The sequence below is a fragment of the Kineococcus deserti genome (genome assembly GCF_050871945.1).
GTDB lineage: Bacteria > Actinomycetota > Actinomycetes > Actinomycetales > Kineococcaceae > Kineococcus.
The window spans coordinates 1-56811 of sequence record NZ_JBJLSI010000010.1; the positions used below are offsets into that span (position 1 = coordinate 1).

56 protein-coding genes and 1 rRNA gene (1 of these 57 only partly in view) are annotated in these 56811 nt (G+C 73.5%); 9 read left to right on the top strand and 48 right to left on the bottom strand.

The window, feature by feature from the left end:
- The 18 genes from ACRYR2_RS10150 to infC form a co-directional block, all read right to left on the bottom strand.
- Positions 1-124 (bottom strand): 16S ribosomal RNA (locus ACRYR2_RS10150); the annotation flags it as partial.
- Positions 125-573: 449 nt separating this feature from the next.
- On the bottom strand, positions 574-1842 hold the full coding sequence (tyrS, locus tag ACRYR2_RS10155; RefSeq protein ID WP_432562741.1) for a tyrosine--tRNA ligase: 1269 nt from the start codon (positions 1840-1842) through the stop codon (positions 574-576).
- 13 nt (positions 1843-1855) lie between these two features.
- Entirely contained in the window at positions 1856-2503 is a 648-nt protein-coding gene (locus ACRYR2_RS10160; protein WP_432562742.1) for a DNA-3-methyladenine glycosylase, read from the bottom strand.
- Positions 2488-3930, bottom strand: a complete 1443-nt coding sequence (gene argH, locus ACRYR2_RS10165; RefSeq protein ID WP_432562743.1) for an argininosuccinate lyase — start codon at positions 3928-3930, stop codon at positions 2488-2490. The genes ACRYR2_RS10160 and argH overlap by 16 nt, the downstream gene beginning before the upstream one ends.
- Positions 3930-4502 carry an arginine repressor gene (locus ACRYR2_RS10170; protein ID WP_432562744.1) on the bottom strand — a complete coding sequence of 191 codons (573 nt, stop codon included), beginning with the start codon at positions 4500-4502 and terminating at the stop codon, positions 3930-3932. The genes argH and ACRYR2_RS10170 overlap by 1 nt, the downstream gene beginning before the upstream one ends.
- On the bottom strand, positions 4499-5419 hold the full coding sequence (argF, locus tag ACRYR2_RS10175; protein WP_432562745.1) for an ornithine carbamoyltransferase: 921 nt from the start codon (positions 5417-5419) through the stop codon (positions 4499-4501). Before argF ends, ACRYR2_RS10170 begins: the two co-directional genes overlap by 4 nt.
- Positions 5416-6684 (bottom strand): acetylornithine transaminase, encoded by a 1269-nt coding sequence (locus ACRYR2_RS10180; protein ID WP_432562746.1) that lies wholly within the window; start codon positions 6682-6684, stop codon positions 5416-5418. The genes argF and ACRYR2_RS10180 overlap by 4 nt, the downstream gene beginning before the upstream one ends.
- A complete protein-coding gene (gene argB, locus ACRYR2_RS10185) occupies positions 6681-7583 on the bottom strand; it encodes an acetylglutamate kinase (protein WP_432562747.1) in 903 nt (300 codons plus the stop codon). Before argB ends, ACRYR2_RS10180 begins: the two co-directional genes overlap by 4 nt.
- Positions 7580-8731, bottom strand: a complete 1152-nt coding sequence (argJ, locus tag ACRYR2_RS10190) for a bifunctional glutamate N-acetyltransferase/amino-acid acetyltransferase ArgJ (protein ID WP_432562748.1) — start codon at positions 8729-8731, stop codon at positions 7580-7582. Before argJ ends, argB begins: the two co-directional genes overlap by 4 nt.
- The gene (argC, locus tag ACRYR2_RS10195) at positions 8728-9786 is read right to left on the bottom strand and encodes an N-acetyl-gamma-glutamyl-phosphate reductase (RefSeq protein WP_432562749.1); all 1059 of its coding nucleotides are present in this window, start codon (positions 9784-9786) and stop codon (positions 8728-8730) included. The genes argJ and argC overlap by 4 nt, the downstream gene beginning before the upstream one ends.
- Positions 9787-9843: 57 nt before the next feature.
- Entirely contained in the window at positions 9844-10698 is an 855-nt protein-coding gene (locus ACRYR2_RS10200) for an SDR family NAD(P)-dependent oxidoreductase (protein WP_432562750.1), read from the bottom strand.
- A complete protein-coding gene (gene pheT / locus ACRYR2_RS10205) occupies positions 10691-13255 on the bottom strand; it encodes a phenylalanine--tRNA ligase subunit beta (RefSeq protein ID WP_432562751.1) in 2565 nt (854 codons plus the stop codon). Before pheT ends, ACRYR2_RS10200 begins: the two co-directional genes overlap by 8 nt.
- On the bottom strand, positions 13255-14400 hold the full coding sequence (gene pheS / locus ACRYR2_RS10210) for a phenylalanine--tRNA ligase subunit alpha (protein ID WP_432562752.1): 1146 nt from the start codon (positions 14398-14400) through the stop codon (positions 13255-13257). Before pheS ends, pheT begins: the two co-directional genes overlap by 1 nt.
- A 77-nt stretch (positions 14401-14477) precedes the next feature.
- On the bottom strand, positions 14478-15566 hold the full coding sequence (locus ACRYR2_RS10215) for a sensor histidine kinase (RefSeq protein WP_432562753.1): 1089 nt from the start codon (positions 15564-15566) through the stop codon (positions 14478-14480).
- A gap of 46 nt (positions 15567-15612) precedes the next feature.
- On the bottom strand, positions 15613-16464 hold the full coding sequence (locus ACRYR2_RS10220) for a TrmH family RNA methyltransferase (RefSeq protein ID WP_432562754.1): 852 nt from the start codon (positions 16462-16464) through the stop codon (positions 15613-15615).
- 35 nt (positions 16465-16499) lie between these two features.
- Entirely contained in the window at positions 16500-16889 is a 390-nt protein-coding gene (gene rplT, locus ACRYR2_RS10225; RefSeq protein WP_432562755.1) for a 50S ribosomal protein L20, read from the bottom strand.
- A gap of 104 nt (positions 16890-16993) precedes the next feature.
- Positions 16994-17188: a 50S ribosomal protein L35 gene (gene rpmI, locus ACRYR2_RS10230; protein ID WP_367636113.1), complete on the bottom strand. Its 195-nt coding sequence runs from the start codon at positions 17186-17188 to the stop codon at positions 16994-16996.
- 92 nt (positions 17189-17280) lie between these two features.
- Positions 17281-17958, bottom strand: a complete 678-nt coding sequence (infC, locus tag ACRYR2_RS10235) for a translation initiation factor IF-3 (protein ID WP_432562756.1) — start codon at positions 17956-17958, stop codon at positions 17281-17283.
- Between the two features lie 263 nt (positions 17959-18221).
- Between infC and ACRYR2_RS10240 the strand changes: the two genes are divergently transcribed.
- Entirely contained in the window at positions 18222-18620 is a 399-nt protein-coding gene (locus ACRYR2_RS10240) for a DUF1844 domain-containing protein (RefSeq protein WP_432562757.1), read from the top strand.
- On the opposite strand, the gene ACRYR2_RS10245 is transcribed toward ACRYR2_RS10240, so the two are convergent.
- Positions 18601-19824: an MFS transporter gene (locus ACRYR2_RS10245; protein WP_432562758.1), complete on the bottom strand. Its 1224-nt coding sequence runs from the start codon at positions 19822-19824 to the stop codon at positions 18601-18603. The genes ACRYR2_RS10240 and ACRYR2_RS10245 overlap by 20 nt on opposite strands.
- 130 nt (positions 19825-19954) lie before the next feature.
- Here ACRYR2_RS10245 and ACRYR2_RS10250 point away from each other — a divergent pair, with 130 nt between their 5' ends.
- Positions 19955-20512 carry a DoxX family protein gene (locus tag ACRYR2_RS10250; RefSeq protein ID WP_432562759.1) on the top strand — a complete coding sequence of 186 codons (558 nt, stop codon included), beginning with the start codon at positions 19955-19957 and terminating at the stop codon, positions 20510-20512.
- A gap of 84 nt (positions 20513-20596) precedes the next feature.
- On the opposite strand, the gene ACRYR2_RS10255 is transcribed toward ACRYR2_RS10250, so the two are convergent.
- The 5 genes from ACRYR2_RS10255 to ACRYR2_RS10275 are packed head-to-tail and all read right to left on the bottom strand — an operon-like array spanning position 20597 to position 24537.
- Positions 20597-21349 carry an SseB family protein gene (locus tag ACRYR2_RS10255; protein ID WP_432562760.1) on the bottom strand — a complete coding sequence of 251 codons (753 nt, stop codon included), beginning with the start codon at positions 21347-21349 and terminating at the stop codon, positions 20597-20599.
- A 4-nt stretch (positions 21350-21353) separates the two neighbouring features.
- On the bottom strand, positions 21354-22106 hold the full coding sequence (priA, locus tag ACRYR2_RS10260; RefSeq protein WP_432562761.1) for a bifunctional 1-(5-phosphoribosyl)-5-((5-phosphoribosylamino)methylideneamino)imidazole-4-carboxamide isomerase/phosphoribosylanthranilate isomerase PriA: 753 nt from the start codon (positions 22104-22106) through the stop codon (positions 21354-21356).
- Positions 22107-22163: 57 nt separating this feature from the next.
- The gene (hisH, locus tag ACRYR2_RS10265; RefSeq protein WP_432562762.1) at positions 22164-22805 is read right to left on the bottom strand and encodes an imidazole glycerol phosphate synthase subunit HisH; all 642 of its coding nucleotides are present in this window, start codon (positions 22803-22805) and stop codon (positions 22164-22166) included.
- A complete protein-coding gene (gene hisB / locus ACRYR2_RS10270) occupies positions 22802-23401 on the bottom strand; it encodes an imidazoleglycerol-phosphate dehydratase HisB (protein WP_432562763.1) in 600 nt (199 codons plus the stop codon). Before hisB ends, hisH begins: the two co-directional genes overlap by 4 nt.
- Positions 23398-24537, bottom strand: a complete 1140-nt coding sequence (locus ACRYR2_RS10275) for a histidinol-phosphate transaminase (RefSeq protein WP_432562764.1) — start codon at positions 24535-24537, stop codon at positions 23398-23400. The genes hisB and ACRYR2_RS10275 overlap by 4 nt, the downstream gene beginning before the upstream one ends.
- 66 nt (positions 24538-24603) lie before the next feature.
- Here ACRYR2_RS10275 and ACRYR2_RS10280 point away from each other — a divergent pair, with 66 nt between their 5' ends.
- A complete protein-coding gene (locus tag ACRYR2_RS10280) occupies positions 24604-24933 on the top strand; it encodes a hypothetical protein (protein WP_432562765.1) in 330 nt (109 codons plus the stop codon).
- A gap of 234 nt (positions 24934-25167) precedes the next feature.
- Here ACRYR2_RS10280 and ACRYR2_RS10285 read toward each other — a convergent pair whose 3' ends face one another.
- Both ACRYR2_RS10285 and ACRYR2_RS10290 read right to left on the bottom strand, forming a co-directional pair.
- A complete protein-coding gene (locus ACRYR2_RS10285; RefSeq protein WP_432562766.1) occupies positions 25168-26169 on the bottom strand; it encodes a Gfo/Idh/MocA family protein in 1002 nt (333 codons plus the stop codon).
- Positions 26166-27143, bottom strand: a complete 978-nt coding sequence (locus tag ACRYR2_RS10290; RefSeq protein ID WP_432562862.1) for a Gfo/Idh/MocA family protein — start codon at positions 27141-27143, stop codon at positions 26166-26168. Before ACRYR2_RS10290 ends, ACRYR2_RS10285 begins: the two co-directional genes overlap by 4 nt.
- Before the next feature lie 305 nt (positions 27144-27448).
- On the opposite strand from ACRYR2_RS10290, the gene ACRYR2_RS10295 reads away from it, so the two are divergent.
- The 3 genes from ACRYR2_RS10295 (at position 27449) to sthA (ending at position 30195) form a co-directional block, all read left to right on the top strand.
- On the top strand, positions 27449-28321 hold the full coding sequence (locus ACRYR2_RS10295) for a tyrosinase family protein (RefSeq protein ID WP_432562767.1): 873 nt from the start codon (positions 27449-27451) through the stop codon (positions 28319-28321).
- A gap of 22 nt (positions 28322-28343) precedes the next feature.
- Positions 28344-28700 carry a hypothetical protein gene (locus ACRYR2_RS10300; protein ID WP_432562768.1) on the top strand — a complete coding sequence of 119 codons (357 nt, stop codon included), beginning with the start codon at positions 28344-28346 and terminating at the stop codon, positions 28698-28700.
- Positions 28701-28782: 82 nt separating this feature from the next.
- Positions 28783-30195: a Si-specific NAD(P)(+) transhydrogenase gene (sthA, locus tag ACRYR2_RS10305; protein WP_432562863.1), complete on the top strand. Its 1413-nt coding sequence runs from the start codon at positions 28783-28785 to the stop codon at positions 30193-30195.
- 60 nt (positions 30196-30255) lie between these two features.
- Here the strand turns inward: sthA and ACRYR2_RS10310 are convergent, their stop codons facing one another.
- Both ACRYR2_RS10310 and hisD read right to left on the bottom strand, forming a co-directional pair.
- Positions 30256-30783 carry a hypothetical protein gene (locus tag ACRYR2_RS10310; protein ID WP_432562769.1) on the bottom strand — a complete coding sequence of 176 codons (528 nt, stop codon included), beginning with the start codon at positions 30781-30783 and terminating at the stop codon, positions 30256-30258.
- The gene (hisD, locus tag ACRYR2_RS10315; protein WP_432562864.1) at positions 30780-32078 is read right to left on the bottom strand and encodes a histidinol dehydrogenase; all 1299 of its coding nucleotides are present in this window, start codon (positions 32076-32078) and stop codon (positions 30780-30782) included. Before hisD ends, ACRYR2_RS10310 begins: the two co-directional genes overlap by 4 nt.
- A 95-nt stretch (positions 32079-32173) precedes the next feature.
- Here hisD and ACRYR2_RS10320 point away from each other — a divergent pair, with 95 nt between their 5' ends.
- Positions 32174-32860: an LON peptidase substrate-binding domain-containing protein gene (locus tag ACRYR2_RS10320; RefSeq protein ID WP_432562770.1), complete on the top strand. Its 687-nt coding sequence runs from the start codon at positions 32174-32176 to the stop codon at positions 32858-32860.
- Positions 32860-33360 carry a Cys-tRNA(Pro) deacylase gene (ybaK, locus tag ACRYR2_RS10325; RefSeq protein WP_432562771.1) on the top strand — a complete coding sequence of 167 codons (501 nt, stop codon included), beginning with the start codon at positions 32860-32862 and terminating at the stop codon, positions 33358-33360. The genes ACRYR2_RS10320 and ybaK overlap by 1 nt, the downstream gene beginning before the upstream one ends.
- Before the next feature lie 3 nt (positions 33361-33363).
- Here the strand turns inward: ybaK and ACRYR2_RS10330 are convergent, their stop codons facing one another.
- The 3 genes from ACRYR2_RS10330 to ACRYR2_RS10340 all read right to left on the bottom strand — a co-directional run bounded on the left by ACRYR2_RS10330 (position 33364) and on the right by ACRYR2_RS10340 (position 35751).
- Entirely contained in the window at positions 33364-33507 is a 144-nt protein-coding gene (locus tag ACRYR2_RS10330; RefSeq protein ID WP_432562772.1) for an MFS transporter small subunit, read from the bottom strand.
- Entirely contained in the window at positions 33504-34898 is a 1395-nt protein-coding gene (locus tag ACRYR2_RS10335; RefSeq protein ID WP_432562773.1) for an OFA family MFS transporter, read from the bottom strand. The genes ACRYR2_RS10330 and ACRYR2_RS10335 overlap by 4 nt, the downstream gene beginning before the upstream one ends.
- 343 nt (positions 34899-35241) lie before the next feature.
- A complete protein-coding gene (locus ACRYR2_RS10340; protein ID WP_432562774.1) occupies positions 35242-35751 on the bottom strand; it encodes a hypothetical protein in 510 nt (169 codons plus the stop codon).
- 286 nt (positions 35752-36037) lie between these two features.
- Between ACRYR2_RS10340 and ACRYR2_RS10345 the strand changes: the two genes are divergently transcribed.
- Complete coding sequence (locus ACRYR2_RS10345; RefSeq protein WP_432562775.1) at positions 36038-37015, top strand: beta-1,6-N-acetylglucosaminyltransferase; 978 nt, start codon at positions 36038-36040, stop codon at positions 37013-37015.
- Between the two features lie 66 nt (positions 37016-37081).
- Here the strand turns inward: ACRYR2_RS10345 and ACRYR2_RS10350 are convergent, their stop codons facing one another.
- The 17 genes from ACRYR2_RS10350 to mraY form a co-directional block, all read right to left on the bottom strand.
- Entirely contained in the window at positions 37082-38392 is a 1311-nt protein-coding gene (locus tag ACRYR2_RS10350) for a glycosyltransferase family 2 protein (protein ID WP_432562776.1), read from the bottom strand.
- A gap of 155 nt (positions 38393-38547) precedes the next feature.
- Complete coding sequence (gene dnaE / locus ACRYR2_RS10355) at positions 38548-42093, bottom strand: DNA polymerase III subunit alpha (protein ID WP_432562777.1); 3546 nt, start codon at positions 42091-42093, stop codon at positions 38548-38550.
- A 93-nt stretch (positions 42094-42186) separates the two neighbouring features.
- Positions 42187-43110, bottom strand: coding sequence for an RluA family pseudouridine synthase (locus tag ACRYR2_RS10360; protein WP_432562778.1), 924 nt, complete (start codon positions 43108-43110; stop codon positions 42187-42189).
- On the bottom strand, positions 43103-43648 hold the full coding sequence (gene lspA / locus ACRYR2_RS10365; protein ID WP_432562779.1) for a signal peptidase II: 546 nt from the start codon (positions 43646-43648) through the stop codon (positions 43103-43105). The genes ACRYR2_RS10360 and lspA overlap by 8 nt, the downstream gene beginning before the upstream one ends.
- Positions 43649-43722: 74 nt before the next feature.
- Entirely contained in the window at positions 43723-44187 is a 465-nt protein-coding gene (locus tag ACRYR2_RS10370) for a TraR/DksA family transcriptional regulator (RefSeq protein WP_432562780.1), read from the bottom strand.
- A 238-nt stretch (positions 44188-44425) separates the two neighbouring features.
- On the bottom strand, positions 44426-45070 hold the full coding sequence (locus ACRYR2_RS10375; protein WP_432562781.1) for a DivIVA domain-containing protein: 645 nt from the start codon (positions 45068-45070) through the stop codon (positions 44426-44428).
- A 225-nt stretch (positions 45071-45295) separates the two neighbouring features.
- Positions 45296-45601: a YggT family protein gene (locus tag ACRYR2_RS10380; protein WP_432562782.1), complete on the bottom strand. Its 306-nt coding sequence runs from the start codon at positions 45599-45601 to the stop codon at positions 45296-45298.
- Positions 45602-45641: 40 nt separating this feature from the next.
- The gene (locus ACRYR2_RS10385; RefSeq protein ID WP_432562783.1) at positions 45642-46232 is read right to left on the bottom strand and encodes a cell division protein SepF; all 591 of its coding nucleotides are present in this window, start codon (positions 46230-46232) and stop codon (positions 45642-45644) included.
- 70 nt (positions 46233-46302) lie between these two features.
- Positions 46303-47016, bottom strand: coding sequence for a YggS family pyridoxal phosphate-dependent enzyme (locus ACRYR2_RS10390; protein ID WP_432562784.1), 714 nt, complete (start codon positions 47014-47016; stop codon positions 46303-46305).
- On the bottom strand, positions 47013-47735 hold the full coding sequence (pgeF, locus tag ACRYR2_RS10395) for a peptidoglycan editing factor PgeF (protein ID WP_432562785.1): 723 nt from the start codon (positions 47733-47735) through the stop codon (positions 47013-47015). Before pgeF ends, ACRYR2_RS10390 begins: the two co-directional genes overlap by 4 nt.
- Positions 47736-47772: 37 nt before the next feature.
- Entirely contained in the window at positions 47773-49155 is a 1383-nt protein-coding gene (ftsZ, locus tag ACRYR2_RS10400; RefSeq protein ID WP_432562786.1) for a cell division protein FtsZ, read from the bottom strand.
- A 323-nt stretch (positions 49156-49478) separates the two neighbouring features.
- Positions 49479-50582 carry a cell division protein FtsQ/DivIB gene (locus ACRYR2_RS10405; protein ID WP_432562787.1) on the bottom strand — a complete coding sequence of 368 codons (1104 nt, stop codon included), beginning with the start codon at positions 50580-50582 and terminating at the stop codon, positions 49479-49481.
- Positions 50582-51928, bottom strand: a complete 1347-nt coding sequence (gene murC, locus ACRYR2_RS10410) for a UDP-N-acetylmuramate--L-alanine ligase (protein WP_432562865.1) — start codon at positions 51926-51928, stop codon at positions 50582-50584. The genes ACRYR2_RS10405 and murC overlap by 1 nt, the downstream gene beginning before the upstream one ends.
- A gap of 50 nt (positions 51929-51978) precedes the next feature.
- Positions 51979-53067: an undecaprenyldiphospho-muramoylpentapeptide beta-N-acetylglucosaminyltransferase gene (gene murG / locus ACRYR2_RS10415; protein WP_432562788.1), complete on the bottom strand. Its 1089-nt coding sequence runs from the start codon at positions 53065-53067 to the stop codon at positions 51979-51981.
- A 2-nt stretch (positions 53068-53069) separates the two neighbouring features.
- On the bottom strand, positions 53070-54407 hold the full coding sequence (gene ftsW / locus ACRYR2_RS10420; RefSeq protein WP_432562789.1) for a putative lipid II flippase FtsW: 1338 nt from the start codon (positions 54405-54407) through the stop codon (positions 53070-53072).
- A gap of 7 nt (positions 54408-54414) precedes the next feature.
- On the bottom strand, positions 54415-55980 hold the full coding sequence (gene murD, locus ACRYR2_RS10425; protein WP_432562790.1) for a UDP-N-acetylmuramoyl-L-alanine--D-glutamate ligase: 1566 nt from the start codon (positions 55978-55980) through the stop codon (positions 54415-54417).
- Positions 55977-56811: the 3' portion of a phospho-N-acetylmuramoyl-pentapeptide-transferase gene (mraY, locus tag ACRYR2_RS10430; protein WP_432562791.1), read on the bottom strand. The gene runs 257 nt beyond the window's last position; only the last 835 of its 1092 coding nucleotides appear in the window; its start codon lies off the right edge, out of view — the gene reads right to left on this strand; it ends in the stop codon at positions 55977-55979. The genes murD and mraY overlap by 4 nt, the downstream gene beginning before the upstream one ends.

Below are 56811 nucleotides of genomic sequence, written 5' to 3' on the forward strand. Positions count from 1 at the left end.
GTTGCTCACGTGTTACTCACCCGTTCGCCACTGATCCCCCTCCGAAGAGGGTTCACCGTTCGACTTGCATGTGTTAAGCACGCCGCCAGCGTTCGTCCTGAGCCAGGATCAAACTCTCCGTCGAAAAACCTCGATCACCCGAAGGCAACCTAGATCATTTGACTTGCATAGTTGACCCTTGGTCTCGAAAACCCCATCGTGCGCTGGCGAGCACACGACGAGGGTCAATCCCAAAGGAATCCCCGATCTTCACCATGGTTGGTCAAGACCATTGGGGGTTGATACATATGGCATCAACATTTTTGGCACACTGTTGAGTTCTCAAGAACCGGACGCACCCACCCCACCCGAACCCCGTACCAGGGCCGGAGGAAAAGGGGCAACTTCCCCACCTTAACCAGACACCAGGCCGAACTTCAACCCAGCCCCGATCAGGCCTTCCGGTGCCACCCGTCGGACGCGGATCACCCAACCTGAGCGGTTCTGGTTTTCCGCCCCGTCGGGGCGACATGAAGAACAGTACGCGGCGGTCGGCGGCCGAAGCAAATCGATCATGCTCCGGCCATCGATCTCCTACTGCGGCAACGGAAGAGCGACTGCGGCGAGCGACTTCTTGCCGCGACGGAGCACGGCGTAGCGGCCGTGCAGCAGGTCCACGTCCGCGAGCGTCGCCTCCGGGTCGGTCACCTTGGTGTTGTTCACGTAGGCGCCCCCCTCCCCGATCGTGCGGCGGGCCCCGCTCAGGCTCGGGGCCAGGCCGGTGTCGGCGAACAGCTGCGCCAGGCGCACGTCGGGGTCGGCCGGCACCGCCGTCGGGAGCTCCTCGAGCGCCCCCCGCAGGGTGCGCTCGTCGATGCCGCCCAGCTCGCCGCCGCCGAAGAGCGCCGAGGACGCCTCCTGCACGGCCACCGCGGCCGCCTCACCGTGGACCAGAGCCGTCACCTCGTGCGCCAGGGCCCGCTGGGCGGCCCGCGCGCGCGGGTTCTCCTCGACCTGCCGTGCGAGCTCCTCGATCTCGGCCGGGGACCGGAAGCTGAAGGCCTTCAGGTAGTCGACGACCTTCGCGTCCTCGGCGTTCAGCCAGAACTGGAAGAAGGCGTACGGCGAGGTCAGGTCCGGGTCGAGCCAGACGGCCCCGGCCTCGGTCTTGCCGAACTTCGTCCCGTCGGCCTTCGTCAGCAGCGGCGTCGCCAGGGCGTGCACCGTCTTCTGGTCCACGCGGCGCACGAGCTCGCAGCCGGCGGTGATGTTCCCCCACTGGTCCGACCCGCCCAGCTGCAGCGTGCACCCGTGCAGGCGGTTCAGCTGGAGGTAGTCGTTGCTCTGCAGCAGGACGTAGCTGAACTCGGTGAACGAGATGCCCGTCGTGGCCAGGCGCTTGCTCACGGCCTCGCGGTCGAGCATGCGGTTGACGCTGAAGTGCTTGCCCACGTCGCGCAGGAACTCGATGGTCGACATGGACTGCGTCCAGTCGAGGTTGTTGACCATGGTCGCCTTCGCCGGCCCGTCGAAGTCGAGGAACGGCGCGATCTGCGCCTGCAGCCCCGTCACCCAGCCGGCCACCACCGAGGGGTCGTTCATGGTGCGCTCGGCCGAGGGCCGCGGGTCACCGACCAGCCCCGTCGCCCCGCCCACGAGGATCAGCGGGTGGTGCCCCGCCTGCTGCAACCGCTTGGCGGTCAGCACCTGCACGAGGTGACCCACGTGCAGACTCGCCGCCGTGGGGTCGAAACCCACGTAGTAGGTGAGCGGTCCCGTCGCCAGAGCCTCCCGCAGCGCGGCCTCGTCGGTGGAGTGCGCCACCAGGCCTCGCCACTGCAGTTCGTCCCAGACGTCGCTCACGACTCGTTCTCCCCTAGGTGCTTCGCGTTCCGGGCGACCTCCGCCCGCCGACACGGTACGCGGAGACCGTGGGGTCGTTCACGAGGGAAACGCGCCACGGGGTCGGCGCGCCGGCACCGGCGACCCCGACCCGCGGTCCCCACACCACGTCGGCGTCCGCCACGGGAGACCCCGCCAGCACCTCCAACTCACCGCCGGAGCAGACGTCGGCACCGTCCAGCGCGCGGTCGACCCCCAGCGCCTGCGTGAGCCGGGCAGGCCCCCGGGCGAGGTCCACGTCCTTCTTGGCGGCCGGCCGCCGCGACCGGGCCAGCTCCAGTCCCTCCACCACGGCGCCGGCGCGCAGCAGGACGGCCGAGGCCTCCCCCTCCGGCCCGCACACCAGGTTCATGCACCAGTGCATGCCGTAGGAGAAGTACACGTACGCGTGACCGGGCGGGCCGAACATGACCGCCGTGCGCGGGGTCCGGCCGCGGTAGGCGTGCGAGCCGGGATCGGCCTGCCCCGCGTACGCCTCGACCTCGGAGAGCCGGACCGCCACGACGCCCGCCGGTGTGCGGTGGCGCACGACGCGGCCGATCAGGTCGCGCGCCACCTCCAGCACCTCGCGGTCGAAGAAGGACCGCTCCAACGCCGCGGGCACGTTCAGGGTCGTGCCCACGCCAGGTGCGCCGCGAGCGCGTCCTGCGCGGCCTCCAGCTGCTCGGCCACCCGCACGGGGGCGGTGCCACCGATCCCGTCGCGGGAGGACAGCGACCCCTCGGTCGACAGGACGTCCTTGACCTCGGGCGTCAGGTGCGGCGAGATCGCGGCGAGGTCCTCCACCGTCAGGTCCCACAACTCCACGCTGCGGCCCTCCTGCGCCGAGCGCTGCTCGCAGCGGCGCACGCAGGCCCCGGAGATCTGGTGCGCGTCGCGGAAGGGAACCCCTTGGCGCACCAGCCACTCGGCGACGTCGGTGGCCAGGGCGAAGCCCTGCGGGGCCAGCGCGGCCATCCGGTCGGTGTGGAAGTGCAGGGTGGCCACCATCCCGGCGACGGCGGGCAGCAGGACCTCGAGGGTGTCGACCGCGTCGAAGACGGGCTCCTTGTCCTCCTGCAGGTCGCGGTTGTACGCCAGGGGCAGGCCCTTGAGCGTCGCGAGCAACCCCGTGAGGTCACCGATGAGCCGCCCCGCCTTGCCGCGCGCGAGCTCGGCGACGTCGGGGTTCTTCTTCTGCGGCATGATGCTCGACCCCGTCGACCACGCGTCGTCGAGCGTGACGAAGGAGAACTCCTTGGTCGCCCAGGCGATGACCTCCTCCGAGATCCGGGACAGGTCGACGCCGATCATCGCGGCGACGAACGCGAACTCGGCGGCGACGTCGCGCGAGGCGGTGCCGTCGATGGAGTTCTCCACGCTGCGGGTGAACCCGAGCTCGTGGGCGACCGCGACGGGGTCCAGGCCCAGGGAGGAGCCGGCCAGGGCTCCCGACCCGTACGGCGAGACCGCCGCGCGGGCGTCCCAGTCGCGCAGGCGTTCGACGTCGCGCAGCAGCGGCCAGGCGTGGGCCATGAGGTGGTGGCCGAGCAGGACCGGCTGGGCGTGCTGGAGGTGCGTGCGCCCCGGCATCGCCGCCGCGGGGTGCGCGGCGGCCTGGGTCAGCAGCGCCTCGACGACGTCCAGCACGAGACCGGCGACGACGCGGGCGTGGTCGCGCAGGAACATGCGCAGCAGGGTGGCGATCTGGTCGTTGCGCGAGCGGCCCGCACGCAGCCGGCCGCCGACGTCGGCGCCGACGCGTTCGACCAGGGCGCGTTCCAGCGCCGAGTGGACGTCCTCGTCGTCGGCGGCGGGCACGAACGCCCCGGAGACGACGTCGGCCTCCAACGCGTCGATCCCGGCCAGCAGCGCGTCCAGCGTGGCGTCGTCGAGCAGACCGGCCGTGCGCAGGACGCGGGCGTGCGCGCGGGAACCGGCGAGGTCGTAGCGGGCCAGCCGGAAGTCGAAGTGCGTGGACTTCGACAGCGCCGCCATCGCGGCCGCGGGCCCGGTCGCGAAGCGCGCGCCCCACAAGCCCTTCTCACCCTGCTGCGGCTTCCCAGACATCACGCGTCCACTTCGTTCTCGAGGTCTTCTTGATGGTCGTGTCGGTTCTCGTCGGGGGTGGCCCGGCGGGCCAGGGCCAGGAACCGGGCGGCGACCGCGTCCCCGCCGAGCGGGTCGCGGGTGATGACCAGGACGGTGTCGTCCCCGGCGATGGTGCCCAGCAGGGTCGGCATGACCGAGTGGTCGACGGCGCTGGCCAGGAACTGAGCGGCCCCCGGCGGGGTGCGCAGCACGACGAGGTTGGCCGACGCCTCGGCGCTGACGAGCAGTTCCTCGCACCAGCGGGCCAGCCGGGCGTCGAGGACCTCCTGGCCGACGCCGCTGCGCGGGGTGCGGTCGCCACCCTCGGCGGGCAGCGCGTAGACCAGTCCCCGGTCGCCGTCGCGCACCTTGACCGCGCCGAGCTCGACGAGGTCGCGCGACAGCGTGGCCTGGGTGACGGCCACTCCCTCCTCGGCGAGGTGGGTGGCCAGTTCGGTCTGCGAACGCACCGGGAACCGGGCCAGCACCGCGGCGATCCGGTCGTGCCGGAACGCCTTCGTACCCGCGCCGGACCCCGGTGGAAGCGTCATCGCGACTTCTCGAGCAGCCAGACGAGCAGCGCCTTCTGCGCGTGCAACCGGTTCTCCGCCTCGTCCCACACGACCGACTGCGGGCCGTCGAGGACGTCGGCGTCGATCTCCTTGCCGCGGTAGGCGGGCAGGCAGTGCAGGACGATCGCGTCGTCCTTCGCCTGCGCCAGCAGCTGCGAGGTCAGCGAGAAGGCGCGGAACCGCTCGTACTCCTGGCCCTCCTGGCCCATCGAGATCCAGGTGTCGGTGGCCACGACGTCCGCGCCGGTCACGGCCTCGACCGCGTCGGAGGTGACGGTCACCGAACCCCCCGTCCGCGCGGCGACCGCCTGGGCGCGGGCGATGACGTCCGCGTTCGGCAGGTCGGAGGCGGGAGTTCCGATCCGCACGTGCAGGCCGGCCGTCGCGCCACCGAGGGCGTAGGAGTGCGCCATGTTGTTGGCCCCGTCGCCGACGTAGGCCAGCGTCAGCCCGGCCAGCGTCCCCTTGTGCTCGGCGACCGTCTGCAGGTCGGCGAGGATCTGGCAGGGGTGGTACTCGTCGGTGAGGGAGTTCACGACCGGCACGCGGGAGTTCGCCGCCATCTCCACGATGTCGCTCTGCGCGAACGTGCGCCACACGATCGCCGCGGCCATGCGCTCGAGGACCCGTGCGGTGTCGGCGACGGGTTCACCGCGGCCGAGCTGGGAACCGGCCGCGTCGACGACGAGCGGAACCCCGCCGAGGTCGGCCACGCCGACGCTGAACGAGACCCGGGTCCGGGTGGAGGGCTTGTCGAACAGCAGGGCGACGGTCTGCGGGCCGGCCAGCGGCCTCTCGGCGAACCTGTCGGCCTTCAGGCGGGCCGCGAGCGCCAGGACCTCGGCCTGCTCGGCGGGGGTGAGGTCGTCGTCGGCGAGGAAGTGCCGCACGGTCACGGGGTCGCTCCGTTCAGGATCTCGGGCAGGGCGGCGACGAACGTGTCGGCCTGCGCGGTGGTCAGGACGAGCGGGGGCGCGAGGCGGACGGTGTCCGGCCGGGCGGCGTTGACGATGAAACCCCGCTCCAGCGCCGCGGTGACGACGTGACCGGCGACGGGTTCGGTCAGCGCGACGCCGAGCAGCAGCCCCTCACCGCGGACCCCCTCCACGAGGGGGTGGCCCAGCGCCTCGATCGCCGTCCGCAGGTGCGCTCCGACGGCGTTCACGTTGTCCAGCAGGGCGTCGCGCTCGATGGCGTGCAGCACCGCGAGCCCGGCGGCCGAGGCGACGGGGTTGCCGCCGAACGTCGTGCCGTGCTGACCTGCGCCCAGCAGGGCGGCGTTGCGCGGGCCGAACGCCACGACGGCACCGACGGGGATGCCGCCGCCCAGCCCCTTGGCCAGGGTCATGACGTCGGGGACGACGCCCTCGTGCCGGGGGTTGTGGTGCGCGAACCACTCACCGGTGCGGCCGATGCCGGTCTGCACCTCGTCCAGGACGAGCAGCGCGCCGTGCTCGGCGGTGATCCGGCGGGCCGCGGCCAGGTACCCCTCGGGCGCGGGGACGACGCCGTTCTCGCCCTGCAGGGGTTCGAGGAACACCGCGGCCGTGGCGCCGTCGACGGCCCGGCCCAGTGCGCCGAGGTCGCCGTAGGGGACGAACTCCACGCCGCCGGGCAGCGGCTCGAAGGGGGCCCGGTAGGCCTCCTTGGCGGTCAGGGCCAGGGCGCCCATGGTGCGGCCGTGGAAGGCGCCGAGGGTCGAGATGACCTTGGTCCGCCCGGTGCGGCGGGCCATCTTGAACGCGGCCTCGTTGGCCTCGGCGCCGGAGTTGGCGAAGAACACCGCCGACCCCTCCGGAGCCCGGGAGACCTCGAGGAGCCGTTCGGCCAGCGCGATCTGCGGGGCGGTGGCGAAGAAGTTCGACACGTGCCCCAGCGTCGTCAGCTGGGCGGTGACGGCCGCGACGAGCAGCGGGTGGGCGTGCCCGAGGGCGTTCGTCGCGATCCCGCCGAGCAGGTCGAGGTACTTGTTGCCGTCGGCGTCCCAGACGTGGCAGCCCTCGCCGCGGACCAGGACGCGCTGGGGGGTGCCGAAGGTCTGCATGACCGAGGTCGTGTACCGCTGCAGCCAGGCCTGGCCGCTGCCGTCGGTGGCGGGCAGCGCGTCGGCCGCCTGCCCGCTCGTCGTGGCGAGTTCCACGTCGTCTCCCTGCGGGTTCACGGCACGACCATCGTGCCGTTGCCGGAGGTCGTGAAGACCTCCAGCAGAACGGAATGTGCTTGCCGGCCGTCGATGACGGTGGCGCGCGGAACCCCGCCGCGCACCGCGCGCAGACAGGCCTCCATCTTCGGGACCATCCCCGACTCCAGGCTCGGGAGCAGGTCGGCCAGGTCGGCCGCGCCGATCTCACGGACCAGGGAGTCGGTGTTCGGCCAGTCCCGGTACAGGCCCGCCACGTCGGTCATGACGACGAACTTCTGCGCGCCCAGGGCGACGGCGATGGCCGACGCCGCGGTGTCGGCGTTGACGTTGAGGACCTGCCCGTGCAGCGGGTTGCCCTCGTCGTCGACCTCCGGCGCGATCGTGGAGATGACCGGGATGCGCCCGGCGTCGAGCAGGTCGACGACCGCGCCCGGGTCGACGCCCACGACGTCGCCCACGAGCCCGACGTCCACGGGTTCGCCGTCGACGACGGCGTGCCGGCGCTTGGCCCGCAGCAGTCCGGCGTCCTCCCCCGACAACCCGACGGCCAGCGGGCCGTGCGCGTTGAGCAGGCCGACGAGTTCGCGGCCCACCTGACCGGTGAGGACCATGCGGACGACGTCCATGGTCTCCGGCGTCGTGACGCGCAGCCCGCCGCGGAACTCGCTGGGGATGTCCAGCTTCTTCAGCATCGCCGAGATCTGCGGTCCGCCGCCGTGGACGACGACGGGACGCAAGCCGGCGGTGCGCAGGAACACGACGTCCTGCGCGAACGCCCGCTTGAGGTCCTCGTCGACCATGGCGTTGCCGCCGTACTTCAGGACGACGAGGGCACCGCGCCACTTCTGCAGCCACGGCAGGGCCTCGACGAGGACGCTCGTCTTGTCGGCGGCCGAGAGTTCGGTCAGATCGCTCACGACGAGTACGCGCTGTTCTCGTGGACGTAGGCGTGGGTCAGGTCGTTGGTCCACACCGTCGCGGCCTGCGACCCGGCCTTGAGGTCGATGCGTACCCGGACCTCGCGGGGTTCCAGGTCGACCGTCGCGGGATCGGCGTGCGGCGTGCCGTCGACGCACACCGCGACCCCGTTGAGCGAGACGTCGAGGGTCTGCGGGTCGAACTGCGCCGAGGTGGTCCCGACGGCGGCCATGACCCGGCCCCAGTTGGGGTCCTTGCCGAAGACGGCGGCCTTGAACAGGTTGTTGCGCGCCACCGAGCGCGCGACCTCGACGGCCTCGTCCTCGCTGGCGGCGCCGACGACCTCGATGGCGATGTCGTGGTCGGCGCCCTCGGCGTCGCCGACGAGCATGCGGGCCAGGTCGGCGCACACCCGGCGGACGGCCTCGTCGAAGGCGGCCGGGTCCGGGGTGACGCCGCTGGCGCCGGAGGCCAGCAGCACGACGGTGTCGTTGGTGGACATGCAGCCGTCGGAGTCGAGGCGGTCGAACGTCGTGCGGGTCGCCGCACGCAGCGAGGCGTCGAGGGCCTCGGCCTCGACGACCGCGTCGGTCGTCAGCACGACGAGCATGGTCGCCAGGCCCGGGGCGAGCATGCCCGCGCCCTTGGCCATGCCGCCGACGACGAAGCCGTCGCCGCTGGCGATGGCCTGCTTGGAGACCGTGTCGGTCGTCATGATCGCCGTCGCCGCGGCGGTGCCGCCGTCCGTCGAGAGCGCCTCGAAGGCCTGCTGCACGCCGTCGAGGACCCTCTGCCGCGGCAGTTCGACGCCGATGAGGCCGGTGGAGCAGACGACGACGTCACCGGCCCCGGAGCCGACGAGCTCGCCGACGAGTTCGGCCGTGGCGTGGGTGGTCTGGAAACCCTGCGGGCCGGTGAAGCAGTTCGCCCCGCCGGAGTTCAGGACGACGGCCTTGAGGTGGCCGTCGGCGCTGGCGCGTTCGCTCCACAGCACCGGGTGCGCCTTGCACCGGTTGGAGGTGTAGACGGCGGCGCCGGCGTCGAGGGGGCCGTCGTTGACCACGAGGGCGAGGTCGGGCTTCCCGGAGGCCTTCAGGCCCGCGGTGACGCCGGCGGCCCGGAAGCCTCGTGCGGCGGTCACGCTCACGGCGCGACCCCCACGGCGGTCAGGCCCGCGTCCTCGGGCAGCCCGAGCGCGATGTTCACCGATTGCACGGCCCCTCCGGCGGTTCCCTTGACGAGGTTGTCGATGGCCGCCACGACGAGGACGCGACCGGCGTGCTCGTCGACGGCCAGCTGCAGCGCGCAGGCGTTCCCGCCGAGCACCATGGCCGTGGAGGGCCACTGCCCCTCGGGCAGCAGGTGCACGAAGGTCTCGGCGGCGTAGGCCTTCTCCCACGCCGAGCGCACCTCGGCGGCCGAGACCCCCGGAGTCAGCCGTGCGGTGCAGGTGGCGAGGATCCCCCGGGACATCGGCGCCAGGGTCGGCGTGAACGAGACGGTGACGTCCGAGCCGCCGGCCAGGCCGAGGTTCTGCTCGATCTCGGGGGTGTGCCGGTGCCCGCCGCCGACGCCGTAGGGGCTCATCGAGCCCATGACCTCCGAGCCCAGCAGGTGCGGCTTGAGGGCCTTGCCCGCACCGGAGGTGCCGGAGGCCGCGACGACGACGACGTCGGTGGGTTCGAGCAGCCCGGCGGCGAAACCGGGTGCCAGCGCGAGCGAGACCGACGTCGGGTAGCAGCCGGGCACGGCGATGCGCCGGGCCCCCACGAGGTTGGCCCGCTGCGACCCTCCACCGGCCAGCGGCAGTTCGGGCAGGCCGTAGGGCCAGGTGCCGGCGTGTTCGCCGCCGTAGAACCTCTCCCACGCGGCGGGGTCGGTCAGCCGGTGGTCGGCGCCGAGGTCGACGACCAGGACGTCGTCGCCGAGGTCGGCGGCCACGGCGGCCGACGCGCCGTGCGGCAGGGCCAGGAAGACGACGTCGTGCCCGGCGAGGACCTCGGTCGTCGTGGGCTGCAGGACGCGGTCGGCCAGCGGCAGCAGGTGCGGCTGCAGCTCACCGAGGCGGCTGCCCGCGTTGGAGGCGCCGGTCAGGGCGCCGATCTCGACGTGCGGGTGGTTCAGCAGCACGCGCAGGACCTCGCCACCGGCGTAGCCGCTGGCCCCTGCGACGGCGACCGTCAGCCGCTTCCCGGGTTCCATGTGCATGACCATACACGCACTCGGCTAGCCATGCAGTTGCGGGTGGTCGCGTGGCCGTCAGGCGATCGGGTCGTCCGCCCCGTAGGGCACCACCACGAGCCGGCGCGCCGACGGCGTCAGCGTCGCCTCCGCCTCGCGCAGCGACTCCACGGTGTCGGTCCCGGCGCGCAGGAACCGGCCCGACCACGCGTCCAGCTCACCCCGGGCGATGGCCAGCACCATCGCCACGACGTCGTCGGGGTCGGTCCACTCGGTGCGGTCGGCGTGCTGGCTCATGCTCGTCGACATCGCCGTGCGCACCACCCCGGGCGACAGCTCGAAGGCGCGGATGCCGTGCTCGGCCCCGGCGACGGCGATCGCGCCGCCGAGCCGGAACAGCGCGGCCTTGCTGGCCCCGTAGGCCGCGTACGCGCCGGAATCCTTGTACGCCGACCCCGAACTGAGGTCGACGACCCTCCCGGCGCCCCGGGCCACCATCCCGGGCAGCACGGCCCGGGCGACGTGGAAGGGGCCCAGGACGTTGGCCTCCACGACGGCGCGCACGTGCGCCGGGTCCGCCTCCCACGGCGGCACCTCGGCCGGCTCGATGCGGCCGGCGGCCTGCACGAGCAGGTCGAACCCCCCGAGCTCGGCCTCCAGGGCGTGCACCCCCGACGCGACGGCCGCCGCGTCGGCGACGTCGAACGCCGTCGCCACCGCCCGGCCGCCGTCGGCGGTGATCTCCTCGACCAGTTCGTCCAGCGCCCGGGCGCCACGGGCCACGACGCCGACGGTGAACCCGGCGTGGGCCAGGCCGAGCGCGACCGCGCGGCCGATGCCCTGACTGGCACCGGTCACGAGCGCGCGTCCGGGCCGGAGGTCGGTCAGGTCCACCGACTCCGCCTCGATCCCTGCCCCGGGCGCCTCAGACACGCTGGCTGGCTCCCGTCCGCTCGGTGGCCACGGCCACGGCGGCGTCGCGGGCCGCACTGGCCTCCTCGGCCGTCAGCGTGCGGTCCGGCGCGCGGAAGCGCAGCGCGAAGGCCAGCGACTTCCTGCCCTCCCCCACCTGGGCGCCGGTGTAGACGTCGAACAGGTGCACGTCCTCCAGCAGCGGCCCGGCGCCGTCGCGCAGCGCGCCCTGCACCTGCGCCGCAGGGGTCGCGGCGTCCACGACGAGAGCGACGTCCTGCGTCGCGGCCGGGTACCCGGACAGCGGGTCCACCTGCGCGGCGGCGCCGACCTGGGCGAGCAGGACGTCGAGGTCGAGCTCGAAGGCCGCGGCGCGCGCGGGCAGCTCGAGCGCCGCGACCGCGCTGGGGTGCAGTTCCCCCGCGTACCCGACGGTGTGCCCCTGCGCCGTGGCGATCCGGGCGCAACGGCCCGGGTGCCACGGAGCGTGCTCGGCGGCCTCGACCACGACGTCGACCCCGATCGCCGCCGCGACCGTGCGGGCCGCCTCGACGGCGTCGGCCCAGCTCGCCGGTTCCCCGCCGCGGGCGAAACCGTCGCCGAGGGCTCCCGGCCGGCGACGGGTGCCGGTCAGGACGCCGGCGACGTGCAGCGGCTGGGCGGGTACGGCGGCGCGCAGGCGGGCCAGTTCCTCCTCGCCGGGCCGTTGCTCGACCCCCAGGACCTCGGCCGCGCCGGCGCCCGGCTGCGGGTGCGTCACCGATCCCAGCTCCACGACCGCGAGGTCGCGCAGTCCGCGGGAGACGTTGCGGCGCACCGTCTCGGTCAGCGAGTCGAGCAGGCTGGTGCGCATCAGCGGCTGCTGCTCCGACAACGGGTTCGCCAGCCGCAGCGCGTTCCGGCGCGGGTCGTTCGCCGGGACCTGCTGGGCGTCGAAGACGGAGGCCGCCACGAACGGGTAGCTGAGCACCTCGACGAAACCGTCGTCGACCAGCGCCCGGGCGACCGACCGGCGCGCGCGCTGCGAGGAGGTGAGGCCGGACCCGGCGGGCGCCGGCGGCAGCACCGAGGGGATCGCGTCGTAGCCGGCCAGGCGGGCGACCTCCTCGACGAGGTGGACCCGGCCGACCAGGTCGGGACGCCACGTCGGCGGGACGACGGTCAGCGAGGACCCGTCGACCGTCACCTCACAGCCGATCTCGGTGAGGATCGAGACGATGTCGTCGGCCTCGTAGCGGACGCCGACGACGCGCTCGGGGAACCCGACGTCCATCGTGATGGCCTGCGGCGCGGCCGGTTCCCCGACGTCGGTGGCCGTGGTGTCGGGAGTTCCGCCGCCGTGCTCCACGAGCAGCCGGACGGCCAGTTCGACGGCCCGGTCGCAGATCGCCGGGTCGGTGCCGCGCTCGAACCGCTTGGCCGCCTCCGAGGGCAGCCGGTGCCGGCGGGCGCTGCGGGCGATGCTCACCTGGGCGAAGTGCGCGCCCTCCAGCAGCACGTCGGTGGTCGCCGCGGAGACCTCGCTGGAGGCGCCGCCCATGACGCCGGCGATGCTCAGGACCCGCGACGTCGCCGGGTCCCCGGGGACCTCGTCGGTGATGAGCAGGTCCTCGGGGTGCAGCGTGCGCTCGACGCCGTCGAGGGTCGTCAGCTCCTCCCCCGCCCGTGCGCGCCGGACGACGACCTCGCCCTGCAACCGGCCGAGGTCGTAGGCGTGCAGCGGCTGCCCCGTCGCGAGCATGACGTAGTTCGTCACGTCGACGGCCAGCGAGATCGGCCGCATCCCGGCCTGCCGCAACCGGTCCGCGACGAACCGCGGCGTGGGCGCGGAGGGGTCCACACCGCGCACGACGCGGGCGACGAACCGGTCGCAGCCGACCGCGCCGCGCACCGGCGCGTCGTCCTCCAGTCGCACGGGGTACCCCGGGCCGGACGCCAGGGGCACCTGCACGTCCACGGGGTCGCGGAACACCTCGGCCAGCGGCCGGCGGGTGCCGTGCGCGTACTCGCGCGCGATGCCGCGCAGGGAGAAGCAGTAGCCCCGGTCGGGTGTGACGTTGACCTCGACGGTCTCCTCGGCCAGACCGAGCAGCTCCAGCGCGTCCTGGCCGGGCGTCACGTCGACCCCGGGCAGGAACTGCGTCAGGACGATGATGCCGTCGTGGTCCTCGCCCAGGCCCAGTTCCTTGGCCGAGCAGATCATGCCGTCGGAGACGTGGCCGTACGTCTTGCGCGCGGCGATGCCGAAACCCCCGGGCAGTTCGGCCCCGGGCAGCGCGACGACGACCAGGTCGCCCTCGACGAAGTTGTGCGCGCCGCAGACGATCCCGCGGTTGCCCTCGGGACCGTTGTGCTGCGGGCCCACGTCGACGTGGGTCCAGTTGATCGTCTTGCCGTTCTTCTGGGGTTCCCCCACCAGGTCCAGGACGCGGCCGACGACGACGGGACCGGTGACTCCGGCGGTGTGGATCCCCTCCTCCTCCAGCCCCACCCGGACCAGCGAGGCCGCGACGTCGACGCCGGCGGCCTCCGGCTCGAGGTCGACGTGCTCGGCCAGCCAGCTCAACGGGATGCGCATCAGAGGTTCTCCTCCCCCGCCGCGGTGCCCGGATCGGACGCACCGGCCAGCACCGTCGCCACTGCGGACGCGGAGAGGTCCTCCACGCCGAACGCCCGGCTGAACCGCACGTCGCCCTCCACCATGTCGCGCATGTCCGTCACCCCGTTGCGGAACATCAACGTCCGCTCGATCCCCATCCCGAAGGCGAAACCCTGGTAGCGGTCGGGGTCGATCCCGGCCGCCCGCAGCACGTTCGGGTTGACCATGCCGCAGCCACCCCACTCGATCCAGCCGCGTTCGGCGTCCCGGCCCAGGGAGAACCGCAGGTCCAGTTCCGCGCTGGGCTCGGTGAACGGGAAGAACGCCGGCCGCCAGCGGGTCTCGACGGCGTCGCCGAACATCGCGCGGGCGAAGTGGTCCAGGGTGCCCTTGAGGTTGGCCATCGTGAGGTTCTCGTCGACGGCGATCCCCTCGAGCTGGTGGAAGACCGGGGTGTGCGTCGCATCGAGCTCGTCGGTGCGGAACACCTTGCCCGGGCAGACGACGTACAGCGGGACACCGCGCGAGAGCAGCGAGCGGCTCTGCACCGGCGAGGTGTGCGTGCGCAGGACCAGACCGGAGTCGGCGCCGCCGTCGGCGTCGGCCACGAAGAAGGTGTCCTGCATCTGCCGCGCCGGGTGGTCGGCGTCGAAGTTCAGGGCGTCGAAGTTGAACCACTCGGCCTCGACCTCGGGGCCCTCGGCGACCTCCCAGCCCATGGCGGTGAACACGTCCGAGACGCGCTCGACCAGCAGCGGGATGGGGTGGCGCGCGCCCCGGTCGGCGCGGGCCGTCGGCAGCGTGACGTCGACGACCTCCTCGCGCAGCACCCGCTCGGTGTGCTCGGCCTCGAGCACCTGCGCGCGGGCCGCGAGGGCGCCGTTCAGCCGGCCGCGGGCCTGGCCGACGCGCTTGCCCGCAGCGGCCTTCTCGGGCCCGGGCAGGGTGCCGATGGCGCGGTTGGCCAGCGCCAGCGGGCTGCGGTCGCCGGCGTGGGCCAGCCGGGCGGCCTTGAGCTCGTCGAGGTCGGCGGCCGCGGCCACGGCCGCGAGGGCGGCGTCGAGGGCGGCCTGGACGCTCGTCTCGTCGACCGCTCCGTCGGGGGCGTCGGGCTGCTCGGACATCGTGGTGGGCACTCCTCGGACGGGGCGGGGTGGAACGGGTGGGTCTGCACCGATCCTCCCAGACGCCGGACCGAGGCTCAGCCCGGTTCCCCCGCCGGCAGCCGGACGGTGAACCGGGCACCCCCGGCCGGGGAGCTGTCGACGTCGACGTCGCCGCCGTGCGCCTCCACGAGCCCGCGCGTGACGTACAGGCCCAGGCCGGTGCCGCTGCGGCCGCCGCCGTGCCAGAACTTGGAGAACACGTAGGGGCGGTTCTCCGCCGCGATGCCCTCCCCGGCGTCGTCGACGGTCAGGACGATCGAGCCGTCCGCACCGGTCACGTCCACGGCCACGGTGCCGGCCCCGTGCCGCACGGCGTTGTCGACGAGGTTCGTCACGACCTGGGCCATCCGGTCGGGGTCGGCCCACAGCTCGGGCAGGTCCTCGGCCACGGTCAGGACGAAGCGGTCGTCGTCGTACCCGGCCATCCGCAACCGGTCGACGTGCTCGCGCACCAGCGTCGCCAGGTCCATCGGCCGGCGGTGCACCGTGAGCCGGCCGGCGTCGACCCGGGCGACGTCCAGCAGGTCCCCGACGAGCCGGCTGACGCGCTCGGCGTCGGCCTGCACGGTGGAGAGCATGAGCCGCTTCTGCTCGTCCGTGAAGCGGTCCCAGCGGCGCAGCAGACTGGCGGTGAACTGCTTGACGGAGGTCAGCGGGGACCGCAGCTCGTGCGCGACGGTGGCGATGAGGCTCGTGGTGTCGGTCTCGGCGCGCCGGCGCTCGTCGGGCGTGCGCAGCGCGAGCACGGCCCGCTGCAGGGTGCCGGTGGCGTCGCGGTGGAAGCGGGCGGTGACCAGGAGTTCGGTGCCGCCGGGCAGCAGGAGCAGGCGTTCACCGTGACCGTCGTCGGTCACCCCGCTGGGACGGCGGCCGTCGTCGCGCAGCACGTCCCACCAGCGGCGTCCGGAGGTGTCCTGCAACGGGAGGGCCCGGCGCAGCGGCATCCCCAGGAGCTCACCGCGCGGGCGTCCGAGCAGTCGCCCGGCGACGTCGTTCAGGTCGGTGATGGATCCGTCGGCCGCCACCACCACGAGACCGTCGGGCAGGTCGTCCAGGGCCAGACCGGGCGCGCGGGATCCAGGGGCCGACGACACGGCCTCGGCGTTCCCCCTCGCCTCGGGCACGGTGCGACATTAGGGCATCCGGCACCCTGCACCAGTCCAGGAACCGTCAGCCCCCGGCGCGGCGCGGTTCAGGGCGTGGGTCGCGGTGCGCGCGGGCGCTGGCGTAGAGGCAGACCACGGCCGCGGTGGCCAGGTTCAGGCTCTCGGCCCGCCCGTGCAGCGGAACCCGCACGACGGCGTCGGCCAGCGACCGGCCGGCCTCGTCCAGCCCGGCGGCCTCGTTGCCGAAGACCCACGCGGTGCGCCGGCGCAGGTCGAGGTGCCCCGCCGTCCCGCGCGCGGCCTCGTCGGCCAGGTCGTCCAGGTCGTGCTCACCCTCGCCGTCCGCGGCCAGCACGGTGGACCCGCTGCGCTGCAACGCGGTCACGACCTCCTCGAGGGGGACGCCGACGACGACGGGCAGGTGGAACAGGCTGCCGGCCGTGGAGCGCACGCACTTGGGGTTGAAGACGTCGACGCTGGAGGCGGTGAGCACGACGGCGTCGGCCCCGGCGGCGTCGGCCGCCCGCAGCACGGTGCCGGCGTTGCCCGGGTCGCGGACCTTGTCCAGGACGGCGACCAGCCGCGGGTGCGTGGCCAGGACGTCGTCGAGGTCGGCCGTCGCGGTCGGGCACACCGCGAGCAGTCCCTGCGGAGTGACGGTGTCGGTCATGGCGGCCAGCACCTCGTCGGTCACCGTCCACACCTTCGGTGCGCCGTCGACGATCCCGGGGTACCTCCGTGCCGCCTCGGCCGTGGTGTACAGCTCGAGGGCGGCGCCGGCCGCGACGGCCTCGCGCACGGCCTGCGGCCCCTCGGCCAGGAACCGGCCGTGCCGGGAACGCGCGGAACGCCCGGTCAGCGCCCGCACGGCCTTCACCCGTTCCGCTCGAGGGTTCGAGAGGACGGGGTGGTCCATGGCGGGCACTGCCGGGCGTTCGGGAGCGGTCGTGCTCAGGCCGCGGAGCCCTCGGCGGCCACGGGGGCGGCCGGGAGCGCAGCCTTGGCGGTCGTCACCAGCGCGCTGAAGGCAGCCGGGTCCGACACCGCGAGCTCGGCCAGCATGCGACGGTCGACCTCGATCTCAGCGGCCTTCAGGCCCTGGATGAAGCGGTTGTACGTCATGCCCTCGGCGCGGGCCGCGGCGTTGATGCGCTGGATCCACAGACGACGGAAGTCGCCCTTGCGCGCCTTGCGGTCGCGGTACGCGTAGACGAGGGAGTGGGTGACCTGCTCCTTCGCCTTGCGGTACAGGCGCGAACGCTGACCGCGGTAGCCGCTCGCCTGCTCGAGGACGGTACGGCGCTTCTTCTGGGCGTTGACTGCGCGCTTCACGCGTGCCACGGGGTACTCCTAGCTTGGTCGGGATCGCGGGCGACGGCGGACCGTGAGGTCGCGCGCCCGCAGTGGTCGGGTCACGTCACCGGCCCCGCAGGGCCGGCCGCAGATCAGATGCCGAGGAGCTTCTTGATCTTCTTGGCGTCCGCGGGCGAGACGACCTGGTCGACCGAGAGGCGGCGGGTGCGCTTGCTCGACTTGACCTCGAGCAGGTGGCGCTTGTTGGCCTGCTCGCGCATGACCTTGCCGGAACCGGTGGTGCGGAAACGCTTCTTGGCGCCGGAGTGGGTCTTGTTCTTGGGCACGTCTTCTCCTGTGTTCGATGCCGGGGGTGCACCCCCCGGCCTGGTCTGGCGGTTGGCCCGCGGGGACCAGGACGTCCTCGCGGGCCTCGACGTCAGGACGCCGTCGCGGGGGTCTCGTCCGGCGCGGTCGCGCCGCCGGTCTCCTCGCTCGTGGCGGTCGGCGCCTGGTCGGCCTCGGCGGCGGCGTCCTTGCGGCGACGCTCCTCGGCCTTGGCCTCGGCCTTCTTCTTGTGCGGCCCGATGACCATCACCATGTTGCGGCCGTCCTGGCGCGGCGAGCTCTCCACGCTGCCCAGGTCGGAGACGTCCTCCGCGAGACGCTGCAGCAGCCGGAAACCCATCTCCGGGCGGGACTGCTCACGTCCGCGGAACATGATCATCACCTTGACCTTGTCCCCCGCCTTGAGGAACCGCTCGACGTGGCCCTTCTTGGTGCCGTAGTCGTGCGGGTCGATCTTCAGGCGGAAGCGGATCTCTTTGAGGATCGTGTTCGACTGGTTCTTGCGGGCTTCGCGGGCCTTCATGTCGGACTCGTACTTGAACTTGCCGAAGTCCATCAGCTTGCAGACCGGCGGTCGCGCCGTGGGGGCGACCTCGACCAGGTCGAGACCTGCCTCGTCCGCCAGCCGCAGCGCGTCCTCGACGCGCACGATCCCGACCTGTTCACCGTTGGGGCCTACGAGCCGCACCTCGGGAACACGGATGCGGTCGTTGATGCGGGGCTCGCTGATGTGTAGCTCCTTCGTCGTCGTCGTGGGGCCGCCGGACACGAGGAAGGCCCCCGTGCTCGGACGCGAGACGGAGGCCTGCCGGATCCTGCGGCGCCCGACGTCCCCGGCGCACCCACGAGGGGCACGACGACGATCGAGCGTCGCTGCGCCCCTCCGGAGAGGAGCGCGGACCGGGACCCGCGGCGCCGCTGGGCGCCGGGGTGGGAGGAGGCCTCCGCTTCGCGTGCCGGCCCCACGAACCCCGCACCTCCGCGAGGAGGTCCGGTGACGCGAGCCGGTCGGTCGCCTGCCAGGGTAGCAGCATGCAGTCACAGACTCCTCCCTCCGAGGAACCCGCCGAGGGACCCGCCGGCGACCCCGTGGCGGATCCGGGAGCCCTCGCGGCCCGCGACATCGCCGACGTCCCCGCCGCCGAGCTCATCACCACCACCGCCGTGCACCTCATGAGCGCCGCCGCCGTCAAGTGCGGCCTGGCCGAGGGACCCGACGCGAGCGACCACCTCGACCTGGCCGAGGCCCGCATCCTCATCACCGCCCTGGCCGGTCTGGTCGTCACCTCCGCGCCGGACATCGGCGGCCAGCACGCCCGCTCCCTGCGCGACGGGCTGCGCTCGCTGCAGCTGGCCTTCCGCGAGGCCTCTGACGTGCCGGACGAGCCGGGCAAGGGGCCGGGCGAGCGGCTCACGGGAAGCGTGGTCTGAGACGCGTCCGGGCGGCGACCACGGCCGTCGCCGCCCCCGCGGCCAGGCCCAGCACACCGACGACCAGGAACGGCGCCCCCGGGCCGCCGGCGTCGCTGACCGCCCCGGCCAGCGGCGCCCCCAGGGCCGCCCCGACGGTGGTGGCCGCCGCGTGCCAGCCCATCGCCCGCCCGCGCACCGACTCGTGCACCCCGTGGGCGACGAGGTCGACGGTGGCGCTGATGACCGGCGCGCAGAACAAGCCCGCGACGAACGTGCCCAGGGCCAGCGCCAGCGGCCCGTGCAGGACGGTCAGCGGAACGGTCGCCGCGCCGAGGCAGATCACCAGCAGCCACGGCGGCACCGCCCGCGGCAGCACCCCGTGCACGAGCCCGCCCACGACCGACCCGGCGGCCCAGACGGCGAGCACCAGCCCCGTCCAGCCGACCGCTCCCTCCTCGCGCAGCCGCGCGACGACGGCGATGTCGGTGGCCGACAGCACGAGGTCGGCGGCGAACGCGCACGCCATCGCCAGCAGCAGGGCCGACGTCCAGATCCCGTGCGTGCCGGTCGCGCGCCGCTCCTCGTGCTCCGGCCCGGGCGGGGTGCTGCGCAACGGCGGGTTCAGGACGAACATCGCCGCCGCCGCGACGACCTGGGCGGCCCCGACGACCAGCATGGCCACCGTCGTCGAGAAGCCCAGGGCGATGGCCGTGCCCGCCGCGGGGCCGACCATGTAGGAGAACTCCACGAGGACGGCGTCCAGGGAGAAGGCCGTGCGGCGACGTTCGGGCGGGACGACCACCGCCAGCGACTGACGCACGACCGTGAACACCGGCGGGCCGAGCGTGCCGGCGAGGAAGGAGACCGCCAGCAGCCCCGTGTACGGCAGGAACGGCGCCACCGACCAGCAGACGGCCTGCGCCAGGACGGTCGGGACCAGCGCCCGCCGCAGCCCGTAGCGGTCCACGACCCAGCCGCGCCACGGCGAGCTGATCGCGGTGCCGATCGTGGCCGCCGCACCCACCAGACCGGCCGGGCCGTAGCCCAGGCCGAGGGTCTGCACGACGTGCAGCACGCAGACGATGCCGGCCATGAACAACGGGACCCGGCCCAGGGAACCGACGAGCTCCAGGACGACGACCCCGCGCACCGACAGGACGTCGCGGTAGGGGCGGAACACCCGTGCGAGGGAGCCGGCGCGGGAGGGAACTGCAGGTGGCACGACGAGCACTCTGACAGGCCCGGGGACCCTCCTGCGCCCGGTTTCCGCCCCCGCCGCACCGGGCAGGGCTCCGGGGTGGTCGAATAGGGCGCTGCAACCCCTTGAACTCGCAAGCACTTGGAGGAACCCCGTGGCCAACAACGACCTCGGCCTGCTGGCCCTGCGCCTCGGCATCGGCGGCACGCTCATCGCGCACGGCGCGCAGAAGCTCTTCGGCGCCTTCGGCGGCGGCGGCATCGAGGGCACCGCCGGCGCCATGCACGCCATGGGCTTCCGTCCGGGCAAGCGCAACGCCGTCCTGGCCGGTGCGTCCGAGGCCGGCGGCGGCGCGTTGCTCGCCCTGGGCCTGGCGACCCCGGTCGGTGGCGCCTCGGCCGCCGCGGCCATGGCGGCGGCGTCCGTGGTGCACAAGCCGAACGGCTTCTTCGCCACCTCCGGCGGCTTCGAGTACCCGGCCGTGCTGGGGCTCGCCTCGCTGGCCCTGGCCGTCGGCGGGCCGGGCCGGATCAGCCTCGACGCGGCCACCGGGCACGTGTTCAACAAGAAGTGGACGACCGTCCTGGCGCTGGCCGCCGCGGGCGTCGGCGCGTACACGACGATCAAGGCGCGCGAGCAGGCCGTGGCCCAGGACGCGCAGGCCTCCGCCGACGCGCCGGCCGACGGACCGGAAGCACCCGTCGCCGCCTGATCGCGCGGTCCCGTGGGTGGACCGTTGACGCAGTGGGCCGGTAGGTCCGGCCCACTGCGTCAACGGTCCGCTCCCGGCCGCCCCTCAGGCGGGCAGGACCTGGAACTCCAGGGACTCGGCGCGCTCGGCGACGACGCCGGCGGCCAGCCGCTCCCCCACGACGCGCAGCAGGTCGCTCAGCGCCGGGCGGTCCAGCCCGGGGGTGACCCCGAGGACGACGCGCAGTTCGGCACCGTGACCCGGTTTGCACCGGGTGCCGCGGACCGCCGGCAGGTCGCGCACCGCATCGGCGACGGCCGCGGCGATCCGGGCGTCGAGTGCCGCGGGATTCCACGCCTCGCCGCGGGCCAGCGCCCAGAAGGCGCTGCGCCGCACCACGAAGGAGACCGGGCCGGCCGGGTCGAGCACCAGGACGTCGCACTCCTCCTGCGCTCCCGACAGCGCGGCCTGCTCGGCCGGGACCGGCACCGGGCGAGCGTCGCCGCGCCAGGCCGTCAGCGCCGCGAGGTCGGTGAACAACGGCAGACCGCGCCGGCCGTCCGGCTGGGTCAGCAGCGCCAGCGCCATGTCGGCGCTCTTGTCGCCACCGTGCTCGTCGAGTTCCCCGAGCTCGGCCACGACGGGCGCGAAGACCCGGGTGCCGGCCAGGGCGGCGACGACGTCACGTTCGGCGTGCAGCCGGGCCGCCGGGTCGTCCCCGACCTGCGACCACGCCGCCAGCGCGTCGGCCACCGCGGCGGCCCGGCTGCCGTCGTCGGCGGCGAAGGCGTTGGGGCGCAACGTCCTGCCCGCCCACGGAACGCCCGCGGAGTCGGTGGCCCCCGGATCGTGCGTCACGAGCTCAGGGCCGGCCCGCGACGTCGAGCGCCTGCGGCAGCGTGAAGTTGCCCGCGTACAACGCCTTGCCGACGATCGCACCCTCCACGCCGGCCTCGACGAGGTCGCGCAGGACGCGCAGGTCGTCGAGGCTGGAGATGCCGCCGGAGGCGACCACGGGAGCCTGCGTCTTCGAGCAGACCTCGCGCAGCAGGTCGACGTTCGGGCCGCGCAGCGTGCCGTCCTTGGTGACGTCGGTGACGACGTAGCGCGAGCAGCCGTCGGCGTCGAGACGGGCCAGGACCTCCCACAGGTCCCCGCCCTCACGGGTCCAGCCGCGGGCGGCGAGCGTCGTGCCGCGCACGTCGAGGCCCACGGCGATGCGGTCACCGTGCTTCGCGATCGCCGCGCGGGTCCAGTCGGGGTTCTCCAGCGCCGCGGTGCCGAGGTTGACGCGGCGGCAGCCGGTCGCCAGCGCCGCCTCGAGCGAGGCGTCGTCGCGGATGCCGCCGGACAGTTCCACGGCGACGTCGAGGCGGCCGACGACCTCGGCGAGCAGTTCGCGGTTCGAGCCGCGTCCGAAGGCGGCGTCGAGGTCGACCAGGTGCACCCACTCCGCGCCGGCCTCCTGCCACGCCAGCGCCGCGTCCAGCGGTGCACCGTAGAAGGTCTCGCTGCCGGCCTCGCCCTGGACGAGTCGCACGGCCTGGCCGTCGGCGACGTCGACCGCGGGCAGCAGTTCGAGCCGGGAGGTGCTGGGGGGGTTCTCGCTGGTCACGGGGGGCGAGTCTACGAGGCTTCCCGCCCCTCCCCCGCCCCCCTCCGCGATCGGGGATCAGTCGAGGGAGGTGACCCAGTTGCGCAGGAGCGCGAACCCCGCGTCACCGGACTTCTCGGGGTGGAACTGGGTCGCCGACAGCGCACCGTTCTCGACCGCCGCGACGAACCGCGTGCCGTGCTCGGCCCAGGTGACCTGCGGCAGCGGAACCCGGCCGTCGGTGGTGTCGACCATCTCGAAGCGCTGCACGGCGTAGGAGTGGACGAAGTAGAACCGCTCGTCCTCCACCCCGGCGAACAACCGGGTCCCGGCGGGCGGTTCGACGGTCGACCAGCCCATGTGCGGAACGACGTCGGCGGGCAGCCGATCGACGGTCCCGGGCCACTGGCCCAGCCCCTCGGCGATCCCCTCGCCGGGTTCGGTCCCGCTCTCGAACATCACCTGCAGCCCGACGCAGATCCCCAGCACCGGCCGGCCGCCGGCGAGGCGGCGGTCGACGATGGTGTCCCCGCCGATCGCCTTCAGCCCCGCGTTGACGGCCGCGAACGCCCCGACACCCGGGACGAGCAGGCCGTCGGCCTCCAGGGCCTGCTTCCGGTCGGAGGTGAGCTCGACGTCGGCGCCGACCCGTTCCAGCGCGCGGACGGCGGAGCGGACGTTGCCGAACCCGTAGTCCAGGACGACGACCTTCCGGCTCACAACGCCCCCTTCGTGGAGGGGACGCCCTGCACCCGCGGGTCGGGCTCGACGGCGTAGCGCAGCGCGCGGGCCAGCGCCTTGAACTGCGCCTCGACGACGTGGTGCGGGTCGCGGCCGGCCAGGACCCGCACGTGCAGGCAGATCTGGGCGTGGAACGCGAAGCTCTCCAGCAGGTGCCGCGTCAGCGAACCGGTGAAGTGACCGCCGATGAGGTGGTACTCCTGCCCCTCGGGTTCGCCGGTGTGCACGCAGTACGGGCGGCCGGAGACGTCGACGACCACGTGCGCGAGCGCCTCGTCCAGCGGGACGGTCGCGTCGGCGAACCGGCGGATCCCGGTCTTGTCGCCCAGGGCCTGGCGGAACGCCTGACCCAGGACGATGGCGGTGTCCTCGACGGTGTGGTGGACGTCGATGTGGGTGTCGCCCTCGGCCCGGACGGTGAGGTCCATGAGGGAGTGCTTGCCCAGCGCGGTGAGCATGTGGTCGTAGAACGGCACCGAGGTGTCGATCTGCGTCTTCCCCGTGCCGTCGAGGTCGAGTTCGACCAGGACGGAGGATTCGCTGGTGCTGCGCTCGATGCGCGCGGTACGGCTCACTGCTTGCCCACCACTTCCTGGAGTGCGGTACGGAACTGCTGCATCTCGTCGGCCGAGCCGATGGTGACGCGCAACCAGCCGTCCGGGCCGGTCTCGCGGATGAGGACACCACGGTCCAGCAACCCCTGCCAGACCGCGTGCCGGTCCTCGAACCGCCCGAACAGGACGAAGTTCGCGTCCGACTCGGCGACGTCGAAACCCTTGCCGCGCAACCACTCGACGGTCTCGTCGCGGCGCGTGCGCAGTTCGTCGACGGTCGAGAGCAGCGTGGCGGAGTGCTTCAGCGCCGCGCGGGCGGTGGCCTGCGTGACGGCCGACAGGTGGTAGGGCAACCGGACGATCCGCAGCGCGTCGACGAACGCCGTCGAGGCGGCGAGGTAGCCCACCCGCGCGCCGGCCAGGGAGAACGCCTTGCTCATGGTGCGGCTGACGGCGAGGTTGCCGTACCGGGGCAGGAGCTCCAGGGCGCTGGGAGTTCCCGTGCGGCGGAACTCCCCGTAGGCCTCGTCGACGACGACCACGGCACCGCGCGCCTCGTCCAGGACGGCCTCGATCGTCGAGGTCGGCAGCGCGGTGCCCGTCGGGTTGTTCGGGCTGGTCAGCAGCACGACGGAGGGACGGTGCCGGCGGATCTGCTCGCGGGCGTGGTCGACGTCGATCGTGAAGTCGTGCTCGCGCCGGCCGGTGACCCACGTGGTGAGCGTGTCGCGGGCGTACTCGGGGTACATCGAGTACGTCGGGGCGAAGCTCAGCGCCGTCCGGCCGGGTCCGCCGAAGGCCTGCAGGACGTGCAGCATGACCTCGTTGGAGCCGTTCGCGGCCCAGACCTGCTCGGGCGCCAGCTCGGCGCCGGACTCGGTGCGCAGGAACGCGGCGAGGTCGGCGCGCAGGCCGAGGAACTCCCGGTCGGGGTACCGGTTCAGGCCCACGGCCGCCTCGGCCACGGCCGCGGCGATGTCGGCGACGATCTGCGGGGCGACCGGGTACGGGTTCTCGTTGACGTTGAGGACGACCGGGACCTGCAGCTGCGGAGCGCCGTAGGAGTGCTCGTCCCGCAGGTCCTCGCGCAGCGGGAGGTCGGCCAGCGCGGTCTCGGCGGATCCACGCTGCCCCGGGCGGGCGGTCGTCTCGGTCACGGGGGCCAGTGTCCCAGACCGCGCCGGTGACCTCGCGCGCCCGCGGGCCGCTGCGATGATCGTGGGGTGCCCCGACGATCCCTGCCCCTGCTCCTCGCCGCCCTCGGCCTCGCCGTGGCCGCCTGCTCGGGTGGTGACGGGGAGGGCCAGGGGTCGAGCACCGACTGCACCCTCGACGGCTGCACGATCACCTACCCGCGCGGCGAGGGCTCGGCGGAGGTGTCGGTGCTGGGGGTCGAGGCGCGGCTGACCGGCGTCACCGACGGGACCGTCGACCTCGAGGTGGCCGGGCAGGAGGTGTCGCTCGCGGTCGGCACGACGGCCGAGGTCGGTGGCTTCACCGTCGGTGTGGACAGCGTCAGCGAGACCGAGGTCGTCGTCAGCGTCCGCCGCTGACCGCGCGGTGGGGGGGGGGGGGGGGGGGGGGGGGGGGGGGGGGGGGGGGGGGGGGGGGGGGGGGGGGGGGGGGGGGGGGGGGGGGGGGGGGGGGGGGGGGGCGCGCGGGCGCGGGAGGCCCGCGGCGCTGGCACCACCCCGCCCCCCCCCCCCCCCCCGCCCCCCCCCCCCCCCCCCCCCCCCCCCCCCCCCCCCCCCCCCCCCCCCCCCCCCCCCCCCCCCGCGGAGGCGGGGTCAGATCGTCAGGACCTGGGCGATCGTGCCGGTGCGCGCGCCCTCGTAGGCCGCGAGCAGCACGCCGAGGACGGCGATGCCCTCGACCTCGGTGTGGATCGGGCGCCGGCCCTCGCGCAGGCAGTCGGCGAAGGCGCCGATCTCGTCGGCGAAGGCGTCGACCTCGGGGAACTCGAAGGTCTCCTCCTCGCCGCTGCGCAGCCGGTAGGTCAGCGAGCTCTCGGTGCCCGTCAGCGAGCCGAGCTCGCCGACGACGGAGAACTTCTCCGTCCCCGGAGCCGGGTCGTAGGCCCAGCTGGTGACCATCTGGCCGACGACGCCGTTCTCGAAGCGGACCAGCACCTGCGCGGAGTCCTCGCCCTCCATGAACTTCAGCCGGTGCGTCGACAGGAACGCCGTCGCCTCGGTCGGCTGCGCGTTCGCCAGGTGCAGCAGCAGGTACGTCGGGTGGTAGCCGGTGTCGATGAGCTCACCGCCACCGCTGGTCTTGGCCGAGGCGCGCCAGCCCATGTTCTCGGGGTCGAAGTCGTTGTGGAAGCTGTCGGTGGTGCGGACCTCGTAGACCGTGCCGAGGAGGCCGGAGTCGAGCAGTTCCCTGGCCTTGGCGACCGAGGGGAAGAACAGCTGGTTGTGCGCGCACATCAGCGTCACCTGGTTCGCGCGGACCGCTTCGGCCACCTTCCCGGCCTCCTCGGCGGTGAGGCACAACGGCTTCTCGCACAGGACGTGCTTGCCGGCCTCGGCCGCGGCGATGATGGCGTCGGCGTGCAGGTGGTGCGGCAGGCAGATGTCGACGGCGTCGACGTCGGCGGTGCGCAGCATCTCGCGGTAGTCGGTGAACGGCTTGGCGCCCAGTTCCGCGGCCCGGGTGTTCGCCGCCTCCTCCACGACGTCCGCGACCGCGGTCACGGCGATCTTGTCGGCGTGGGCGAGGTAGCCGCGGACGTGGGCACGGGTGATGCCGCCGCCACCGATGAGGCCGACCTTGACGATGTCGCTCACTTCTTCTCCCCAGCTGCTTCGTTGGCCCGCACGACGAGGCGGGTGAGTTCGACGGCCCGTTCGAGGTTCTCGGTGGCGGTGGTGCCGGCCGCGGCGTGCTGCACCCACTGGGCGAAGGCGTCCGGCGCGTCGGCCGGCACGGCGAGGTCCTCGACCTTCCCGTCGGGGTACCGGCGCCACAGCCGGGACCCGTCCTGCGTGTAGTGCACCGAGCCCTCGGTGCCGTGCACGTCGATCGTGAACGCGTCGTTGCTGACGAAACCCGCCTCGACGACGCCGATGCGGCCGTCGTCGTACCCGACGGTCACGACGGCGTGGTCCTCCACAGCGCGCGGGGTGATCGAGCCGTACACCGCCCGCACGGTCTGCGGGGTCTGGCCGAGGAACAGCTGCGTGAGGTAGACCGGGTGGCAGCCCAGGTCGGTCAGGGCCCCGCCGACGCTGGGGACGGGGTCGAAGAACCGGTCGGGCAGCCAGCCCCCGCTCGTTCCCGTCGTCCGGCCGTGGACGGCTCCGTCGTGGGACAACCGCACGCGGGCGTAGGTCAGCGGGCCCAGGCTGCCGGCGGCCAGCAGCTCGGTCACCGCCAGGGTGTAGCCGTGGTACAGCCGCGGCAGCGAGACGACCAGCGCGAGCCCGGCCTCGCGGGCCTGCGCCACGAGCTGCTCGCACTCGGCGACCGTGGGGGCCAGCAGCTTCTCGGTGAACACGTGCTTGCCCGCGGCCAGCGCCTTGCCGATCACCTCGGTGTGCGCGGTGGTCTCGGTGGTGATGGTGACCGCGTGCACGTCCCCGCGGGCCAGCAGCGCGTCCAGGTCGTCGGTGTACTCGATCCCGAACTCCTCGGCCAGCGGCCGGCCGAGCTCGGGATCGTGGTCCCAGGCCGCGACCAGGGTGGTGTCGGGATGGGCCGCTGCGGAGCGGGCGTAGTCCTTGGCGTGGACGTGCCAGCAACCGAGCACGGCCACGTTCATGTGGGGCACGGGGGAGTTCCTCCGGGGACGCGTCTTCGGGTCGTTCGGTTCGGCCTTGCACCCAGAACGCTAGGACACCCGGCACCCCGTGCGGAAGGCCCGGCGCGCACCAATCTGGGAACGTTTGCAGCTCCGGTGGGGCGCCGCAGGCCGCGTGCGGTCCGGCCCGCACGGGGCCGCGGCAGGCCGACCGCCCCCGGCGGCGGATTCCCGCCGCGCTGCGCGTCACCGGGAACCGGTCGCGGTCCGGCGCCACTAGCGTCTGGCGCGACGGAACCGATCTGGGGGTGGGCGTGGTCGACCGGATGAACATCCTGGACATGTCGCAGGCGGAGGTGGACGCGTTCACCGCCGCGCTGGACGTCCTGAAGTCCGAGGGGACCTACGACGACTTCACCCGCCGGCACACGGCGGCGATGAACACGCCGACCCCGGTGGGCTCCTCGCGCAACGTGGCCCACTCCGGCCCGGCGTTCACGCCCTGGCACCGGGCGTTCCTGCTGGAGTTCGAGACCGAACTCCTCGCGGTCGACCCCACGCTGCCGGGCCTGCCGTACTGGGCCTGGGAGGTCGAGGCGGAACGCAACGAGGGCGACGCGGCCCGGTCGGTGCTGTGGACCGCCGGCTACCTCGGCTCCGACGGCGACCCGGACGAGGACGACCGCGTACCCGACGGCCCCTTCGCCGACTGGGACTGCCTGCTGTTCGAGGTCAGCACCGGGGCGTTCGTCCCCCGCGCCACCCCGGGGATCGTGCGCAGGCTGGGCCGGGACCCGAACGGCTCCTCCGACTGCCCGGACTGGGCGCAGCTGACCGACCTGATGGAGAACCACACCGTCTACGACGTCGCCCCCTGGGACGCGACCGTCACCGGCGGCTTCCGCAACCGGCTGGAGGGGTGGGACGGGCATCCGCGGATGCACAACCAGGTGCACACGTGGATCGGTGGGGACATGCTGTTCGCCACCGCGCCCAACGACCCGGCGTTCTGGTTGCACCACTGCAACGTCGACCGGATCTGGTGCTGGTGGCAGGAGCGGTACGGCGTCGACACCTACGAACCGGTCTCCGGCGGCCCGGACGGGCACAACCGGGGCGACGAACTGCGTGAGCTGCGCACTCCCCGGACGATCGAGTCGGTGCTCGACGTCAGGACCCTCGGATACCGGTACGTCTAGGAACCTCACCCGGGAGGACGTCGTGATCAGTCGCAGGCACTACCTGGCCGGCACGTGGGCCGCCTTCGCCGGCGGCACCCTCGCGGCGGTCGTCCGTCCGTTCCCCGACGACTCCGCCTCCGGGGCGGACCCGCTGGTGGAGGAGTTCGCGTACCGGGGGCGCACCGTCGCGGTGACCCGGCACGGCCGCGACCCGCACGTGCGCATCGACGGGACCAAGGACGTCCACCTGCACGCGCACACCACCGGGCACGCCGACGGCGCCGGCCCGCACCGCGGCTACCTCACGCACGCCATGCCGTTCGCGGTGCACGCCTCCCCGCAGGACCTGGCCAGGGCCGTCATCGACGCCGAGGAGGCCGGGTCGCTGGTCGTCTGAAGCCCGGCGACCGAGGGCGGCAGTCCCGTGTCACGTCCGGTTCTCGCGACACGGGTGGAGATCCACCGTCGACGTGCCGAAGATGGTGAACATGCGCGACCACTACGACCTGCTGGTGCTCGGTTCGGGACCCGGTGGGCAGAAGGCGGCCATCGCCGCCGCCAAGCTCGGCAAGCACGCCGCCGTGGTGGACGGCGGTTCCATGATGGGTGGTGTCTGCGTCAACACGGGCACCATCCCCAGCAAGACGCTGCGCGAGGCGGTCGTGCACCTGACCGGCATGAGCGTGCGCGACGTGTACGGCGCGAACTTCCGGGTCAAGCAGGACATCACGATGGCCGACCTGCTGGCCCGCACCACGCACGTCATGCGCCGTGAGGCCGAGGTCGTGCGCGACCAGCTCTCGCGCAACCGCGTGGACCTGCACGACGGGATGGCCCGGTTCACCGGCCCACACAGCGTCGTCGTCGAGGCACCCGGGACGCCCGCCCGGCACCTGACCGCCGACAAGTTCGTCGTCGCCGTGGGCACGCGCCCGGCGCGCCCGGCCGACGTGGACTTCGGCCACGGCCGCGTCGTCGACTCCGACGGCGTGCTGCAGCTGGAGGAGGTGCCGCAGACGATGGTGGTCGTCGGCGCCGGGGTCATCGGCATCGAGTACGCCTCGATGTTCGCCGCACTGGGCACCAAGGTCACCGTGGTGGAGTCGCGGCCGCAGTTCCTGGACTTCTGCGACTCCGAGATCGTCGAGGCGCTGAAGTTCCACCTGCGCGACCTGCGCGTGGCGTTCCGCCTCGGCGAGTCCGTCGTGAAGGTGCAGGCCGACGACCAGGGCACCCTGACGACGCTCGCCTCCGGCAAGCGCATCACGGCCGACACCGTGCTGTACTCCGCGGGCCGTCAGGGCGCCACCGACTCGCTCGACCTGGCCGCCGCCGGGCTGGAGGCCGACAAGCGCGGCCGCCTGGTCGTGGACAAGCAGTTCCGCACCGAGGTCGAGCACATCTACGCCGTCGGTGACGTCATCGGCTTCCCCGCACTGGCCTCCACCTCCATGGAGCAGGGCCGGCTGGCGGCGTACCACGCGTTCGGGGAGCAGGTGAACTCCCTCATCGAGCTGCAGCCCATCGGCATCTACTCGGTGCCGGAGATCAGCTACTGCGGTCACACCGAGGACGAGCTGACCCGCGCCGCGATCCCCTACGAGGTGGGCGTGGCCCGCTACCGGGAACTGGCCCGCGGCGCGATCGTCGGGGACTCGCACGGCAAGCTGAAGCTGCTGGTCTCCACCGAGGACCGCAAGCTGCTCGGCGTGCACGTCGTGGGCGCCACCGCCACCGAGCTCGTCCACGTCGGGCAGGCCGTCATGACCTGCGGCGGCACCGTGGACCACCTGGTGGACACGGTCTTCAACTACCCGACGCTGTCCGAGGCCTACAAGGTCGCCGCGCTGGACGCCACGAACAAGATGCGGGCGGCCTCGCGCTTCGACTGATCAGCACCCCGCCGCTCTCCCCACCCGTGCACGGGTGGGGAGAGCCACGCGGGTGCACGGTCACGCCGGGGTGGAGTCGCCCTGGTCGTCGTCCTTGCCGCGCAGCAACCGCCAGAAGGCACCCCGCCGGCTGCCCTCCCCCGAGGCCGCGGCACCGGCGGCCTCGGCCGGGTCGACCCGGCCCAGCACCAGCTGCTGGACCAGGTCGGGCCACACCGACAGCAGCAGGCCGGGTCTGGGGTCCTCCCCGCGCTCGCCGGAGCGCCACGTCTGCCCCTCGATCGACTCCTCGCCGACGGTGAGCAGCACGATCTCGGCGCCCTGGACCAGCCGGGACAGGGTCTGCGCGTCCTGCTCCCCCGTGCCCGGGTCCTCGGTCACCAGCACGCACCCCAGCCCCTTGACCGGGACGACGTGGGCGTGGACCTCGGCCAGCGTGCAGACCTCGGCCAGCTTCTTCGCGTTCGCCACGGGCACGACCAGCGCCGAGCGGACCGGCGCCTTCGGGCCGAAGGCCTTGGCGAACTCGGCGTCGAAGTCGAAGCCGGAGTCCTCCCCGGGCAGGTCGGGCTCGTGCGGGGTGCTCACGCGGTCACCTCCGCCGGCTCCGCGGCGAAGCGGGCCGTGACGGCCTCGCCGTGGGCGGGCAGGTCCTCGGACCGGGCCAGGGCCACCACGTGGGGGGCGACCTCGCGCAGCGCGTCCTCGTCGTAGTCGACGACGTGGACCCCGCGCAGGAACGTCTGCACGCTCAACCCCCCGGAGTGGGCGGCCGTCCCGCCGGTCGGCAGCACGTGGTTGGACCCGGCGCAGTAGTCGCCCAGGGAGACCGGGGAGTGCGCGCCGACGAAGACGGCGCCGGCGTTGCGAACGCGCGCCGCCACGGCCCGGGCCTCGACGGTCTGGATCTCCAGGTGCTCGGCCGCGTAGGCGTCGACCACGGCCAGCCCGGCCTCCACGGAGTCGACCAGGACGGTGCCGGACTGCTTGCCGCGCAGCGCCTCCTCGATCCGTCCCGAGTGCTTGGTGGCCGCCACGCGGTCGGCCAGGACGGCGTCGACGGCGTCCGCGAGCGCCTCCGAGGGCGTCACGAGCACGGCCGCGGCCAGCGGGTCGTGCTCGGCCTGGCTGACCAGGTCGGCCGCGACGTGGACGGGGTCGGCGCTGTCGTCGGCCAGGACCGCGATCTCGGTCGGGCCGGCCTCGGAGTCGATGCCGACGACGCCCTGGACGTACCGCTTGGCGGAGGCGACGTAGATGTTGCCCGGGCCGGTGACGACGTCGACGGGTTCGACCACGACCGTGCCGTCGGCGTCGCGGGCGCCGTAGGCGAACATCGCGATGGCCTGGGCCCCGCCGACGGAGTAGACCTCCTCCACGCCCAGCAGCGCGCAGGCGGCCAGGATCGTCGGGTGCGCCGACCCGCCGAACTCCTTCTGCGCCGGCGTGGTCACCGCGATCGAGGCCACGCCGGCGGCCTGGGCCGGGACGACGTTCATGACGACGCTGGAGGGGTAGACGGCGCGGCCACCGGGCACGTACAACCCGACCCGGCCGACGGGGACCCAGCGTTCGGTGACGCTGCCGCCCGGGACGACCTGGGTGGTGGTGTCGGTGCGGCGCTGGTCGCCGTGGACCAGCCGCGCCCGGCGGATGGACTCCTCCAGGCCGGCGCGCACCTGCGGGTCGAGCGCCTCGAGGGCCTCGTGCAGGGCGTGCGCGGGCACCCGGACGTGCTCGATCCGCACCCCGTCGAAGCGCTCGGTGAGCTCCAGCAGCGCCGGGACGCCGCGCGAGCGGACGTCCTCGCAGATCGGCGCGACGCTCGCCAGGGCGGCGGCCACGTCGACGTCGGCGCGCGGGACGAGCGCGCGCAGGGCCATCGCGTCCAGGGTCTGGCCCCGCAGGTCGGTGCGGCGCAGGAGGGGGGTGCTCACGGGGGAGGAGTCTACGGAAGGGAGGTCCTAGGGTGGCTCGCGTGCCGCAACGCCTTCCGCTGTTCCCGCTGGGCAGCGTCCTGTTCCCCGGACTCGTGCTGCCCCTGAACGTCTTCGAACCCCGGTACCGGTCGCTGGTCCAGGACCTCGTCGCGGGCGCCGAGGACCTGGAGTCCGAGGAGGACGTGCGCGGCTTCGGGGTCGTGGCGATCAAGGCCGGGCACGAGGTCGGCGAGGGCAACGTCTCGGCCCTGCACGCCGTCGGCTGCGTCGCGCTGGTGCGCGAGGTCACCGAGACCGAGGACGGCCGCTACGAGCTGGTCACGGTCGGGGCGAGCCGGTTCAGGCTCGTCGGCATCGACGACGCCGCCGGCACCCCGTACCTGACCGGGCTGGTCGAGCCGTTCGGCGACGACGACGAGGAGGACGACGACTCCGACGGCCGGCTGACGGTCCTGTTCGACGCCGTGAGCCGGCGCTTCGACGAGTACCGCGAGGTGCTGGACATCGGCGGCGCGCAGGTGCCCGACGACCCGCGGGTGCTGTCGTACCTGGTGGCGGCCGCGATGGTGCTGGACACCGAGCAGCGCCAGCGCCTGCTGGAGGCGCCCGACACCGTCACCCGCCTGCAGGCCGAGCTGGAGGTCCTGCGGCGCGAGATCGCGCTGCTGCGCGCCTTCGGCGCGGTCCCGGCCACCGAGCTGCCCGAGTGGCCGGTGTCCAACTGATGGCGAAGAAGACGCAGGAGACCGGGACGCCCGCGTTGAAGGTGCTGACCGCGGCCGGGATCGCCCACACGCCCCGGCCCTACGACCACGCCGCCCACGACGGTTTCGGCGACGAGGCCGTGCGGGCCCTGCGGGCCGGTGGGCTCGACGTCGACGAGCACCGGGTGTTCAAGACGTTGCTGGCCGACGTCGACGGCGCGCTGGTCTGCGCCGTCGTCCCCGTCGCCGGGATGCTCGACCTGAAGGCGCTGGCCGCGGCGGCCGGCGGGAAGAGGGCCGCCATGGCCGACCCGGCGCGCGCCCAGCGCAGCAGCGGCTACGTCGTCGGCGGCATCAGCCCGCTGGGCCAGAAGACCGCCCTGCCCACGTTCGTCGACTCCTCCGCGCAGCGGTTCGACACCGTCCTGGTCAGCGCCGGCCGGCGCGGGCTGCAGGTGGAACTGTCCCCCGCCGACCTGGCCGTGGCGACGGGGGCGCGGTTCACCGACCTGGCTCGGTGACGGCTAGCCGGTGAACAGGTTCGACACCCTGATGAGGGTTTCGACCACCCCGTAGGCCAGCGGGACCCCCACCAGGGCCCAACCGGCGGCCACCCGTCCGGTCGCCCGGCCGCTGCTCGTGCGTGCACCGCTCACCGGTCCGCTCATCGAAGGCTCCCCTCCTGCGCCACCGCGGGTTCGTGGAACCTCGAGGCCACCGGGCGCACCAGCAGGTTGGCGACGAAACCGACCGCGAGCACCGCCACCATCGTCAGCAGCGCCGGCCGGTACGCCTCGGCGGTCAGGCTGCCGGGATCGCCCTGGGCGTCGAGGAAACCGTTGACGATGAGCGGTCCGGCGACGCCGGCCGCCGACCACGCCGTCAGCAGCCGGCCGTGGATCGCACCGACCTGGAACGTGCCGAACAGGTCGCGCAGGTACGCCGGGACGGTCGCGAAACCCCCGCCGTAGAAGGACAGGATGACGACCGCGAGCAGCACGAACAGCGCCGTGCCGACCTGGCCGAACGTGGCCAGCAGGAAGTACGTCACCAGACCCACGCCGAGGTAGAGCACGTAGACCGGTTTGCGGCCGATGACGTCGGAGGTCGAGGACCACACGAACCGGCCGGCCATGTTCGCCATCGACAGCAACCCGACGAAACCACCGGCCGCGGCCGCCGACACGGCCGAGACGCCGTCGTCGGCGCGGAAGAAGTCCTGGATCATCGGCGAGGCCTGTTCCAGGATCCCGATGCCCGCAGTGACGTTGCAGAACAGCACGATCCACAGCAGGTAGAACTGCGGGGTCCGGATCGCGTTGCGGGCCGAGACGCTCGCCGTCGTCACCAGCGCCTTCTGCTTGATGGAGGCCGGGTCGAAACCGTCCGGCCTCCAGCCGTCGGCCGGAACGCGGATGGTGACCGCGCCGTAGGTCATGAACAGGGCGTGGACCACCGCGAAGGTGAGGAACAGCAGGGCGACCGCCGAACCCGCCGGCGCGCTGCCGGTCACCGAGGAGTCGTACTCCGGGTCGTACAGCGCCAGCAGCCGCGTCGAGAGCGGGCTCGCGATGAGCGCGCCGCCGCCGAAACCCATGATGGCCATGCCGGTCGCCAGGCCCGGCCGGTCCGGGAACCACTTGATGAGCGTGGAGACCGGGGAGATGTACCCGATGCCCAGCCCGATCCCGCCGATGACGCCGTAGCCCAGGTACAGCAGCCACAGCTGACCGGTGGCGATCCCCAGCGAGCCGACCAGGTACCCGGTGACCCAGCACGCCGCCGACGCGGCCATCGCCTTGCGCGGGCCACTGCGGTCGACCCACGTGCCGCAGACCGCGGCCGACAACCCGAGCATGACGATGGCGATCGAGAAGACGACGCCGACCGCGGTCTGGCTCACCTCGAAGTGCTGCACCAGAGCGGTCTTGTAGACGCTGGTGGCGTAGACCTGGCCGATGCACAGGTGCACGGCCAGCGCGGCGGGCGGGACGAGCCAGCGGTTGAAACCGGGTGGCGCGACGATCCGCTCCCGGTCCAGGAGTGCGAGCACGGACACCAGGAGCTCCTTCGCTGTGGCGGTTCACGTCCGCCGGTCACGGTAGACCGTTCAACCGTTCGCGACCATTCCACGCCCCGGGTCCGGCCGGCTGCGCGGGGTTCAGCAACTACCGGAACCACGTCGTCGGCGAGGTCGTCGGCGAGGTCGTCAGCGAGGTCGTCGAGGAGTTCCCCGTCCGGTTCACCCGCGGTGACCGCGACCACGTCGCCGGGGCGCGCACCGGTGCCGCGGAGGCCGGCGGCGGACCGGAGCCGCGGGCGGTGCCGCCGACGTCGTGGAGTTCCGGTGACCCCGGTGGGGCAGGTGGAGGGGTTGCGGGGTGCAGGAACGTCGAGGCGTCCTACGGACGGTCGACCCACTCCAGCAGGGACCGCACCAAGGTCACCACCGCGACCACCGCGGCGACCACGAAGGGCTGGACGAGCACGACGGCCCAGGCGTGGACGGTGACGTGGGCCGCGTCGTCCCCGGCGGTCGGCGGCAGGGCGCTGCCGACGCCCGCGGCGAGGAGGGCGCCGGCCAGTGCGCCGGCCGACGCGGCACCGAAGGGCGGCAGCGGACGTTCCCCGCTGCGCGCCAGGACCAGGACCCCGGCGGCGAGGCCGACCAGGCCGGTCAGGACGGTGAACACGCCGTCGCGCGCCATCGGGTACACCGCCGTGGAGGTCACGACCGGCTCACCGACCGTCCAGGGCGCCGGCTCGCGCGTCAGCAGCCACCACACCAGACCGACGAGGAGGCCGAGGACGGCCTGGCCGAAGAGCAGGACGAACGGCAGCCGCCCGGCCCACGGCGTGCCCACCCGCGGGGGCGGCCCGTCGAGGACGACCGGGCGTGCGCGCTGCTTCACCCCGTCACGGTATCCCCGCCTCGTCCCCGCCTCGATCCGTGTCCCGGCGCGCCCTGCGCACGGCCGGGACCCGCACCCGGGCAGGCGGACGGCGGGAACCTGCGTGGACAGCCTCGGCGCCGCGACGGCAGACTCGCCGACGGCGTGGTTCTCGCGCACCCGGTTCCGCAACGGGCCACCGCCGCCGCGGGAGCACCCGCACGACACCCGGCGACGCCCCCCTCCGGAGGACCAGCGATGACCACGCGGCCCACGCGCCCCCGAGGCCTGTCCTGGTGATCGACGCATGGTGACCCTCGCCGCGGTGGTCATGGCCCACCAGGACCCCCAGCACGTGCGACGGCTGATCGCCCGGCTCGGTGACGTCCCCGTCGTCCTGCACTGCGACGTCAAGACCCCGCGGGAGCAGGCCCGGGAGATGGTGCGGGGCTGGGGCTCGCGCGTCCTGGCGGTACCGCGCCGGGACGGCCGGCTGAGCAGCTGGTCGCTGGTGCGGATCGAGATGGAGGCCGTGCGCGCCGCGCTGCACCGGTTCTCCGCCGACCGCGTGGCGGTCCTGTCGGGTGCGGACTACCTGCTGTGCCGGCCCGAGGAGGTCCTGGACCGCCTGGAGCCCTGGCAGGACCGCACGTGCATGGTGAACCTGCCCGTGCCCTACCGGGGCTGGGACGCCCCCCGGCACCGTGACGGCGGGATGTGGCGGATGGACCGGCGCTTCTTCGTCCACCGCGACCAGCTCCTCACCCTGGGCAGCGTCCCGCTGCGGCGGCCCTGGCGCCGCCCGATCCCCGACGGCCTGCGGTTGCGGGCCTCGTCGCAGTGGAAGGTCTGGAGCCGCCCCGACGCCGAGCGCGTGCTCACCGTCCTGGACGAACGCCCCGACCTGGTCGACTTCTGGCGCACCAGCCTGGTTCCCGACGAGACCTTCGTCGCCTCGATCCTCAGCTCCCCGCGGATCACCGGCCGGCCCGCGGCCCCCGACAACCACGCGCACGTGTGGTTCCAGCGCTGGGCCGGCGGCGGGGCGTACCACCCGGAGTGGCTGACCGACGAGGACCTCCCGGAGGTCGAGCGGGCCGTGCGCAGGCCCGGCACGGCCGCCGGCCCGCAGGGGGCGTCGGGGGGCGAGGCGGTCCGGCCCCTGTTCGCGCGCAAGGTCTCCTCGCAGCGCAGCTCCGGGCTGCTCGACGCCGTCGACGCGCTCGTCGACGGCGGGGCGTGGACGCCGCAGGTCCCCGGTCCCGAGCGCGGCCGCACCGGCTGACCCCGGGGCGCGCTCAGCGCGGGCTCAGCGCGGCGGGTTCAGCGCGGCGGGTTCAGCGCGGCGGGTTCAGCGCGGCGGGTGGGGAGCGGCCGCCGCGAGCCCCGCCAGCGGACGGACCCGGGCACCCGCGACCCGGGCCCCCAGGTAGGCCCCCGGGCCCCGGACGATGTGCCGGAACTCCTCGCGGCTGGCGCGCGAGCGCCACCGCCGGTCCGCCTCGGCGTTCCCGGCCGGGTGGCTCCCGGGCGTCAGGGAGCGGGCGTGGCGGGCGGCGGCCCCGGCGCGGGGCAGGAACCGGACGGCCGTGCGCGGCGACAGGGCGATCTTGGTCAGCCACGCTCCCAGGCCCCGCCCGTAGGCGCGCGACTGCGAGAGCAGTTCCTCCCAGGAGGCGCGGTGCCGGTGCCACACGACGGCGTCGGGGGCGTAGGCCAGGGTCCGGCCGGCCAGGACCACGGCGACGAAGACGTCGACGTCCTCGCCACCGCCGCTGGGCGACCCGGCACCGAGCGCCTCGTCGAAACCCCCCAGCCGCAGCACGTCGGCCCGCCGCACCGCGAAGTTCGCCCCCGTGCCGTACAGCCCGGCCTCGAAGGGGAACAGCGGGTGCCCGGCCGGCGGCGCGTCCAGGCTGTACCGCGTCGGGGTGCAGTTGCGCGCCCAGGTCACGCGTTCGTCGAAGTAGCGCTGCGCCGCCGACAGCAGTTCCCCGCTGGGGACGATGCCGCAGACGCACGCGACCGTGCCGTCGGCGAAGGGAGCCGCGACGGCCCGCAGCCACCACCGGTCCACGACCACGTCGTCGTCGGTGAAGGCCACCACCTCGTGCCGGGCGGCGACCAGCCCCGCGTTGCGGGCACGCGACAACCCCGGCCGGGGCTCGTGGACCAGGACCAGCCGCTCGTCGGCCAGCCCGTCCACGAGGGCACGTGATCCGGTGGGGTCCGCGGAGTTGTCCACCACGACGACCTCGAAGTCGGGGTGGTCCAGGCGCAGCAGCGAGACCAGCGCGTCCCGCAGCGGGCCGGGACGGTCCCGGCTGCAGAGCACGACGCTGACGGGCACGTCGGCGCCGTGCCCGCGGTCGGGGCCGGGCTCGGGCAGGGCGGCGGCGAGTTCTCGCAGCGCGTCGGCGTCGAGGGTGCCGTCGTGGACGTCGACCTCGACGAAACCGCGCAGGACCGGACCGCGCCGCACCGCCAGACGGGCCCGGGACAAGCCGCTGGCACCGGCCAGGACGATCCGGGCGCCCCGGTCGGCGAGCCCGTCGAGCTGGGTCTCGTCGACCTGGCCCACCCACGAGGCGCCGGGATCCGGCGCCGGCGCGGTGGGTTCGCGGGGGAAGATCGGGCGCAGGGTGACCGCAGGCGCGGTCACCGCGGCGTCGCTCGGCGCATGGGGGCTCACTCCCGTCGGCAGGGTCGCGGCACAGCCTTGCGGCACCGCGGCCCTCCCGGGAGCACCCGCGGCGGGCCCGACGCGGAGCTGCGCCGGTCGGCAGGTTCCTGCCGCCCGTCCCCGAGCGGTCCTCCTCAGACCAGGCAGGCCGGCCCGAGCAACTGCTTGAGGTCACCGAACAGGGCGGGGCTGGGAGTCACCCGCAGCGAGTCGTCCAGCCGCATGAGCGTGCCGCCGCCGTTGCCGTTCTTGGTCAGCCGCAGCCGGACCTCCGTCGACCCCTTGTGGGTCTCCAGCACCGACTTCAGCTTCTCGACCACCGGCTGCGTGCACTTCGCGGTCGGCATGGTGACCGTGACCGGCACACCGTCGGAGCTGGAGATGTCCGGGACCGTCAACCCGGAGGCGTAGATCGTCGGCACCTCGTCGCGGCGGTTCAGCCGGCCCTTGACGACGACGACGAGGTCCTCGGCCAGCAGCTGGGCCACGTCCGTGTAGGCCTGCGGGAAGAACAGGCACTCGATGGCCCCGGCGAGGTCCTCGACCGTGACGATCGCCCAGTAGTTGCCCTGCTTGGTCGTCTTGCGCTGCAGGCCGGTGATCATCCCGGCGATGGTGATCTGCGCACCGTCGGGACGGGACTCGTCCTCCAGCAGCGTCGAGATCGACACGTCGGAGGCGTTCTGCAGCAACCGCTCCAGCCCGAACAGCGGGTGGTCGGAGACGTACAGGCCCAGCATCTGCCGCTCGTGGGCGAGGAGTTCGGACTTCTCCCACTCGGGCAGGTCGGGGATGACGACCTCGAAACCCCCACCACCGTCGCCGGAGTCGTCCCCGCCGAGGCCTGCGAACAGGTCGAACTGGCCGATCGCCTCGTTGCGCTTGACGTCCACGACGGCGTCGACGGCGTCCTCGTGCTTGGCCACCAGCGCACGGCGCACGTGGCCGAGGGAGTCGAACGCGCCGGCCTTGATGAGCGATTCGATGGTCCGCTTGTTGCAAACCACCGCCGGCACCTTGGTGAGGAAGTCCTGGAAGGACTCGTAGCGCGACTTCTCCTGCCGCGCAGCCACGATGGCGTCCACGACGTTGGCGCCGACGTTGCGGATGGCGGTGAGGCCGAACCGGATGTCGGTGCCGACGGCGGTGAAGTTCGCGCTGGACTCGTTGACGTCCGGCGGCAGCACCTTGATGCCCATGCGGCGGCACTCGTTGAGGTAGAGGGCCGACTTGTCCTTGTCGTCGCGCACCGAGGTGAGCACCGCGGCCATGTACTCGGCCGGGTAGTTCGCCTTGAGGTAGGCCGTCCAGTACGACACCAGGCCGTAGGCGGCCGAGTGGGCCTTGTTGAACGCGTAGTCGGAGAAGGGGACCAGGATGTCCCACAGCGCCTTGACGCACTCCTTGCTGAACCCGTTGTCCAGCATGCCCTTCTCGAAGCCGACGAACTCGGCGTCGAGGACCTCGCGCTTCTTCTTGCCCATCGCGCGGCGCAGCAGGTCGGCCGAGCCCAGGGTGTACCCGGCGACCTTCTGCGCGATCGACATGACCTGCTCCTGGTACACGATCAACCCGTAGGTCGTCCCCAGGATGTCCTTGAGCGGTTCCTCGAGCTCGGGGTGGATCGGGGTGATCGGCTCCTGGCCGTTCTTGCGCCGCGCGTACGCGGTGTGCGACCCCGCCCCCATCGGACCGGGCCGGTAGAGGGCGCCGACGGCGGAGATGTCCTCGAAGTTGTCCGGGCGCATCAGGCGCAGCAGCGAGCGCATCGGCCCGCCGTCGAACTGGAACACGCCCAGGGTGTCGCCGCGGCCGAGCAGGTCGAACGTCGCCTTGTCGTCGAGCTGGAGCTTCTCGAGGTCGACGGCCTCCTTGCCGTTGGCCACGACGTTCTTCAGCGCGTCGTCGAGGATCGTGAGGTTGCGCAGGCCCAGGAAGTCCATCTTGACCAGCCCGAGCGTCTCGCACGTCGGGTAGTCGAACTGCGTGATGATCGCCCCGTCGGCTTCCCGCTTCATGATCGGGATGAGGTCGATCAGCGGGTCGGAGGACATGATGACGCCGGCGGCGTGCACGCCCCACTGCCGCTTCAGGCCCTCCAGGCCGCGGGCGGTGTCGACGACCTTCACGACCTCGGGGTCGGCCTTGTACAGGTCGCGGAACTCACCGGCCTCGGAGTACCGCTTGTGGTTGGGGTCGAAGATGCCCGACAGCGGGATGTCCTTGCCCATGACGGCCGGCGGCATCGTCTTGGTGATCCGGTCGCCCATCGAGAAGGGGAAACCCAGGACGCGCGAGGAGTCCTTGACGGCCTGCTTGGCCTTGATGGTGCCGTAGGTGACGATCTGCGCGACACGGTCGGTGCCGTACTTCTCGACGACGTACTGGATGACCTCACCCCGCCGGCGCTCGTCGAAGTCGACGTCGAAGTCGGGCATGGACATGCGCTCGGGGTTGAGGAAGCGCTCGAAGAACAGGCCGTGCCGCAACGGGTCCAGGTCGGTGATCTTCATGGCGTACGCGGCCATCGACCCCGCACCCGAACCACGACCGGGGCCGACGCGGATCCCGTTGGCCTTGGACCAGTTGATGAAGTCGGCGACGACGAGGAAGTACCCGGCGTACCCCTTGGAGGTGATGACCTCGATCTCGTAGTCGGCCTGCTTGCGCACGTCGTCGGGGATCTGGCCGTCGTAGCGGTAGTTCAGGCCCGACCAGACCTCCTTGACGAACCAGCTCTCCTCGTTCTCCCCCTCGGGGCAGGGGAAGCGCGGCATGTAGGCACCGGTCGACTCGGTGAACTCGACCTCGCAGCGCTCGGCGATGAGCAGGGTGTTGTCGCAGGCCTCGGGGTGGTCGCGCCACACGTGCCGCATCTCGGCCGGGGTCTTGAGGTAGAACTCGTCGGCGTCGAACTTGAACCGCTTGGGGTCGGCCAGCGTCGAGCCGGACTGCACGCACAGCAGCGCCGCGTGCGCGGCGGCGTCCTGGGCGTGGGTGTAGTGCAGGTCGTTGGTGGCCAGCAGCGGCAGGTCGAGGTCCTTGGCGAGCTTGAGCAGGTCGTCCTGCACGCGGCGCTCGATGTCGAGGCCGTGGTCCATCAGCTCGCAGAAGAAGTTGTCCCGGCCGAAGATGTCGCGGTAGTCCGCGGCGGCCTGGCGGGCCTCGTCGTACTGGCCCAGCCGCAGCCGGGTCTGCACCTCCCCCGAGGGGCAGCCCGTGGTGGCGATGAGCCCCGCGGAGTACTGCGACAGCAGTTCGCGGTCCATGCGGGGCTTGTAGAGGAAGCCCTCCAGGCTGGCCAGGCTGCTCATCTTGAACAGGTTGTGCATGCCGGCGGTGTTCTCGGCCAGCATGGTCATGTGCGTGTACGAGCCCGCACCCGAGACGTCGTCGCCCGAGCGGCCGTTGGGGTCGCCCCACTTCACGCGCGTCTTGTCCTGGCGGGCCGTGCCCGGCGTCAGGTAGGCCTCGACGCCGATGATCGGCTTCACGCCGTGCTTCTTGGCCGTCTTCCAGAAGTCGTAGGCGCCGAAGACGAAGCCGTGGTCGGTCGTGGCGACGGCCGGCATGCCCATCTCCGCGGCGGTGCGGAAGAGGTCGTCCACCTTGGCGGCACCGTCCAGCATCGAGTACTCGGTGTGGACGTGCAGGTGGACGAACGAGTCCGCGGATGCCATGGGGGCGGGCCTCCTGAAGGGGTGAGCTGGCGTGCGTGTCGATGGTAGGCGCCGGGTCGGACGCGGGCGGCGCCCGACACACGAGCGGGCGTGTCAGTCGCCCAGCCGCTCCAGCGCCGTGGCCAGGTCGGCCGGGTAGGAGCTGGTGAACTCCACGGGCTGCCCGGTGCCGGGGTGCTCGAAACCGAGCCGCACGGCGTGCAGCCACTGCCGCGAGACGCCCAGCCGGGCGGCCAGCGTCGGGTCGGCCCCGTAGGTCAGGTCCCCCACGCACGGGTGCCGCAGCGCGGAGAAGTGCACCCGGATCTGGTGGGTGCGGCCGGTCTCGAGGTGGATCTCGCACAAGGCGGCGGCGCGGAACGCCTCCAGCACCTCGTAGTGGGTGACGCTGGGCTTGCCCTCGGCCGTTACCGCGAACTTCCAGTTGCTGCCCGGGTGCCGGCCGATCGGGGCGTCGATGGTGCCGCGCAGCGGATCGGGGTGGCCCTGGACGACCGCGTGGTAGACCTTCTCGACCGTGCGCTCCTTGAAGGCGCGCTTGAGCGCGGTGTAGGCGTGCTCGCTCTTGGCCACCACCATGAGCCCGGAGGTGCCCACGTCGAGGCGGTGCACGACGCCCTGCCGTTCGGAGGCCCCCGAGGTGGCGATGCGGTAGCCGGCGCCGGCGAGGCCGCCGACGACGGTCGGGCCGGTCCAGCCCGGGCTGGGGTGGGCGGCGACGCCGACGGGCTTGTCGACGACCACCAGGTCGTCGTCGTCGTGGACGACCGTCAGGCCCTCGACGGCCTCGGCGACCACCGTGGGCGCGGCCGGCGGGTCGGGGACCTCGACCTCGAGCCAGGACCCGGCGCGCAACCGGTCGGACTTGCCGACGACGGCGCCGTCGACGACGACCAGGCCCTCGGCGGTCAGCTCCGCGATCCGGGTGCGGGACAACCCGAGCAGCCGGGACAGGGCCGCGTCGACGCGCTCACCCTCCAGGCCGTCGGGGACGGGCAGGCTGCGCAGCTCAGGCACCTCCGGCCTCCTGCTCACCCTTCACCGTTCGGGTTTCGCGGGTGCCGTCGAGACCGACTCCGCGGACCGCCAGGACGGCGATCAGCACCGCGGCGACGCAGATGCTGGCGTCGGCGACGTTGAAGATCGGCCAGTTCGGCAGCTGGAGGAAGTCCACGACGTGTCCGCGGGCGAACCCGGGCTGGCGCAGCAGCCGGTCGGTGAGGTTGCCGGTCGCCCCGGCCAGCAGGAAGCCCAGCGCGAGGGCCCAGGGCAGGCTGAACAGCTTGCGGGACATGCGCACCACGACGACCACCACGACGGCGGCCAGGATCGTGAAGATCCAGGTGAACCCGGTCGCGAAGCTGAACGCGGCCCCGGGGTTGCGGATCAGGTGGAACTGCAGCAGGTCGCCGATGAACGGCTCCGGCTCGTACGGGGTGAGGTGCGCCACGGCGAGGACCTTGGTGACCTGGTCGAGCGCGTACACGACCGCCCAGACCGCGAAGGTCCAGAGGGTGCGGCGGGGACGCTGGGGCGGGTTCTCGGCATCGCTCATGGCCGGGCCAGTCTCCCACGCCCCCACCGTCCTCCGGCGCTGCCCGCGGCGCCGGAGGACGGTGGGCGAACGGGTCAGCGGCGCTCGGCCCGGGACTTGCACCCCATGCACAGCGTCACCCGCGGGAAGGCCTGCAGGCGGGCCTTGCCGATCGGGCCGCCGCACGTCTCGCAGACGCCGTAGGCGCCGGAGGCCATCCGCACCAGGGCGCGCTGGGTCTGCTCGAGCAGGTCGCGCGCGTTGTTCAGGATGGTCATCTCGTGCTCGCGGCCGGCCGTCGTCGCCCCGTGGTCGACCTGGTCGTCACCGGCCCCCTCGCCGGAACGCACCAGGGCGGAGAAGGAGGACGTCGCGTCGTCGAGCTCGCGGGTCAGCCGGCCGACCTCGCCCATCAGCTCGGACCGGACCTCGGCCAGTTCCTCGGCGGTCCAGGCCTCCTCGGACTCCTTGACCGGCAGTTCGCGCACCGCGGCGGCCCGGGCGGCCCGCCCCGTCGTTCCCACCGCAGCCGTCGCGGCCCCTGCAGACACCCCGTGCATCGTGATCCCCCCTCGCCTTGAGCGCGGCCCGTGGTGCCGCGTGCGGGAGACACTAGGGACTATCACCCTGTGTGAGCAACTGGAAACGCAAAGTTGTCAAAGCTGGCCCGATCGGGTGCGCAGTTCACCTTGCACACATCGGGACACCGTCAGACGACGACAGCCGCCACCCCGTCACGGGATGGCGGCTGCCGCGCGGTGCGGGGCCGGCCTCAGCGGCTCACGTCAACGACTGACGTCAACGGCTCACGGCGTCGTCGGGCACCACTCGGGCGATCCGGCGCAGGTCCTCGAGCTGGGTGGCGATGAACTGCTCGAGCTGCTCGCGGTAGGTGCTCTCGCGGTCGTGGAGCTGGTGGATGGTCTCCTGCAACTGCTGCCGGCGGGACTCCAGCTCGCCGAGCGTGCGGTCCCGGCGGGCCTCGGCCTCGGCCACGACGGTCTCGGCCTGCTCCTGCGCGGCCAGCACCAGGGCGTCCCGCCGGGACTCGCCCTCGCGGACGTACTCGTCGTGCAGTCGCTGGGCCAACGCGATGACCCCGGCGGCCCGGGAGGTGGCGTCCTCGTCCGCGACGGGTTCGGCGACCGCCGGGGCGGCGCCGACGGGCTCCGGTTCCGGTGCCGGCGCCGGCTCCTGCTCGGGCTGCGCTTCCGGCGCGACCGCCTGGCCGTCCGCGGGAGCGGACTGGACCCGGGTCAGTTCGGTGACCCGCGCCTGGCACTGGTTGAGCTGCCCGCGCAGCTCCGAGTTCTCGGCGTTGAGACGTCGCAACTCGGCGACGACCTCGTCGAGGAAGTCGTCGACCTCGTCCTGGGCGTACCCCTCACGCACCCGTGTGGGGTTGAAACGCTTCTCGACGACGTCTTCCGGAGTGAGCGGCATCTTCCACACCTCGCTGTCGGACCTGGGCTGTCGGACGTGTCCCGACGAGCCACACGTAGACGGACCACTCGAACCCGACGAACCACCCGGGTCGGACAGCCCGAAACCTACCGCACCGTAGCGGACGTGATCGTGCCCACGACCGGCGGAGGCGCTGCCGGTCGCCGGGTGACGACCGGGCATCGGGCAGTCACGCCCACGCGGGACGGGACGATCACGCAGCGATCAGGACAAGGCCGCCTGCCGGGACAGTCCGTCGAACGTGGGCATGAGGATCGAGCACAGGATCGCCAGCACGAGGAAGGCGAGGTCCAGCTGCACCGCCCCCAGCCGCAGCGGGGGCAGGATCCGGCGCAGCAGCTTCAGCGGCGGGTCGGTCACCGTGTACACGGCCTCGGCGACGACCAGCACGGCCCCGCGGGGACGCCACTCGCGCGAGAGCGCCTGGACCCAGTCGAGCACGAGCCGACCGATCAGGCAGATGAAGAAGAGCAGGACGACGATTTCGAGGAGCTTGAAGACCACGGCCACGGAGTCATCCTGCCTGATCGCGCCGGGTACCCGGGACCCTTCAGGACTGGTTGAAGAAGGTTCGCTCGGTCGGGCGCTCCTCCTCCTGGGAGGCGACCTCCACGTTGGCCGGCGAGAGCAGGAAGACCTTGGCGGTCACGCGCTCTATCGAACCGTGCAGCCCGAAGACGAGACCGGCGGAGAAGTCGACGAGTCGCTTGGCGTCGGAGTCGTCCATGTCCGTCAGGTTCATGATGACCGGGACGCCGTCGCGGAACGACTCGCCGATGACCTTGGCCTCGTTGTACGTGCGCGGGTGGATGGTCGTGATCCGGTGCAGCTCGGCCGCCGAGGACACGGACGACACGGGGCTCGACGTCTGGGGGACCACCTGGGCCACCTGCTTCCTGATCGGGGTCACCTGGGCCGTCGCGGCGGCGGGAGCGGAACGGCGCTCCGGCGCCGGTTCGGAGCGGGGTTCGTGCCGCACCTCGGGGCGGGGTTCAGGACGCACCTCGGTGCGCGACTCCTGGCGCACCTCGCGGGCGACCTCGGTCCGCGGGCGCGCCTGGTCGACCTCGGCGTCCTCGGCGTAGCGGTCGTCCTCGGCGAGGCCGAGGTAGACCATCGCATTGCGCAGCGCGCCGGCCATCGCAGGCTCCTCGGGGTCGTGCTGTCGTGACGTCGGGTGCTCCCGGGCGGTGGGAGCGGTGGGTCGGACGTTACCGCGCGGGCGGCCGGGATCCGAGGATCGCGCTGCCGACACGCAGGTGTGTCGCACCGGCCGCCACGGCCTGTTCCAGGTCCGCGCTCATGCCGGCCGACAGCTCCCGCGCGGCCGGGTGCTCACGACGCACCCGCTCGGCGGTCCGGGCCAGCTCGGCGAACGCCGCGGCGGGGTCGACGCCCAGCGGGGCGACGGCCATCAGCCCGCGCAGCCGCAGGTGCTCCTGACCGGCGACGGCCTCGGCCACCCTCAGCACCTCCTCGCCGCTCGCGCCGGCGCGGCCGGGGTCGGGGTCCTGCCCCAGGGCCGGCGCCAGGTCGACCTGCACGAAGCAACCGAGCTCGCGCCCGGCCTGCGCCGCAGCCGTTCCCAGCGCCCGGACGAGCCGGACGCGGTCGAGCGAGTGGACGCTGTCGGCGTACCGGGCGACCGAGCGGGCCTTGTTGGTCTGCAGCTGCCCGACGAAGTGCCAGTGCAGACCGGCCAGGTCGGCCAGTTCGGCGGCCTTGGCGCCGGCCTCCTGGTCGCGGTTCTCCCCCACGTCCCGCACACCGAGACCGGCCAGGAGCCGCACGTCCTCGGCCGGGAAGAACTTGGTCACGACGACGAGGGTGATCTCGCCCGGACCCCGACCCGCGGCGCGCGCGGCGGCCTCGATCCGCCCGCGGGTGGCAGCCAGCGCGGCGTCGAGCTCCTCGCGGCGGTTCACGTGAGCACCACGACCGCGCCCGAGCGGCCCGTCGTGCCGTCGCGGCGGTAGGAGTACAGGTCGTCGTGCTCGGCGGTGCAGCGGTCCACGCGCCGGGCCGGCACGCCGAGGTCGGCGAGCTGGGCCAGCACCCCGGCCGGGACGTCCACCGCGGGGGTTCCCCAGCGCGTCGCGGCCCGGGCGGCCGGCACCCGGACGGCGACGTCGTCGGACATCTGCTGGGGCACCTCGTAGCACCCGCCGCAGATGGAGGGGCCGAGCGCGGCCCGCAGGCCGGTGGCGCCGGCGGCGCGCAGGGCGGCGACCAGGGCGGGGACGACCCCGGCCACGAGCCCGGGACGGCCGGCGTGCGCCACGCCGACCAGGCCGGCGTCCGCGTCGGCCAGCAGCACCGGCACGCAGTCGGCGACGACGACGCCCAGGGCGATGCCGGGAACCCGGGTGAACAGCGCGTCGGCGACGGGCGGTCGCGCGGGCGGGCTGACGACCTCCACGACGTCGGCGCCGTGGACCTGCTGCGGGACGACGAGGGCGTCGGCTCCCACGCTGCGGCGCAGCGCGTCGCGGTGGGCGGCGACGAGAGCGGGGTCGTCCCCGACGTGGTCGCCGAGGTTGAGTCCGGCGTACGGACCCCGGCTGGCCGGGCCCGTGGTGGTGCGGGTGGTGAACCCGCCGCGGACGCCGGCCGGCAGACCGGCGTCCAGCAGCGGGACGGTCACGTCGTTCAACGCTGGGACTTCCCGTGCGCGTGCGACCTCACTTGAGGAAGTCGGGCACGTCCAGGTCGTCCTCCTCGGGACGCGGGCGCGCCGGGCGCCGCACCGAGGCGGTGTCCTGCGGGAGCTCGATGATCCGCGGGACCTGCACCGGGTCCTGGCCGGGGACGATCTGCGGCGCCTGCTGCTGGGTGTACTGCTGCACGGGCTGCTGCGGTTCGGCCGGCTGGGCCGGGGCGTACTGCTTCTCCGGGGCGTACTGCGGCTGCTGCTGGGCGTACGCGGGCGCCGGCTGCTGCTGCGGCTGCTGCTGCGCCTGGGTGTACTGCGGCTGCGGGGCCGGGGCGTACGACGGCTCGGGCGTCGGGGTCTGGGCCGGGACCGGACGGCCCGCCCGCGGCGGCACGGCGCTGCCCTGCTGCTGCGGCCGGCCGGAGACCTGCCCGAGCGCCCGCTCGTCGCGGCGGCGCTGCGGCGAGCCGTTGTCGAAGCCGGCCGCGATGACCGTGACGCGCACCTCGTCGCCGAGGGCGTCGTCGATGACGGTGCCGAAGATGATGTTCGCCTCGGGGTGCGCGGCCTCCTGGACCAGGCGCGCGGCTTCGTTGATCTCGTACAGACCGAGGTCGGAGCCACCCTGGATCGACAGCAGGACGCCGTGCGCGCCGTCGATGCTCGCCTCGAGCAGCGGGCTGTTGACGGCGGCCTCGGCGGCCTGCAGCGCGCGGTCGTCGCCGCGGGCCGAGCCGATGCCCATGAGGGCCGAGCCGGCGCCCTGCATGACCGACTTCACGTCGGCGAAGTCGAGGTTGATCAGACCGGGGGTGGTGATCAGGTCGGTGATGCCCTGGACACCGGACAGCAGCACCTGGTCGGCCGACTTGAAGGCGTCGAGGATGCTGACCTTCTGGTCGGAGATCTGCAGCAGCCGGTCGTTCGGGATGACGATGAGGGTGTCGACCTCGTCGCGCAGCTCCGAGATGCCGCTCTCGGCGGAGTTCGCGCGGCGGCGGCCCTCGAAGGTGAACGGGCGGGTCACGACGCCGATCGTCAGGGCGCCCAGCGAGCGCGCGATGCGGGCCACGACGGGCGCGCCGCCGGTGCCGGTGCCACCCCCCTCACCCGCGGTGACGAAGACCATGTCGGCGCCCTTGAGCACCTCTTCGATCTCCTCGGCGTGGTCCTCGGCGGCCTTGCGACCCACCTCCGGGTCGGCGCCGGCGCCGAGCCCACGGGTGAGCTCCCGGCCGACGTCGAGCTTCACGTCCGCGTCGGACATGAGGAGCGCCTGCGCGTCGGTGTTCACGGCGATGAACTCGACGCCCTTGAGGCCGACCTCGATCATCCGGTTGACCGCGTTCACACCACCGCCGCCGACGCCGACGACCTTGATGACCGCTAGGTAGTTCTGCGGAGCTGCCACGGTGAGTGCCTCTCGCCTCTTTCGCCTGATCTCGCTGTCCGGTGCTGCGAACCCTGACCCTCAGGTAGAGGGTCAACGTTATGTCACGTGCTGCTTGGTCGTGACCGTAGGGAGCCGGAGGCGCGAACTGCAACCGATGGCACGGCGTGTCGCGACAACACCCCGGACGGATCTCAGATCTCCGGGATGTATCGCTCTCTGTGACGAAAAAGCTACGCGCAGTTGCGGAGAGGTGCCCGGCGAGAGCGCCCGGTCGGAACCGTCGGAGCGTCGGGCTCACAGGGTGAGCCCAACGGTTCCCACCTGCGACCCCCGACCAGGGGTCAGGGGGTGGCGGCGGGGGCGTCGGGGGCGGAGACGTCGAGGGTCGTCGCCTCGGCCGCCGTGGGGTCGGCGAGCAGGCGCAACAGCACCTCGGCCTTGCGCTCGGGCCGGGAGGCGTCGCCCCACACCACGACCGGGCCGTCGACGAGCTGCAGCGTCACCGCGTCGGGGCCGGTCGCGGCGATCGAGGAGACCTGCGAGCGCACGTCGGCCGCCAGCGTGGCGTTCACTTCGATGGCCGCCTGCAGGGCCTCGTTCCCGGCGGACGCCACGTCGACGTCCAGGGTGGGCACCCCGGCGGGGGCGGTGTCCTCGTGCACCAGGACGTTGCCGTCGCCGTCGACGAGGTCCACTCCCCCGGACGTCGAGCCGACGGCCGCCACGGCCTCGCGCTCGGTCACGGCGACGACCAGCGTGGAGGGCCAGGAGCGGCTGACGTCGACGCTCGCGACCAGCGGCAGCTCCTCGACGGCCGAGGTGAGCGACCGGGTGCCGACGCGGGCCAGCGGCACCCCCTCCTGCCCGGCCACGATCGCCTGCACCGCGGCGACGTCGGTCCGTTCGACACCGGTGATGCGCACCTCGGAGACCCGCAGCCACGGCGAGGCCAGCAGCAGCCACCCCCCCGCCACGAGCACGACGGCCAGCGCCACGAGGGCGCCCACGGCGCGGCGGCCGGGCTGCCAGCGACGGGCCCGGCGGGCACCGGCGAGGTCGGCGACGCGCCCGGCCCGCTCGCCCGGCCGCGACGTGGTGCGGCCGGTCCGGGAGGCCGGCGCCGACGGCCCGCCCGCGCGCCGCGAGGACGCCGCGGGGGCCTTCCCCGGGGACCTGGCCGCGCCCTTCCCGGGAGTCTTCGCAGGAGTCCCGGCGGCACTCTTCGCGGACCTGGCGGACGGCCCCGCCGGGGACCCCGTCGCGAGGGTCCTGGCCGTGGGTCCACCGGAGGCCGTTGCGCCCGGGGACTTCCCCGTCGTCCCCTGTCCCGCCGAGGAGTGTCCCGCCGCCCGCACGGCGCGCCGCCGCTGGGGGCTGCCGGTGACCTTCGGCTCGACGGGGGGCTGGGCCGCGGCCGGCCGGCGCGGCGGCGTCGGGCGCGCCATCAGCGCCCTGCCAGCAGCTCGAGGACCTGCGGCCCGATCACGGTGACGTTCCCCGCCCCGACCGTGAGCAGGAGATCACCCGGACGGACCAGTCCGGCGAGGACCTGCGGCGCGCTCCGGAGGTCGGGCACGAAGCGGACGTGCCCGGACGGCAACGGCACCGCGTCGGCGACGAGGGCGCCGGTGACCGCCGGGTCGGGGTCCTCGCGGGCGACGTAGACGTCGAGGACGACCACCTCGTCGGCCAGCCCCAGCGCGCGGCCGAACTCCGTCGCGAACGTGCGGGTGCGGCTGACCAGGTGCGGCTGGAACACCACGACGACCCGGCCGTCGCCGGCGACGGGCCGGGCCGCGCGCAGCAGCGCCTCGACCTCGGTCGGGTGGTGGGAGTAGTCGTCGACGACCCGGACCCCGGCGGCCTCGCCCTTCAGCTCGAACCGCCGCCGGGCGCCCCCGAAGCGCGCCAGCCCGGCCAGCACGAGTACGGGGTCGGCTCCCAGCTCGAGCGCGGCGCAGTAGGCCGCGGCCGCGTTGCGCAGGTTGTGCTCGCCGGGGACGGCCAGCCGCAGCTCCCGCCCCGTGGCCCCCCCGGCCGCGGGGTCGGTCAGGACGGCCGAGGGCTGCGCACCGGGCCGGACGTCGGTCAGCCGGACGTCGGCGGCCTCGGAGGTCCCGTAGGTGCGCACCCGCACACCGCGCTCGCGGGCGTACCCGGCCAGGGCGAGCGCCCCGGGGTCGTCGGCGCAGGCGACCAGGAGCCCTCCGGGCTGCAACCGGTCGACGAACTCCTCGAAGGCGGCGGCGTACTGCTCGGCGGTGCCGTAGTGGTCGAGGTGGTCGGGTTCGACGTTCGTGACGACGTCGACGACGGGGGCGTACGCGCGGAAGGACCCGTCGGACTCGTCGGCCTCGGCGACGAACGGGCCGACGCCGTCGCGGGCTCCGCCGTCCGTGCCACCCGTGAGTTCCCCGCCGATGGCGTACCCGGGGTCGAGGCCGGCCTCGGTCAGCGCGACCGCCAGCATCGAGGAGGTCGTCGTCTTGCCGTGGGTGCCGGCGACCGCGACCCCCCGGCGCCCGGCCATCAGCGCGGCGAGCGCCTCGGAGCGGTGCACCACCCGCAGGCCGCGTTCGCGGGCGGCGACGAGTTCGGGGTTGGTCGCGCGGACCGCGGAACTCACCACGAGGGTGTCGCCCGCGCCGAGGTCGCCCAGGTTCGCCGGGTCGTGCCCCACGAACGTGCCGATCCCGAGGTCGGCCAGGCGGGACAACGTGGGCGAGTCGGCGCTGTCGGTGCCGGACACCTCCAGGCCGCGGCCGCGCAGCAGCCGGGCGATGCCGGACATCCCGACTCCGCCGATCCCCAGCAGGTGGACCCTGCCCAGCTCCAGCGCGGTCACCGGGCGGCCGCCTCGACGAGGTCGGCGAGACGTTCGTCGCCGTCGTGGACGCCGAAACCGGCGGCGGCCTTCGCCGCGGTCGCCAGGGCGGCGGGGTCGGAGACCAGCGGCAGGACGCGCGAGCGCACGAAGGCGGCGTCCAGGTCGGCGTCGGCCACGAGGACGCCACCACCGGCGGCCACGACGGACTCGGCGTTGCGGCGCTGTTCGCCGTTGCCGATCGGCAGCGGGACGTAGACGCCGGGCAACCCGACCGCGGTGAGTTCGCTGACGGTTCCCGCGCCGCTGCGGCAGGCCACGAGGTCGGCTGCGGCGTAGGCGGTGTCCATCTCGTCGAGGTACTCCCGGACCACGTAGCGGGAGGTGTCGACGTCGGCGGCGAGCGGGACCGACTTGCCGCGCCCGCACGCGTGCAGCACCTGCACCCCGGCGGCGAGGAGGTCACCGGCGCACGCGCCGAACACCTCGTTGAGGCGTTGCGCCCCCAGCGATCCGCCCGTCACCAGCAGCGTCGGGACGTCGGGGTCCAGGCCGAGTCCCGCCCGGGCGGCGCGCTTGCGCGCGTCCCGGTCGGGCGCGTCGGCGAGGGCGACGACCTCGGTGCGCAGCGGCATGCCGGTGTGGACCGCACCGGGCAGCGGGGTGCCGGGGAACGTCACGGCCGTGCTCGTCGCCCACCGGGCGCCGAGGCGGTTGGCGATGCCGGGCAGCGCGTTCTGCTCGTGCACGACGATCGGCACGCCGGCGCGGCGGGCGGCCAGGTAGGCGGGGACCGCGACGTAGCCGCCGAAACCCACGACGACGTCGGCCTGGACGTCCTCGATCGCCCTCCGCGCCGCGGCGACGGCGCCCCGCAGCCGGCCGGGCAGCCGCAGCAGGTCGGCCGACGGCTTGCGCGGCAGCGGGACCCGCGGGACGACGGCGAGTTCGTACCCGCGCTGGGGGACGAGCCGGGACTCGACCCCCTCCGTCGTGCCCAGGACGAGGATCCCCGTCGCGGGGTTCCTCCGGCGCAGGCGGTCGGCGGTGGCCAGCAACGGGGCGACGTGTCCCGTCGTCCCTCCACCGGCGAGCAGGACGTTCACGGTCAACCCTTCGTCGGACGCTTGCGGGAGGTGTCCCGGGGGCCCCGACGACCCCGGTGCGGCAGGACCGCCAGCGACCGGGCCACGACCGATTCGCGGGCCCGGATGGCCTCGGGCGCACCGGGCTCGGCGCGGGCGAAGGACAGCAGGATGCCGATGCCGAACAGCGTCAGCACCAGGGCCGAACCACCGGCGGAGATCAGCGGCAGCGGCACCCCGATGACCGGCAGCAGGGAGAGGACGACGCCCATGTTCAGGCACGCCTGGCCCAGGATCCACGCGCCGATGCCGGCCACGGCGAGCTTGGTGTAGAGGTTCTCGGACCGCTTGACCAGCCGCATCGCGGCGAGCGCGAGCACACCGAACAGCACGACGATCGTCAGCGTCCCGGGCAGGCCCAGTTCCTCGCCGATGACGGCGAAGATGAAGTCGTTGTGCGCCTCGGGCAGCCAGGACCACTTCTCGCGGCTCGCCCCCAGGCCCAGGCCCCACCAGCTGCCGGAGGCCAGCGCGTACTTGGCGTGCACCGGCTGCCAGGCCAGCCCCTGGATGGCCTCGGTGGTGTCGGCGGTGCCGAACAGCCAGTCGTGCACGCGGCTCATCCGGTTCTGGCTGGTCACGACCGCGAGCGTGGCGATCAGCGCCCCACCCCCGGCGGCCAGTGCGAACCACTTCGCCGGGATGCCGGCGACCCACAGCATCACCGCGACGACCGCCATCATCACCAGGGCCGTGCCCAGGTCCCGCGACAGCAGGACGATGCCCACGGTCAGCCCGACCGGCAGCGCCATGGCGGCGGCCAGCTTCACCGGTTCGTGCAGCACCTCACGGCGACGGGACAGCGCCAGCGCCAGCGCCAGGACGAGGGCGATCTTGCCGGCCTCGGAGGGTTGCCCCCGCAGCGGTCCCAGCTCGATCCAGCTCCGGTTGCCGTTGACCGTCACGCCGATGCCGGGGACGAAGACCAGCAGCTGCAGGAAGGCCGTGGCCAGCAGGGCGGGCACGGCCAGCCGCTGCCACGCCACCGCCGGGACGCGGCTGGCGACCATCAGGGCGATGGCCCCGATGACGGCGTACATCGCCTGGTTCTTGAAGAAGTAGTAGGGCGAGCCGTAGTTGGTCAGCGCCTCGACGCTGGAGCTCGACAGCACCATGACCAGCCCGATGACGACCAGCACGCTGGTCGTGGCGAGCAGGACGTGGTGGGTCGCCAGCGGCGAGTCCAGCAGGCGGGCCCGGTCGCGGAACCACTCCCCGGTGGCGTCCAGCCACGCCGGGCGGCGGACGCGGGACTGCCAGCTCGACGCGTGGGCCCGGGCACCGTCCCGGGCGCTGTCCACCGCCACCTCAGGCTCCCGGCGCGAACCGTCGGGTCACGGCCGCCGCGAACTCGTCGCCGCGGTGCCCGTAGGAGCGGAACTGGTCCCACGACGCGCAGGCGGGGGCGAGCAGCACGGCGTCGCCCGGGCGCGCCAGCTCGGCCGCCCGGGTCACGACAGCGTCCATGAGTCCGCTCACGGAACCATCCTGCGGGAGGTCCACCTCCACCACGGGGACATCCGCTGCGTGTCGCCGCAACGCGTCCGCGACCAGGCCGCGGTCCCGGCCGATGAGGACCGCGGCGCGCAACCGGCCCGCGTGCGCGCTCACCAGCTCGTCGAAGGAGGCGCCCTTGGCGTCCCCGCCGGCGATCCACACGACGTTCCCGAACGTCGCCAGCGAGGCGTTCGCGGCGTGCGCGTTGGTGGCCTTGGAGTCGTCGACGAAGCGCACCCCGCCGGTGCGGGCCGGTTCCAGGACGGTCGCGACCCGGTGCGGGGCGGGGGTGAAACCGCGCACGCCGTTGCGGACGGCGACCTGCGGGATCCCGTGCGCGCGGGCCAGCGCCGCGGCCGCCAGGACGTTCTCCACCGTGTGCGGCGGGACGGGGTCGTCGGTGCCCTCGGGCCGCAGGTCGGCCAGCGAGCACAGCTCCGCCGCGTGGGACTGGCGCTGCTCGACGAACGCGCGGTCGCACAGGACGTCCTCGACCAGGCCCAGCATCGACAGCCCCGGGGCGGCGCGGGTGAACCCCACGGCGCGGGCGCCCTCGACGACGTCGGCCTCGCGGACGAGGTCCTCGGTGCGCGGATCGCCGACGTTGTAGACGCAGGCGATCTCGGTGTTCTGGTAGATCCGGCCCTTGGCCAGCGCGTACGCCTCGAGCGAGCCGTGCCAGTCCAGGTGGTCCGGGGCGATGTTCAGCACCGCGGCCGCGCGCGGCCGCAGCGAGTTCTCCAGGTCCGTGGACAGCCAGTGCAGCTGGTAGCTGGACAGTTCCACGGCCAGGACCTCGAAGGCGTGCGGGTGCCGCAGCGCCTCCACCAGCGGGGTGCCGACGTTGCCGGCGCTGGTGGCGCGCAACCCGGCCGCGCGCAGCATCGAGGCGACCATCTCCACGACGGTCGTCTTGCCGTTGGTGCCGGTCAGGGTCAGCCACGGGGCGGCGCCGGTCTCGGGCCGCATCCGCCACGCCAGTTCCACGTCGCCCCACACTGGGACGCCCGCCAGGGCGGCGCCCACGAGCAGGTCGGCGTCGGGGTGCCAGCCGGGCGAGGTGACGACGAGGTCGAAACCGTCCCACGGCCGCGGCGGGGCGGTGACGTGCTCGGGACCGAGCAGCACCGTGGCGCCCAGGACCTCCAGCAGCTGCGCCTTCTCGCGCTGGGACTCCCCCGTCGCGGCGTCCACGACGGTGACCTCCGCCCCGACCTCCAGCAGGGCGTCGGCCGCGGCGAAGCCGGACACGCCGATGCCGGTGACCAGCGTGCGCAGGCCCGACCAGCGCGAGGTGAGGTGGCGCAGTTCCCGGACGCGGTCGGTGTCGTCGGCGCGCGGGTTGGGGTTGCCCAGCCAGGACTCGAACACGGTCACGCGCCCGTCACCCACTCCGCGTAGAACACACCCAGGCCCAGGCAGACGAACAACCCGGCGATGATCCAGAACCGGATGACGATGGTGACCTCGCCCCAGCCGGCGAGTTCGAAGTGGTGCTGCAGCGGCGCCATCCGGAAGATGCGCCTGCCCGTCAGCTTGAACGAGCCGACCTGCAGGATCACCGACAGCGTGATGATGACGAACAGGCCGCCCAGCACGACGAGCAGGATCTGGGTGCGCGACAGGATCGCCAGCCCGGCCAGCGCACCGCCCAGGGCCAGCGACCCGGTGTCGCCCATGAAGATCTTCGCGGGGCTGGCGTTCCACCACAGGAACCCGAAGCAGGCGCCCATGACCGCGGCCGCGACGACCGCCAGGTCGCGCGGGTCGCGCACCTCGTAGCAGCGTGCCTCGAACTCGTCGAGGGTGAAGCAGCTCTGGTTGGACTGGAACGTGCAGATGAGGACGTAGGCCGCCAGCACCAGCGTCGTCGCGCCGGTCGCCAGGCCGTCCAGGCCGTCGGTGAGGTTCACCCCGTTGCTGACCGCGGAGGTGATGAGCAGCACCCAGACGACGAACAGGACCGTCCCGCCGACCGCGCCGACGAACGCGAGGTCGAGCGGGGTGTCGCGCAGGATCGAGATGTGCGTCGAGGCCGGGGTCGCCCCGTCCTTGTCCGCGGCGGGGAACTGCAGGGCCAGCACGCCGAAGGCGATGCCGACCAGGCCCTGACCGGCCAGCTTCGCCTTGGCCGTCAGGCCCAGGCTGCGCTGCTTGGAGATCTTCAGGAAGTCGTCGAGGAACCCGACGACCCCCAGCCCCGTCATG

Coding starts and splice junctions, on each gene's coding strand:
- argH (WP_432562743.1), bottom strand. CDS start 3,930: ATGTCTGGGAAGCCGCAGCAGGGTGAGAAGGGCTTGTGGGGCGCGCGC.
- ACRYR2_RS10170 (WP_432562744.1), bottom strand. CDS start 4,502: ATGACGCTTCCACCGGGGTCCGGCGCGGGTACGAAGGCGTTCCGGCAC.
- argC (WP_432562749.1), bottom strand. CDS start 9,786: ATGGAACCCGGGAAGCGGCTGACGGTCGCCGTCGCAGGGGCCAGCGGC.
- pheT (WP_432562751.1), bottom strand. CDS start 13,255: ATGCGCATCCCGTTGAGCTGGCTGGCCGAGCACGTCGACCTCGAGCCG.
- pheS (WP_432562752.1), bottom strand. CDS start 14,400: ATGTCCGAGCAGCCCGACGCCCCCGACGGAGCGGTCGACGAGACGAGC.
- ACRYR2_RS10220 (WP_432562754.1), bottom strand. CDS start 16,464: ATGGACCACCCCGTCCTCTCGAACCCTCGAGCGGAACGGGTGAAGGCC.
- ACRYR2_RS10240 (WP_432562757.1), top strand. CDS start 18,222: ATGCAGTCACAGACTCCTCCCTCCGAGGAACCCGCCGAGGGACCCGCC.
- ACRYR2_RS10290 (WP_432562862.1), bottom strand. CDS start 27,143: ATGAACGTGGCCGTGCTCGGTTGCTGGCACGTCCACGCCAAGGACTAC.
- ACRYR2_RS10295 (WP_432562767.1), top strand. CDS start 27,449: ATGAACATCCTGGACATGTCGCAGGCGGAGGTGGACGCGTTCACCGCC.
- sthA (WP_432562863.1), top strand. CDS start 28,783: ATGGTGAACATGCGCGACCACTACGACCTGCTGGTGCTCGGTTCGGGA.
- hisD (WP_432562864.1), bottom strand. CDS start 32,078: ATGGCCCTGCGCGCGCTCGTCCCGCGCGCCGACGTCGACGTGGCCGCC.
- ybaK (WP_432562771.1), top strand. CDS start 32,860: ATGGCGAAGAAGACGCAGGAGACCGGGACGCCCGCGTTGAAGGTGCTG.
- ACRYR2_RS10330 (WP_432562772.1), bottom strand. CDS start 33,507: ATGAGCGGACCGGTGAGCGGTGCACGCACGAGCAGCGGCCGGGCGACC.
- ACRYR2_RS10345 (WP_432562775.1), top strand. CDS start 36,038: ATGGTGACCCTCGCCGCGGTGGTCATGGCCCACCAGGACCCCCAGCAC.
- dnaE (WP_432562777.1), bottom strand. CDS start 42,093: ATGGCATCCGCGGACTCGTTCGTCCACCTGCACGTCCACACCGAGTAC.
- lspA (WP_432562779.1), bottom strand. CDS start 43,648: ATGAGCGATGCCGAGAACCCGCCCCAGCGTCCCCGCCGCACCCTCTGG.
- ACRYR2_RS10370 (WP_432562780.1), bottom strand. CDS start 44,187: ATGCACGGGGTGTCTGCAGGGGCCGCGACGGCTGCGGTGGGAACGACG.
- ACRYR2_RS10375 (WP_432562781.1), bottom strand. CDS start 45,070: ATGCCGCTCACTCCGGAAGACGTCGTCGAGAAGCGTTTCAACCCCACA.
- ACRYR2_RS10385 (WP_432562783.1), bottom strand. CDS start 46,232: ATGGCCGGCGCGCTGCGCAATGCGATGGTCTACCTCGGCCTCGCCGAG.
- ACRYR2_RS10405 (WP_432562787.1), bottom strand. CDS start 50,582: ATGGCGCGCCCGACGCCGCCGCGCCGGCCGGCCGCGGCCCAGCCCCCC.
- murC (WP_432562865.1), bottom strand. CDS start 51,928: ATGTCCGGCATCGCCCGGCTGCTGCGCGGCCGCGGCCTGGAGGTGTCC.